47 protein-coding genes and 3 tRNA genes (2 of these 50 cut by a window edge) are annotated in these 57,671 nt (G+C 63.9%); 29 read left to right on the top strand and 21 right to left on the bottom strand.

The features are described from left to right. The 5 genes from FFS21_RS09055 to pgi form a co-directional block, all read left to right on the top strand. Nucleotides 1-369: part of a TRAP transporter small permease coding region (locus FFS21_RS09055; protein WP_137924484.1), annotated on the top strand (this coding region is incomplete at its 5' end). The annotated region extends 150 nt beyond the left edge of the window; the window shows 369 of its 519 annotated nt. After that, the gene (locus FFS21_RS09050) at nucleotides 369-1,679 is read left to right on the top strand and encodes a TRAP transporter large permease (protein WP_137924483.1); all 1,311 of its coding nucleotides are present in this window, start codon (nucleotides 369-371) and stop codon (nucleotides 1,677-1,679) included. The genes FFS21_RS09055 and FFS21_RS09050, both read left to right, overlap by 1 nt. A gap of 92 nt (nucleotides 1,680-1,771) precedes the next feature. Next, complete coding sequence (locus tag FFS21_RS09045) at nucleotides 1,772-3,391, top strand: NAD(P)H-hydrate dehydratase (RefSeq protein ID WP_137924482.1); 1,620 nt, start codon at nucleotides 1,772-1,774, stop codon at nucleotides 3,389-3,391. Further along, nucleotides 3,388-4,326, top strand: a complete 939-nt coding sequence (locus tag FFS21_RS09040) for a DMT family transporter (RefSeq protein WP_137924481.1) — start codon at nucleotides 3,388-3,390, stop codon at nucleotides 4,324-4,326. Before FFS21_RS09045 ends, FFS21_RS09040 begins: the two co-directional genes overlap by 4 nt. A gap of 214 nt (nucleotides 4,327-4,540) precedes the next feature. After that, nucleotides 4,541-6,169 (top strand): glucose-6-phosphate isomerase, encoded by a 1,629-nt coding sequence (gene pgi / locus FFS21_RS09035; RefSeq protein WP_137924480.1) that lies wholly within the window; start codon nucleotides 4,541-4,543, stop codon nucleotides 6,167-6,169. Between the two features lie 16 nt (nucleotides 6,170-6,185). Here the strand turns inward: pgi and FFS21_RS09030 are convergent, their stop codons facing one another. Next, nucleotides 6,186-6,884 (bottom strand): ABC transporter ATP-binding protein, encoded by a 699-nt coding sequence (locus FFS21_RS09030; RefSeq protein WP_137924479.1) that lies wholly within the window; start codon nucleotides 6,882-6,884, stop codon nucleotides 6,186-6,188. On the opposite strand from FFS21_RS09030, the gene FFS21_RS09025 reads away from it, so the two are divergent. Beyond that, nucleotides 6,871-7,584 carry an arylesterase gene (locus tag FFS21_RS09025; RefSeq protein WP_137924478.1) on the top strand — a complete coding sequence of 238 codons (714 nt, stop codon included), beginning with the start codon at nucleotides 6,871-6,873 and terminating at the stop codon, nucleotides 7,582-7,584. The genes FFS21_RS09030 and FFS21_RS09025 overlap by 14 nt on opposite strands. 87 nt (nucleotides 7,585-7,671) lie before the next feature. Here the strand turns inward: FFS21_RS09025 and FFS21_RS09020 are convergent, their stop codons facing one another. The 8 genes from FFS21_RS09020 to mnmC form a co-directional block, all read right to left on the bottom strand. Beyond that, nucleotides 7,672-9,603, bottom strand: coding sequence for a SurA N-terminal domain-containing protein (locus FFS21_RS09020; protein WP_137924477.1), 1,932 nt, complete (start codon nucleotides 9,601-9,603; stop codon nucleotides 7,672-7,674). A 437-nt stretch (nucleotides 9,604-10,040) separates the two neighbouring features. Continuing rightward, nucleotides 10,041-10,117: transfer RNA gene (locus FFS21_RS09015), tRNA-Asp, on the bottom strand. A 40-nt stretch (nucleotides 10,118-10,157) separates the two neighbouring features. Next, nucleotides 10,158-10,233, bottom strand: a tRNA-Val gene (locus tag FFS21_RS09010). Between the two features lie 242 nt (nucleotides 10,234-10,475). After that, on the bottom strand, nucleotides 10,476-12,887 hold the full coding sequence (gene lon / locus FFS21_RS09005; RefSeq protein ID WP_137924476.1) for an endopeptidase La: 2,412 nt from the start codon (nucleotides 12,885-12,887) through the stop codon (nucleotides 10,476-10,478). Between the two features lie 266 nt (nucleotides 12,888-13,153). Then, nucleotides 13,154-14,431, bottom strand: coding sequence for an ATP-dependent Clp protease ATP-binding subunit ClpX (clpX, locus tag FFS21_RS09000; protein ID WP_137924475.1), 1,278 nt, complete (start codon nucleotides 14,429-14,431; stop codon nucleotides 13,154-13,156). 267 nt (nucleotides 14,432-14,698) lie between these two features. Then, the gene (clpP, locus tag FFS21_RS08995; protein ID WP_137924474.1) at nucleotides 14,699-15,349 is read right to left on the bottom strand and encodes an ATP-dependent Clp endopeptidase proteolytic subunit ClpP; all 651 of its coding nucleotides are present in this window, start codon (nucleotides 15,347-15,349) and stop codon (nucleotides 14,699-14,701) included. 113 nt (nucleotides 15,350-15,462) lie between these two features. Beyond that, entirely contained in the window at nucleotides 15,463-16,809 is a 1,347-nt protein-coding gene (gene tig / locus FFS21_RS08990; RefSeq protein WP_137924473.1) for a trigger factor, read from the bottom strand. Between the two features lie 168 nt (nucleotides 16,810-16,977). Next, entirely contained in the window at nucleotides 16,978-18,918 is a 1,941-nt protein-coding gene (gene mnmC, locus FFS21_RS08985) for a bifunctional tRNA (5-methylaminomethyl-2-thiouridine)(34)-methyltransferase MnmC2/FAD-dependent 5-carboxymethylaminomethyl-2-thiouridine(34) oxidoreductase MnmC1 (RefSeq protein ID WP_137924472.1), read from the bottom strand. Between the two features lie 125 nt (nucleotides 18,919-19,043). Between mnmC and FFS21_RS08980 the strand changes: the two genes are divergently transcribed. Next, a complete protein-coding gene (locus tag FFS21_RS08980) occupies nucleotides 19,044-19,901 on the top strand; it encodes a 23S rRNA (adenine(2030)-N(6))-methyltransferase RlmJ (protein ID WP_137924491.1) in 858 nt (285 codons plus the stop codon). Here the strand turns inward: FFS21_RS08980 and FFS21_RS08975 are convergent. The 6 genes from FFS21_RS08975 to FFS21_RS08950 form a co-directional block, all read right to left on the bottom strand. Continuing rightward, a complete protein-coding gene (locus FFS21_RS08975; protein WP_237380081.1) occupies nucleotides 19,876-20,238 on the bottom strand; it encodes a VanZ family protein in 363 nt (120 codons plus the stop codon). The two genes, FFS21_RS08980 and FFS21_RS08975, sit on opposite strands and share 26 nt — an antisense overlap. A gap of 210 nt (nucleotides 20,239-20,448) precedes the next feature. Further along, nucleotides 20,449-20,535 (bottom strand) — tRNA-Leu (locus FFS21_RS08970). A gap of 193 nt (nucleotides 20,536-20,728) precedes the next feature. After that, complete coding sequence (locus tag FFS21_RS08965; RefSeq protein WP_137924471.1) at nucleotides 20,729-22,054, bottom strand: MFS transporter; 1,326 nt, start codon at nucleotides 22,052-22,054, stop codon at nucleotides 20,729-20,731. 182 nt (nucleotides 22,055-22,236) lie between these two features. After that, the gene (locus FFS21_RS08960) at nucleotides 22,237-23,559 is read right to left on the bottom strand and encodes an amidase (RefSeq protein ID WP_137924490.1); all 1,323 of its coding nucleotides are present in this window, start codon (nucleotides 23,557-23,559) and stop codon (nucleotides 22,237-22,239) included. A 30-nt stretch (nucleotides 23,560-23,589) separates the two neighbouring features. Then, a complete protein-coding gene (locus tag FFS21_RS08955; RefSeq protein ID WP_137924470.1) occupies nucleotides 23,590-24,264 on the bottom strand; it encodes a DUF2848 domain-containing protein in 675 nt (224 codons plus the stop codon). Between the two features lie 34 nt (nucleotides 24,265-24,298). Continuing rightward, entirely contained in the window at nucleotides 24,299-24,997 is a 699-nt protein-coding gene (locus FFS21_RS08950; protein WP_137924469.1) for a GntR family transcriptional regulator, read from the bottom strand. Nucleotides 24,998-25,230: 233 nt separating this feature from the next. On the opposite strand from FFS21_RS08950, the gene FFS21_RS08945 reads away from it, so the two are divergent. After that, entirely contained in the window at nucleotides 25,231-26,016 is a 786-nt protein-coding gene (locus FFS21_RS08945) for an IclR family transcriptional regulator (protein WP_137924468.1), read from the top strand. Between the two features lie 181 nt (nucleotides 26,017-26,197). Here FFS21_RS08945 and FFS21_RS08940 read toward each other — a convergent pair whose 3' ends face one another. Beyond that, nucleotides 26,198-27,451, bottom strand: coding sequence for a Zn-dependent hydrolase (locus FFS21_RS08940; protein ID WP_137924467.1), 1,254 nt, complete (start codon nucleotides 27,449-27,451; stop codon nucleotides 26,198-26,200). A gap of 191 nt (nucleotides 27,452-27,642) precedes the next feature. Between FFS21_RS08940 and FFS21_RS08935 the strand changes: the two genes are divergently transcribed. From FFS21_RS08935 to FFS21_RS08905, 7 genes are all read left to right on the top strand, one after another. After that, on the top strand, nucleotides 27,643-29,328 hold the full coding sequence (locus FFS21_RS08935) for an ABC transporter substrate-binding protein (protein ID WP_137924466.1): 1,686 nt from the start codon (nucleotides 27,643-27,645) through the stop codon (nucleotides 29,326-29,328). 199 nt (nucleotides 29,329-29,527) lie between these two features. Beyond that, entirely contained in the window at nucleotides 29,528-30,478 is a 951-nt protein-coding gene (locus FFS21_RS08930; protein ID WP_137924465.1) for an ABC transporter permease, read from the top strand. A gap of 12 nt (nucleotides 30,479-30,490) precedes the next feature. Continuing rightward, the gene (locus tag FFS21_RS08925; protein WP_137924464.1) at nucleotides 30,491-31,378 is read left to right on the top strand and encodes an ABC transporter permease; all 888 of its coding nucleotides are present in this window, start codon (nucleotides 30,491-30,493) and stop codon (nucleotides 31,376-31,378) included. A gap of 2 nt (nucleotides 31,379-31,380) precedes the next feature. Then, nucleotides 31,381-32,463, top strand: coding sequence for an ABC transporter ATP-binding protein (locus tag FFS21_RS08920; protein WP_137924463.1), 1,083 nt, complete (start codon nucleotides 31,381-31,383; stop codon nucleotides 32,461-32,463). A 17-nt stretch (nucleotides 32,464-32,480) separates the two neighbouring features. Further along, the gene (locus tag FFS21_RS08915) at nucleotides 32,481-33,491 is read left to right on the top strand and encodes an ABC transporter ATP-binding protein (protein ID WP_137924462.1); all 1,011 of its coding nucleotides are present in this window, start codon (nucleotides 32,481-32,483) and stop codon (nucleotides 33,489-33,491) included. A gap of 44 nt (nucleotides 33,492-33,535) precedes the next feature. After that, entirely contained in the window at nucleotides 33,536-34,726 is a 1,191-nt protein-coding gene (locus FFS21_RS08910; protein ID WP_137924461.1) for an amidase, read from the top strand. A 179-nt stretch (nucleotides 34,727-34,905) separates the two neighbouring features. Continuing rightward, nucleotides 34,906-35,319 carry a DUF3830 family protein gene (locus FFS21_RS08905; protein ID WP_137924460.1) on the top strand — a complete coding sequence of 138 codons (414 nt, stop codon included), beginning with the start codon at nucleotides 34,906-34,908 and terminating at the stop codon, nucleotides 35,317-35,319. An 18-nt stretch (nucleotides 35,320-35,337) separates the two neighbouring features. On the opposite strand, the gene FFS21_RS08900 is transcribed toward FFS21_RS08905, so the two are convergent. Both FFS21_RS08900 and FFS21_RS08895 read right to left on the bottom strand, forming a co-directional pair. Next, nucleotides 35,338-38,457, bottom strand: coding sequence for an efflux RND transporter permease subunit (locus FFS21_RS08900; RefSeq protein ID WP_137924459.1), 3,120 nt, complete (start codon nucleotides 38,455-38,457; stop codon nucleotides 35,338-35,340). A gap of 9 nt (nucleotides 38,458-38,466) precedes the next feature. Further along, nucleotides 38,467-39,615 carry an efflux RND transporter periplasmic adaptor subunit gene (locus FFS21_RS08895; RefSeq protein WP_249359234.1) on the bottom strand — a complete coding sequence of 383 codons (1,149 nt, stop codon included), beginning with the start codon at nucleotides 39,613-39,615 and terminating at the stop codon, nucleotides 38,467-38,469. Nucleotides 39,616-40,037: 422 nt separating this feature from the next. Here FFS21_RS08895 and hpnD point away from each other — a divergent pair, with 422 nt between their 5' ends. Together hpnD and FFS21_RS08885 are read left to right on the top strand one after the other, a co-directional pair. Further along, nucleotides 40,038-40,868, top strand: a complete 831-nt coding sequence (gene hpnD, locus FFS21_RS08890; protein WP_137924457.1) for a presqualene diphosphate synthase HpnD — start codon at nucleotides 40,038-40,040, stop codon at nucleotides 40,866-40,868. A gap of 37 nt (nucleotides 40,869-40,905) precedes the next feature. Further along, entirely contained in the window at nucleotides 40,906-42,171 is a 1,266-nt protein-coding gene (locus FFS21_RS08885) for a Zn-dependent hydrolase (protein ID WP_137924456.1), read from the top strand. 25 nt (nucleotides 42,172-42,196) lie between these two features. On the opposite strand, the gene FFS21_RS08880 is transcribed toward FFS21_RS08885, so the two are convergent. Then, on the bottom strand, nucleotides 42,197-42,571 hold the full coding sequence (locus FFS21_RS08880) for a hypothetical protein (RefSeq protein WP_137924455.1): 375 nt from the start codon (nucleotides 42,569-42,571) through the stop codon (nucleotides 42,197-42,199). Between the two features lie 286 nt (nucleotides 42,572-42,857). On the opposite strand from FFS21_RS08880, the gene ompR reads away from it, so the two are divergent. From ompR to FFS21_RS08850, 6 genes are all read left to right on the top strand, one after another. Beyond that, nucleotides 42,858-43,580 (top strand): osmolarity response regulator transcription factor OmpR, encoded by a 723-nt coding sequence (gene ompR, locus FFS21_RS08875; RefSeq protein WP_010810107.1) that lies wholly within the window; start codon nucleotides 42,858-42,860, stop codon nucleotides 43,578-43,580. Between the two features lie 22 nt (nucleotides 43,581-43,602). After that, a complete protein-coding gene (locus FFS21_RS08870; protein ID WP_137924454.1) occupies nucleotides 43,603-44,952 on the top strand; it encodes an ATP-binding protein in 1,350 nt (449 codons plus the stop codon). Between the two features lie 184 nt (nucleotides 44,953-45,136). Then, entirely contained in the window at nucleotides 45,137-46,435 is a 1,299-nt protein-coding gene (locus FFS21_RS08865) for an MFS transporter (protein WP_137924453.1), read from the top strand. A gap of 245 nt (nucleotides 46,436-46,680) precedes the next feature. Beyond that, the gene (locus FFS21_RS08860) at nucleotides 46,681-47,229 is read left to right on the top strand and encodes a peroxiredoxin (protein WP_130390292.1); all 549 of its coding nucleotides are present in this window, start codon (nucleotides 46,681-46,683) and stop codon (nucleotides 47,227-47,229) included. Between the two features lie 122 nt (nucleotides 47,230-47,351). Next, nucleotides 47,352-47,873, top strand: coding sequence for a carboxymuconolactone decarboxylase family protein (locus FFS21_RS08855; RefSeq protein WP_137924452.1), 522 nt, complete (start codon nucleotides 47,352-47,354; stop codon nucleotides 47,871-47,873). Nucleotides 47,874-48,046: 173 nt separating this feature from the next. Then, nucleotides 48,047-48,628, top strand: a complete 582-nt coding sequence (locus FFS21_RS08850) for a GNAT family N-acetyltransferase (protein WP_137924451.1) — start codon at nucleotides 48,047-48,049, stop codon at nucleotides 48,626-48,628. 15 nt (nucleotides 48,629-48,643) lie between these two features. Here FFS21_RS08850 and ispF read toward each other — a convergent pair whose 3' ends face one another. Next, nucleotides 48,644-49,150: a 2-C-methyl-D-erythritol 2,4-cyclodiphosphate synthase gene (gene ispF / locus FFS21_RS08845; protein ID WP_137924450.1), complete on the bottom strand. Its 507-nt coding sequence runs from the start codon at nucleotides 49,148-49,150 to the stop codon at nucleotides 48,644-48,646. Between the two features lie 28 nt (nucleotides 49,151-49,178). After that, on the bottom strand, nucleotides 49,179-49,931 hold the full coding sequence (ispD, locus tag FFS21_RS08840) for a 2-C-methyl-D-erythritol 4-phosphate cytidylyltransferase (protein WP_137924449.1): 753 nt from the start codon (nucleotides 49,929-49,931) through the stop codon (nucleotides 49,179-49,181). A gap of 177 nt (nucleotides 49,932-50,108) precedes the next feature. Between ispD and mfd the strand changes: the two genes are divergently transcribed. From mfd to FFS21_RS08810, 6 genes are all read left to right on the top strand, one after another. Then, complete coding sequence (mfd, locus tag FFS21_RS08835) at nucleotides 50,109-53,561, top strand: transcription-repair coupling factor (protein ID WP_137924448.1); 3,453 nt, start codon at nucleotides 50,109-50,111, stop codon at nucleotides 53,559-53,561. Between the two features lie 64 nt (nucleotides 53,562-53,625). Further along, nucleotides 53,626-54,834: an acetylornithine deacetylase gene (gene argE, locus FFS21_RS08830; protein WP_137924447.1), complete on the top strand. Its 1,209-nt coding sequence runs from the start codon at nucleotides 53,626-53,628 to the stop codon at nucleotides 54,832-54,834. An 88-nt stretch (nucleotides 54,835-54,922) separates the two neighbouring features. Beyond that, nucleotides 54,923-55,777 carry a phosphoserine phosphatase SerB gene (gene serB, locus FFS21_RS08825; protein ID WP_137924446.1) on the top strand — a complete coding sequence of 285 codons (855 nt, stop codon included), beginning with the start codon at nucleotides 54,923-54,925 and terminating at the stop codon, nucleotides 55,775-55,777. 239 nt (nucleotides 55,778-56,016) lie between these two features. Beyond that, complete coding sequence (locus FFS21_RS08820; RefSeq protein WP_137924445.1) at nucleotides 56,017-56,340, top strand: hypothetical protein; 324 nt, start codon at nucleotides 56,017-56,019, stop codon at nucleotides 56,338-56,340. Then, nucleotides 56,337-56,636 carry a hypothetical protein gene (locus tag FFS21_RS08815; RefSeq protein WP_137924444.1) on the top strand — a complete coding sequence of 100 codons (300 nt, stop codon included), beginning with the start codon at nucleotides 56,337-56,339 and terminating at the stop codon, nucleotides 56,634-56,636. Before FFS21_RS08820 ends, FFS21_RS08815 begins: the two co-directional genes overlap by 4 nt. A gap of 10 nt (nucleotides 56,637-56,646) precedes the next feature. Continuing rightward, on the top strand, nucleotides 56,647-57,671 hold the 5' portion of the coding sequence (locus FFS21_RS08810) for a PepSY-associated TM helix domain-containing protein (protein WP_137924443.1). The gene runs 607 nt beyond the window's last position; 1,025 of the gene's 1,632 nt are visible here — the first part of the coding sequence; it begins with the start codon at nucleotides 56,647-56,649; its stop codon lies beyond the right edge, outside the window.

Below are 57,671 nucleotides of genomic sequence, written 5' to 3'. Positions count from 1 at the left end.
TTCCTCGTCCTTGGCCAGACCTTCCAGCACGGCGGCATCGTCCGCGTGGAAATGCTTCTTGAGGCCGTAGGTCCGAAGCGCCGATGGGTGCTCGAAATCCTCTCGCTCTCCATCTGCCTCGTGTTCGCCGGTTATGCCGCGTGGGCGCTCGGCACGTTCGCGTGGCAAAGCTGGGACATCGGCGATGTCTCGCAAGGCCAGATCGTGATTCCGCTGTGGATTCCGCAAAGTTTCGCCGTAGTCGGCGCGCTCGGCTTCCTGCTGGCCGTGGCCGACGAATGGCTGCGCGTGGTGCGCCACCAGAAGCCGCGCTACCAATTGGCACAGGAAGCCAAGCTGGCGTCGGGCGATTTCGGGGAGACGGTCTGATGAGCACCGTACTTGTTGCATTGATCCTGCTGCTCGTGATGATCGTATTCCTCGCGATCGGCGCATGGATTCCGGTGGCTATTGCGGTCACGTCGTGGGTGGGACTCGTCGTGTTTTCGGATCACGACGCACTGGTCAACCTTGCCAACTCCTGGTGGTCGTCGAGCGCGTCCTACACGCTGGCCTCGCTGCCACTGTTCGTGTGGATGGGCGAGATTCTGTTCCGCACCAAGCTCTCCGAGCAGATGTTCAACGGCCTGTCGCCGTGGTTGAACTGGCTGCCGGGACGGCTGATGCACGTGAACATCCTGGGATGCGGCATCTTCGGCTCGGTGTCGGGGTCATCGGCGGCTACCTGCGCAACCATCGCCAAGTCCGCCCTGCCCGAACTCACGCGGCGCGGCTACGACGAGCGCATCACGCTGGGGTCCCTTTCGTGCGCCGGCACGCTGGGCATCCTGATACCGCCGTCTATCACGATGGTGGTGTATGCGGTGTCCGCCGATGTGTCGATCATCCGCGTGTTCCTGGCAGGCTTCCTGCCCGGACTGCTGCTGATGCTGCTGTTCTCGGGATACATCGTGGTCTGGGCGCTGGCCAATCCGTCGAAAACACCCAAGGCCGAAACCTTCGGCTGGCGGGCGCGGCTGGCGTCGATCAAGCAACTGATGCCCTGCATCATCCTGATCGCGTTCATCACGTGGATCATGATCACCGGCTACTCCACGGCGACCGAGGCGGCGGCGTATGGCGTGGTGGCATCGCTCGGGCTGGCCTGGGCGGGCGGATCGCTCACGCGCAAGGCGTTCTGGGAGAGCCTGATGTCGGCCACCCGGCTGACCGCGATGATCATGTTCGTGCTGGGCGCCACCTCGTTCCTGTCCGTTACGATGAGCTTCACCGGCATTCCGCGTGCGTTGGCCGAATGGGTGGCGGCGCTGCATCTCTCGCCCTGGGCGTTGATCGCGGTGCTGACCGTCATCTACATCATCCTGGGCACGGCGCTCGACGGCATCTCGATGATCGCGCTAACCACCGCAACCGTACTCCCGATGGTGCAGGCCGCGGGCTTCGACCTGGTGTGGTTCGGCATCTTCATCGTGCTGCTGGTGGAGATTGCAGAGGTGACACCGCCCGTGGGCTTCAACCTCTTCGTCCTGCAGAGCATGACCGGGAAGGACAGCAACTACATCGCCCGCGTGTCGCTGCCGTTCTTCATGATGATGGTGGTTGCCATCGGGATCATCACCATCTGGCCCACCGTGGTGACATGGCTGCCGGACCTCGTCATGGCGAAGGAACTCAAGTAGCGGCAACGCAAGCAACACGGAGGCGGGGTGGGCGCGGCGCTTCGGATGGGGCAGAATCGTGGAAGATCCGCTCGCGCCCCGCACAGCACCCGATGAACACTGCCGCGCCACCCTGCTCCGCGTCACCCTCCGCGCCGGTCCCCGACGCCGCATGGAGGTCGCTCGACGCTGCCGCCATCGCCAATCCCACGCCGCTCTATGACGTGGCCGCGATCCGCCAGATCGAGCAGGCCGGACTCGACACCACGCCGCCGTTCACGCTGATGTCGCGTGCCGGTACAGCGGCGGCGGACTGGGTGAGCCAGCACGTACCCGAGGGCCGCATCCTGTTTCTGGCCGGACGTGGCAACAACGGCGGCGACGCGCTGGTGGCGGCCACGCGCCTGCACCAAGCCGGCCGGCTCGTGGAAGCGTGGCTGATCGCCGAGGCCGACCAGTTGCCCGCCGATGCCGCGCGCGCCTGGCTCGACGCGCGCACGGCCGGCGTGCCGCTGCTCGCCATGCATCCCGATCCCGACGCCGCCCTGCCGCCATGGCCGGCCGGCTGCGCCGCCGTGGTCGATGGCCTGCTCGGCATCGGCCTGAACCGCAGCGCGGACGGCAACGTGGCGCGCTGGATCGCGCATCTCAATACCTCGCACCTGCCTGTGTACGCCCTCGACGTGCCGAGCGGACTGTTTGCGGATACCGGCGCCGGCCAACCCGCCGTGCGTGCACAGCGCACCCTGACCTTCCTCGCCGCCAAGCCCGGACTGCTGACACTCGATGGGCGCGATTGCGCAGGCGATATCGATATCGCACCGCTCGGTCTCGATGCCAGCCAGCCCTCCCCTGCGCCCGTGGCCATGGTCAACCAGCCGGGCGGCTTCGTGCGCGCCCTGCCCCGGCGCGATCACGCCGGCAACAAGGGGCGCTACGGCAACGTGGCGGTAATCGGTGGCTGCCATGGCATGACCGGCGCTCCCCTGCTCGGCGCCCGCGCGGCGCTCCATCTTGGGGCCGGACGCGTGCATGTGGGATTCCTCGCGCAGCCCGCGCCGGCCATCGACCCCGTGCATCCGGAACTGATGCTGCATGCGCTATCCGAACTGGCGCTCGACGGCATGTCGGCCATCGTCGCCGGCCCTGGCATGGGCAACGGCACCGCCGCCCGCAAACACCTGTCGCAACTGTTCGATGTGTGCGCCAATGCGGAACCCACCATTCCGATCGTGCTCGATGCCGACGCATTGAACCTGCTCGCGGCCGACACTGGCTTGCGCGACCAGATGCGAGCCAGCGGTCTCGACTGCATCCTGACCCCGCACCCGCTCGAAGCCGCCCGCCTGCTGGGCAGCAGCGTGTCCGAGGTCCAGCGCGACCGCCTGGCCACCGCACACGCGCTGGCAGCCCAGTGGCACGCGACCATCGTGCTCAAGGGGTCCGGCACGATTATCGCCACTCCCGATGACGCACCACCTGCCATCAATCCCACTGGCAATGCCGGCCTGTCCACCGCCGGCACGGGCGACGTGCTGGCGGGCATGATCGGTGCCTTGCTCGCCCAAGGCGTACCCGCGGCCGCCGCCGCACGAGCCGCCGTCTGGATCCATGGCCGCGCGGCGGATCGGCTCGTCGACGCCGGCACCGGGCCGGCTGGCATGACGGCGAGCGAACTCTACCTGCCCGCCCGGGCCACACTCAACGCATTGCTCGAAGGCCGTCCGGCATGAGTCGTTTTGCCATACTGGACGGCGACGATAGCTCGCGCCGTCAACTCCTCACGGGCATCGGTCTGCTCGTGATCGGTCAATGGATACTGAGCCTGCTCGACGCCACGGGCAAGACCCTGACCCAGCAAGGCTTGCCCGTGGTGGCCGTGGCCTGGGTCCGCTATCTCGGCCACGTCGCGGCCATCTTCCTGCTGATCGGCCCCACGCGCTGGCAGCAGCTATCGCGCCCCGCCGTGCCCCGGCTGCAATGGCTGCGCGGTGCGCTGATGCTGGCCTCGACGCTCGTTTTCTTCAGCGTATTGAAGCTGATGCCGTTGGCTACCGCCACGGCGCTGAACTTCTGCGCACCGCTGATCGTGGTAGCGCTGTCGCCATGCCTGCTGGGCGAGCGTCCCGGCGTGCATGCTCGCTGGATGCGCTGGATCGGCGTCATCATCGGCTTTGGCGGCATGCTCGTGGTAGTGCGTCCCGGTGGCGAACTCAACTCGCTCGGGGTGGGATTGGGGTTGCTGTCGGCGCTACTCTTCGCGCTGCTGCAGATGCTCACGCGCCGCATCGCCGCGTATGACGCACCGATGACAACGCTGATCCAGAGCGGCGTGACCGGCGCCACGCTGACCACCCTGCTCGTGCCCTTCTTCTGGTTCGAGGCCATGCCGACGCTGATGCAGTGCGCGCTGCTGCTGTCGGCCGGACTGACCGGCTCCCTCGGCCACTACTTCGTGATTCGTGCCTTCCAGTATGCCGATGCTTCGTTCCTGAGCCCGTTCCTGTACCTGCAGATCTTCTCCGCGACCATCGTCGGCTACCTCGCTTTCGGGCACCTGCCCGACTGGACCACCGCGCTCGGCATCGCCGTGATCTGCGTAGGCGGCCTGTGCGTGGCGGGCGGCGAACCGCTGCTGCGCCGTGTGGCCGCGCGGTTGCGGCGTTGAGGCGTACCGCGCGTGCGATGGCGCACATAGGGCGCCAGGCGTCGGACAACGACCGATAGGTTGTCGCGCTACAGGCTGTTAAGGTTGCCGATGATGCAAGCGCCGTTACTTTTTGCAGCCACTTCAGGCTTTTGACATCACATCTGCGCGAATATACTTGTCACTGCCCCCGCACAATGCAGCCGGGCCGTCTCACCGATTTCCAGAAGAACGCATGCCGACTGAACTCCACGCCTGGACCACCCTTCGCCAACACTTCGATGCCATCCGCCATACGCCGATGCAGCAGTGGTTTGCCGAAGCCGAGGCCGCACGCCGGGTCGAGGACTTTTCGCTGGAAGCCGCCGGGCTCTACCTGGACTACTCCAAGAACCGCATCACGTTCGAAACCTTCGCACTGCTGATGAAGCTGGCCGAAGAAGCGGGCGTCACCCAGCGCCGCGACGCCATGTTTGCGGGCGAACACATCAACACCACCGAGGATCGCGCCGCGCTGCACGTGGCGCTACGCGCGCTACCCGAGGCGCCGTTCAAGGTCGATGGTCAGTCGGTGATGCCGGGCATCCACGACGTACTGCGCCGCATGCGCGATTTCGCGGACCGCGTGCGCACCGGCGCCTGGACCGGCTTCACCGGCCAGCCCATCCTGGACATCGTGAACATCGGTATTGGCGGCTCCGACCTCGGCCCACGCATGGTATGCCGCGCGCTGGCCCACCTGGCCGATCCACGCGGTCCCCGCATGCACTTCGTGTCAAACGTCGATGGCACCGAACTGGCAGAGACGCTGGTACGTCTCGATCCGGCCCGCACGCTGGTGATCGTCTGCTCCAAGACCTTCACCACGCTGGAAACCATGGCCAACGCATGCAGCATGCGCGAGTGGTTCCTCCAGAACGGCGTGGCCGAGAACCAGCTCGCACGGCATTTCGTAGCGGTCTCGACCAATCGCGAGGCGGTGGTCAAGTTCGGCATCGACCCGGACAACATGTTCGAATTCTGGGACTGGATCGGCGGACGCTTCTCGCTGTGGTCGTCGGTAGGCTTGTCGATCGCCTTGGCCGTAGGCTTCGACGCGTTCGAAGACCTGCTGCTCGGCGGCCGGGCCATGGACGACCATTTCCGCACCGCCCCGCTCGCGCGCAACATGCCCGTGGTGCTGGGGATGCTCGGCATCTGGTATCGCAATTTCTTCGACATGCCCACGAGCTGCATGGCGCCCTATTCCACGTCGCTCGAACTCTTTCCGGCCTTCCTGCAGCAACTGGAGATGGAGAGCAACGGCAAGTCGGTGCAACTCAATGGCGATCCGGTGCACGTGGACACCTCGCCTGTGGTCTGGGGCACGGCCGGCACCAACGGTCAGCATGCCTACTTTCAGATGATTCACCAAGGCTCGCAGGTGGTGCCCGTGGACTTCGTGGCCCCGCTGGTGCCCCCGCGTGAATTGCCGGGGCATCATGCCAAGCTGCTGGCCAATTGCTTTGCACAGGCGGAGGCGCTGATGCGTGGCCGCAGCGCCGAGGAACTGCGCGCGGCTGGCGTCAACGACGAAGCCCGTATCCCGCACATGGTGTTCGACGGCAACCGCCCGAGCAATACGTTACTGATGGAAGATCTGACACCGCACGTGCTGGGCGCGCTGATCGCGCTCTACGAGCATCGCACGTTCGTGCAGGGCGTGGTCTGGAACATCAACTCGTTCGACCAATGGGGCGTGGAGCTTGGCAAGATTCTCGCCCGCCCCATCGAATCCGAACTGACCGGCAAGGGCACGGCCGTGCACGATGCATCGACCGCCTCGCTGATCGCCCGCGCCCGTGACGTGCTGGCGCGCGGCTGATCCGCCTTCCTTCGATTCAGATTTCCGTACCCATCAACTCGTCGCTGGCCACCCGGCCGGCGTCGATGGTCAGGATGCGACCGCAACGCGCCGCCACGGAGCGGTCATGCGTGACCAGCACCAGCGTGGAACCGGCATCGCGGTTCAGCTCGAACATCAACGCGATCACGGCCTCGCCCGTGGCCGTATCGAGGCTCCCGGTGGGCTCGTCCGCAAACAGGATGTCGGGCCGGGCCACGAATGCGCGGGCCAGCGCCACGCGCTGCTGCTCGCCGCCCGACAGCGTGCGCGGATAATGCGTCAGCCGCTTGCCGAGTCCCACGCGCTCCAGCATCTCCGTGGCACGCTCGCGGACGCGATCCGTCTCGCCGCGCAACTCAAGGGGCAGCATCACGTTCTCCAGCGCGGTCAGGTGGCCGACCAGCTGGAACGACTGGAACACGAAACCGACATGGCGTCCCCGCAGCGCGGCGCGCTGGTCTTCGTCGAGCTGGAACAGATCCTGCCCGTGCAGGCGCACCGCCCCATTGCTCGGGAGATCGAGCCCGGCGAGCAGGCCCAGCAGCGTGGACTTGCCGGAACCCGATGCACCGACAATGGCAAGCGTTTCGCCAGCCGTGACGGAAAACGAGACGTCGTGCAAAATCGTCAGCGAACCCGTCGTGTCGGCTACGGTCTTTCCGAGTGACTCGACAGCAAGAATGGAAGAGGACATGCGCGAGAAGATTGGAAACGGAATTGGAAATGGGGCACGCCGACGATTGGTGGCGGCTTGTATTGCGACCACGCTCGCCGCGTTCGGTTCGCTGACGTTGCCGGCAATCGCCCAAACATCGAACCAGGCGTCGGCACCCGCCGTGCTCGTCCTGGGCGACAGCCTCTCGGCCGAGTACGGCATTGCACGTGGCACCGGATGGGTCAACCTGCTGCAGGAACGCCTGCGCCGCGAGCGGTTCGATTATAGCGTCGTCAATGCAAGCATCAGTGGCGAGACCACGGTGGGCGGCAAGACGCGCCTGCCTGACCTGCTCAAGCGCCACAAGCCCGCCGTGGTCATCGTGGAACTCGGTGCCAACGATGCCCTGCGCGGTCTCTCGCTGCAATCGACCGAGACCAACCTGCGCGGCATCGTCAGCGACGCCAAGAAGACCGGCGCCAAGGTCGTACTCGTAGGTATGCGTATTCCGCCGAACTACGGGCAAGACTACACCGAACGCTTCTTCGCGCTGTACACAAAGCTGGCCAAGGAACTCGGCACGCAGTTGGTGCCGTTCTTCCTCGACAAGGTCATCACGCGCGCCGACTGGTTTCAGGACGATCGGATCCACCCCACCTCGGCAGCCCAGGCTACGTTGCTGGATAACGTATGGCCGGCACTGCAACCGTTACTCAATGCACCCGGCAAGGCACGCTGAACGCACGACATTTCGACAATGCATTGCCAAACAAAAAGCCCCTGAGACAGGCAATATCTCAGGGGCTTTTTGCTGGGATCAGCCAGATCAGTTGGCTGGCTGGCTTTCCTCGGCCTTGGCCGGGCGCAGGATCTTGACCTTCGCCTTGGCCTTGAGCGCGTCATAGTACGCGGCCAGTTCAGTCTGACCAGCCAGTTGGCTCAGTTGCTGCGCATCGGCATCACGCTGGCCCGGATTCGCTGCGGGGGGCGTGCTCACCTTCGTCACGCGATAAATCGCGTACCCCTCGGCACCCAGATCCACGCCCACCACTGACGGCAGCTTGGTGGCATCGGCACGCATGATCGCATCGACAGCCTTCGGCGGCAGGCCATCGGCCTTGGCGCGCGATACCACGATCGTGGCGCCGAAACCGTCGGCGTTGCCGCCCTTCTTCAGCGCCTCAAGGCGTGCTTCGCCATCCTTGCGTGCCAGTTCGGCTGCCTGTTGCGCAATGTAAGCCTGACGCACCTGCGCTTCGACATCCTCGAACTTGCGCGCCGCCGCCGGACGATAGTCCACGACACGGGCCGCCACCAGGGTGGTGGGACCCACTTGCACGGCTTCGGTATTGCGCTTGTTCTTGAGCACGTCGTCGCTGAACAGGGCCTTGAGCAGCTTCTCGTTGTTCAGCGGGCTATCCTTGCCCAGCGCCGGGTTTGGCTGACGCGTGACGTTGTCCGCGGTCTGGATCGTCAGCTTGAACTTGTCGGCAGCCGGCTTGAGGCTGTCGGACTGCTCGTACACCGTATTGCCGAACGCATCCGCCTGCTCCGCATACTTCTTGCTGGCCAGTTGCTTCTTCAGCTCGGCTTCGAGTTCCGGACGCACGGCATCCAGCGGCTGCGTTTCCGCCGGCTTGATGCCCGTCAGCTTGATGATGTGATACCCGTAGTCGGTCTCGACCAGATCGCTGATCTGGCCATCCTTGAGGGCATACATTGCGTCCTCGAACGGCTTGACCAGTGCGCCATGACCCATGAAGCCGAGGTCTCCACCCTTCTCCGCCGAACCCGGGTCTTGCGAGTTCTTCTTCGCCACGTCAGCGAACGTCTCGGGATGCTTCTTGACTTCGGCCAGCAGCTTCTCGGCCTTCTCCTTGGCAGCCTTACGGTCGGCGTCCTTGCCGTCCTTCGGCGCGGCGATCAGGATGTGGCTCGCGCGGCGTTGCTCTTCCGTGCGGAAGCGCTGGATGTTGCTGTCGTAGTAGGACTTCAGTTCTTCCGGCGTGACGGCCTGGCTTGCGGCCAGCGCTTCGCCCGACAGTACAACGTACTCGACCTTGGCCTCTTCGGGCGTGGTGTACGCCGACAGGTGCGATTCGTAGTATGCCTTCAGCGCGGCCTCATCGGGCTTCACCTTGGACGTGAAGTCAGCCGACTTGATCGTCAGCGGCTGCACATCGCGTTGCTGGTCGCGGATGGCGATCAGGCGATCCAGCAACGACTTCGGTACGAATGACGTGGTACCCACGGCGGCGCCCAGTTGCTGCGTGGCCAACTCGAAGCGCATGCGGCTATCGAGCTGCTCGGGCGTCATGCCCTGCTGCGCAAGCAACTGCACATAGGCTTTCTCGTCGAACGTACCATCGGGGCCACGCAGTTGCGCAATCGCCGGAATGGCCTGGATGGCATCGCGCACTTGCGTGTCGGACACGGTCAGGTGTTTCTTCTCGGTGGCATCAGCCACCACGCGCTGCTGGATCAACTGGTCCAGCACAGACTGGCGCGCTGCCGCGCCTTCGAACATGCGCGGGTCATAGTTGTTGCCCAGCATCTGGCGCATGCGCTCGCTCTGGTCTCGCACCACGTTGTCGACTTCCTGCACGGTGATGGTACGGCCATCCACCTTGGCCACATCGTGCGAGCCATCCATGAAGCGCGAGTAGCTCTCGACGCCGAAGAACACGAACGACGGGAAGACGAGCACCAGCAGCAGCAAAAGCATCAGGCGCCGGTTATTGCGTACGAAATCAAGCATGCTGATCGGAAAATGGGTTGGGCCGAAGGCCGATGGACAAACCCTGCGATTCTAGCAGGAGCGGGACACCAGACCTGCGGAAAGTGCGGTGTGGCTTTCTGTGAGGTCAGGAGATGCTGCTAACGAACGATGGACGCGCATGACGGGTCCATCGTTCGGGGGCTCGCCTACATACCGCAGGCCGCGGATTCGCTTGCAAGCGAATCCCTTCTCGCCCCGCCGGGAGCTGCGCAGACAGCTCCCTCCCCACCACCAAAAAAAATGCCCGCTTGCGCGGGCATTCTCTTTTTTTGGCGGAGTGGACGGGGCTCGCCTACATACCGCAGGCCGCGGAATCGCTTGCAAGCGATTCCCTTCTCGCCCCGCCGGGAGCTGCGCAGGCAGCTCCCTCCCCACCACCAAAAAAAATGCCCGCTTCCGCGGGCATTCTCTTTTTTTGGCGGAGTGGACGGGGCTCGAACCCGCGACCCCCGGCGTGACAGGCCGGTATTCTAACCAACTGAACTACCACTCCTGAATTGGGCCCTTCGAGGCAGCTGCAGCGCGATGGTGAATGGTGGGTGCTGAGGGGCTCGAACCCCCGACCTACGCCTTGTAAGGGCGCCGCTCTACCAACTGAGCTAAGCACCCATTCGACCATCGCAAGCCATTTGCCTGCTGGGTAATCCCGCTGCGCACGACTCGGCAGTTACTGCTTCGTTGCCGCTGTTTGCGTTGCGAGGCCGCGATTGTAATACGAGAGTTTTCGATTTGCCAAGCGTTGTTTGCGAGATATGCGCCACATCGCCTCATTGGCACCTCAAAACAGAAACGCCGCAGGTTCTACCCTGCGGCGTTTCCGATTTTCACAGCGATTCCTGCAGCGTTACGACTCAGTGATGAATGCGTTCCACCTGCGAAGCTGCCTTGTCTGCCACATCGGCAGGCTTGGCTTCTTCATCGGGCAGCGCCTCGGGCTTGCGCTCCAGCGCCAGCTCCAGCACCTTGTCGATCCAGCGCACCGGCACGATCTCGATGGCGTTCTTGACGTTATCGGGAATGTCCGCGAGATCCTTGACGTTCTCCTCGGGGATCAGCGCCAGCTTGATGCCGCCACGATGGGCTGCCAGCAGCTTTTCCTTGAGGCCACCGATCGGCAACACTTCGCCGCGCAGCGTGATCTCGCCAGTCATCGCCACGTCGGCACGCACCGGAATCCCGGTCAGCACCGACACCAGCACGGTCGTCATCGCGATACCGGCCGACGGACCATCCTTCGGCGTGGCACCTTCAGGCACGTGGATGTGAATGTCGCGCTTCTCGAACATCTCATCCGCGATACCCAGGCGACGCGCCCGCGAACGCACCACCGACCGCGCAGCCTCGACCGACTCCTTCATCACGTCGCCCAGCGAACCCGTGCGAGAGATGTTGCCCTTGCCCGGCATGATCGCGGCTTCGATCGTCAGCAGGTCGCCGCCCACTTCGGTCCATGCGAGGCCAGTCACTTGCCCCACCTGGTTTTCCTTGTTGGCCAGGCCGAAGTCGTACTTGCGCACGCCAAGGAATTTGTCGAGGTTCTCGGAATCCACCTTGACCGCGCCCGATTCCTTCTTCAGCAGCAGCAGCTTGACCACCTTGCGGGCGATCTTCGACACTTCGCGTTCCAGCGACCGCACACCCGCTTCACGCGTGTAGTAACGGATGATGTCGCGAATCGCAGCTTCCGTGACTTCGATCTCGCCAACCTTCAGGCCATTGTTGCGAATCTGCTTGGGCAGCAGGTAGCGCGTGGCGATGTTGACTTTCTCGTCCTCGGTGTAGCCCGACAGGCGAATCACTTCCATCCGGTCCAGCAGCGGCGGCGGAATGTTCAGCGAGTTAGACGTCGCCACGAACATCACATCGGACAAGTCGAAGTCCACTTCGATGTAGTGGTCCTGGAACGTGTGGTTCTGTTCCGGGTCCAGAACTTCGAGCAGTGCCGACGACGGATCGCCACGGAAATCCATGCCCATCTTGTCGATTTCGTCGAGCAGGAAAAGCGGGTTGCGCACGCCGACCTTCGACAAGCTCTGCAGGATCTTGCCCGGCATCGAACCGATGTACGTACGACGGTGGCCGCGGATCTCGGCTTCGTCACGTACGCCACCCAGCGCCATGCGCACGAACTTGCGGTTCGTCGCACGTGCCACCGACTGGCCCAGCGAGGTCTTGCCCACGCCGGGAGGCCCAACCAGGCACAGGATCGGCGCCTTGACCTTGTCCACGCGCTGTTGCACGGCAAGATACTCAAGGATGCGTTCCTTGACCTTCTCCAGACCATAATGATCTTCGTCGAGTACACGCTCGGCGTTGGTCAGGTCGTTGTTGACCTTGCTCTTCTTGCGCCACGGCAGGTTCACCAGCGTGTCGATGTAGTTCCGCACGACGGTGGCTTCCGCCGACATCGGCGACATCAGCTTGAGCTTCTTGAACTCGGCATCGGCCTTCTTCTTGGCCTCCTTGGGCATGCGGGCAGCCTTGATGCGCTTGTCCAGCTCTTCAAGGTCAGCACCTTCCTCGCCCTCGCCCAGCTCCTTCTGGATCGCCTTGACCTGTTCGTTCAGGTAGTACTCGCGCTGGCTCTTCTCCATCTGGCGCTTGACGCGGCCACGGATGCGCTTTTCCACCTGCAGGATGTCGATCTCGCCTTCGAGCTGCGACAGCAGGCTCTCCAAGCGCTCGGTCACCTTCACCATTTCCAGGATCTTCTGCTTCTGCTCGAGCTTGATCGGCAGATGCGCGGCAATGGTGTCGGCCAGGCGGCCAGCCTCGTCGATACCCGACAGCGACGTCAGGATCTCGGGAGGAATCTTCTTGTTCAGCTTCACATACTGGTCGAACTGCGACACGATCGCGCGGCGCAGGGCCTCGGTCTCGGCCGATTCGACGGCAGCGGGCGGCACGGGCACGGCTTCGCACATGAAATGCGAGTCGTCTTCGCTCACCTCGGTGATGTTTGCACGCTGCGTGCCTTCCACGAGCACCTTCACGGTGCCGTCAGGCAATTTCAGCATTTGCAGGATGTTGGCGATGCAGCCGACCTCGTACAGGTCTTCGGCAGTAGGTTCGTCCTTGGCAGCCGTTTTCTGGGCCACGAGCATGATGCTCTTGCCCGACTCCATCGCAGTCTCAAGCGCCTTGATGGACTTCGGGCGACCCACGAACAGCGGGATCACCATGTGCGGAAACACCACCACGTCGCGCAGCGGCAACAGTGGGAGGCGAATCGGCTCAGCCGGGAGGAGTTGTGTTCCGGACATCATTTTCCCCAGTCAGTCATATAAGGCGTAAATAGGGTCGCGGGTTTCGATTGCAAGATACCCATCATCAATTCCCGGCGCAGACCAACATGCTGCAAACTGCACTTGCGACCCCCAGTGAAACAGCATACCCGCGTTTTCTCCGGTTCGTTTGTGGAATTGAAGAAAAAAAGCCGCTCGCTTCCCAGCGAACGGCCGCTTGAATTTTCGCCTGTGTTGCAGGGACCACGTGGGTCCATCCGTTGGGCGTCAGATAACCTCGCGTGTCAGTTGGACCCGGCCACCTTGGGCTGCTGCTCTTCGTACACCAGGAGCGGCGGCGCATCGCCGGTGATCGTGTTTTCGTCGATCACCACTTTCTGCACACCCTTGTAGTTCGGCAGTTCGTACATCACGTCCATCAGCGACTGCTCGAGGATCGAGCGCAGGCCGCGCGCGCCGGTCTTGCGACGGATCGCCTTGCGGGCGATGGCGGTCAGTGCGGCCGGACGAATCTCGAGCTCCACGCCTTCCATGGCCAGCAGCTTCTGATACTGCTTGACCAGCGCGTTCTTGGGCTCGACCAGGATCTGCATCAGCGCCGCCTCGTCCAGCTTGGCCAGCGTCGCCACGACGGGCAGGCGCCCGATGAGTTCCGGAATCAGGCCGAACTTGATCAGGTCTTCCGGCTCTGTCTGCGGCAATACCTCGCTGACTTCCCGTTCTTCCTTGCTCTGCACCTGCGCGTCGAAACCGATGCCAGTCTTGTCGGAACGTTGCATGATGACCTTTTCCAGGCCATCAAACGCACCGCCGCAGATAAACAGAATGTTGGTCGTGTCGACCTGCAGGAAATCCTGATTCGGATGTTTCCGACCACCTTGCGGCGGTACCGAGGCCATGGTGCCCTCGACCAGTTTCAGCAGTGCCTGCTGTACGCCTTCGCCGGAAACATCGCGCGTGATCGACGGGTTGTCCGACTTGCGCGAAATCTTGTCGATTTCGTCGATATATACGATGCCCCGCTGCGCCTTCTCGACTTCGTAATTGCAGTTCTGCAGAAGCTTCTGGATGATGTTCTCGACGTCCTCACCCACATATCCGGCTTCGGTCAGCGTGGTCGCGTCGGCGATCACGAACGGCACGTTCAGCAGACGGGCCAGCGTCTGCGCCAGCAGCGTCTTGCCGGAACCGGTCGGACCGATCAGCAGGATATTGCTCTTCGACAACTCGACTTCGTCCTTCTTGCCGAGGTGTTTCAGACGCTTGTAATGGTTGTAGACCGCGACGGCCAAAATCTTCTTGGCCTGCTCCTGCCCGATCACATACTGATCCAGGCTTTCGCGGATTTCGTGAGGCGTCGGCAGATCCGAGCGCGTCGTGGCGGCGGCGTCCTTGTCGGTCGCGGCGGCCTCGTCACGGATGATCTCGTTGCACAGGTCGATGCATTCGTCGCAAATGAACACCGACGGGCCGGCGATCAGCTTCTTGACCTCGTGCTGGCTCTTGCCGCAGAACGAGCAGTACAGAAGCTTCTCACTGGATGAACCTTTTTTATCCGCCATAGGAATCGTCACATTAGCAGTGTGGTTCCCGTCGGAAAGAGCCCAACGGGAAACGCATTAAACGCATCATACGCCAAAACAATTGGCACAGTCGGCGGCGGCCCCCACGTGTGGGGCAAAACGCAAAAACGAGGCGCGTGGCCTCGTTCCGGTGTAGCCTGCGTCATTCAACGCAGCCATGCGGCAGGCGTCCGGCCTGTCGACACTACCCGGACGGTTCCGAGCATATCGCAACCGGACAGGCATGCCGGCACACCGGCCCGAACCTTAACCGCGGCGGGAAATCACCTTGTCGATCAGACCGTAGTCCACTGCCTGATCGCCACTCATGAAGTTGTCGCGATCGGTGTCGCGTGCAATCTTCTCGACCGGCTGACCAGTCACCTCGGACAAGATGCTATTCAGGCGTTCGCGCAGATACAGGATCTCGCGTGCCTGAATCTCGATGTCCGATGCCTGACCGCGTGCACCACCCAACGGTTGGTGGATCATGATGCGCGAGTTCGGCAGCGCGCTGCGCTTGCCCTTGGCGCCTGCTGCCAGCAGGAAGGCGCCCATGCTCGCGGCCATGCCCATGCACAGCGTCTGCACGTCCGGTTTGACGAACTGCATCGTGTCGTAGATCGCCAGACCCGCGGAAACAGAACCACCGGGCGAGTTGATGTACAGCGACACGTCCTTGTCCGGGTTTTCACTTTCCAGGAACAGCAGTTGGGCCACTACGAGGTTTGCGGTCTGGTCGTTAACTTCACCGACCATGAAAATGACGCGTTCCTTGAGCAGGCGCGAGTAGATGTCATACGCGCGCTCGCCCCGGCCGGACTGCTCGACAACCATCGGCACCAGCCCGAGGCCCTGGGTTTCCAGGGCCGAAGCCTGCGTGGTGGCCAGACGATCAAGCAAATCATTGCGGGTCATGCAGGTTCTCCAGATATTCAGGAATGGCGTCGATCAGCCAGCGCGCGAGGCCGATCGACGTTGGCCGGTGCCGCCTGGCTATCCAGCCCGGCAGCTTCCGGCCATGCCCGACCTCAGGCTTGCTCGGGCGCGGCAGTCAATTCCTCGAACGAAACCGACTTGTCCGAGACCTTGGCCTTGTCGCACACGAAATTTACCACGTTGTTTTCGAGCACGTAGGCTTCCATCTCGGCCAGGCGCTGCTGGTCACCGTAGTACCAGCGCATGACTTCCTTCGGGTCTTCGTAGCTCTTGGCGAAGTCTTCGATCTCGGCCTTGACCTGGTCGGGCTTGGCTTCCAGGCCGTTGGCCTTGACGATCTCGGCCAGGATCAGACCCAGCTTCACGCGGCGCTCGGCCTGTTGCGCGAACATCTCGGCCGGAATCGGCATGTCCTTGGCGTTCGGCATACCGCGCTGTTCCAGATCGCGACGAGCCATTTCCACCAGACGTTCCTGGTCTTGCTCGACCAGTGCCTTCGGCACGTCCAGTTCGCTGACCTTCAGCAGGGCTTCCATGACCTGGTCCTTCAGCATGGAATGCGTACGGCGCTTGACTTCGCGCTCCAGGTTTTCGCGGATGTCGGCGCGCATCTTCTCGACGCTGCCGTCGGCGATACCGAGCGACTTGGCAAACGTGTCATCCACTTCCGGCAGGTGCGCCCACTCCACCTTCTTCAGCGTGACCGTGAACGAGGCGGTCTTGCCGGCCACTTCCTTGCCGTGGTAATCCTCGGGGAACGTCAGCGGGAACGTCTTGCTTTCGCCTTCCTTCAGGCCCAGCGTGGCGGCTTCGAACTCGGGCAGCATGCGGCCTTCGCCCAGCACGTACACAAAGTCTTCGGCCTTGCCGCCGGCGAATTCCACGTCGTCGATCTTGCCAACGAAGTCGATGGTCACGCGGTCGCCGTTCTTGGCTGCCACGTCGCCGCCACCGTCACCATGCGCGCCGGCTTCGCCGCGCGGGTGGTAGTGAACACGCTGCTTGCGCAGGATGTCGACGGTCTTGTCGATTTCGGCGTCGCCGATTTCGGTCTTGGTACGCGTCACTTCGGCGGCGGTCAGGTCACCGATCTTGACTTCCGGGTACACCTCGAAGGTGGCTTCGAATGCCACTTCATCTTCCGACACGCCCTCGGTCTTGAGATCGAACTTCGGCTGGCCGGCAACCTTCACTTCCTGGGCCTGCGTGATATCGAAGAACTTGCGGGCAGCCTTGTCGAAGCGGACTTCGAACTCGACCTGCTGGCCATATTGCTTCTCGACCATCTTCATCGGCACCTTGCCGGGGCGGAAGCCGGACATCTTCACGGTCTTCGACAGACGGACCAGGCGTTCCTGGGTTTCCTTCTGCACTTCGGCCTTGGGGATAGCCAGGGTTACCTTGCGGTCCAGCTTGCCGAGGTTTTCAATGTTCGACATGGTCGTCAATCCAATCCAGAAATGTTGTGGTCAGCGCAAGCATTTGCGCCCTACTGTTTGCGCCTGTCTGCGCGCCGCTCGCCTGGCCGCGACCAGCACTTGCGGAAAAGCCCCGCGCAGACGGAAAACGCGGATTATCGCACGATTTTCTTTGGGTTCCGGCAGTTTTTACCCTATGCGGTCCTGATCCGGCTCCGGACGCGGGACTGCCGCATCGGTCAGTTGACCGTGGCGCAGCGCCCGCAGCAGCAGGCGGGCGGGGTCGATGGCATCGGCCAGGTCGGACTCCAGCGGCAACGGCTCGCCGTCCACCTGGCTGGCAATCAGTTCCGCGCCCAGCGTTGCCCATGTGAGGCCGCGCGACGCATATGCAAGTGCCGTATAAAGACCCGGCATCCGGGGCAGATCGCGGAGGTGTGCCCCACGCAGGCCACCCACCTGCGCCATCGCCAACACTTGTGCCGCATCGGGCATGGCCCCAATGAGCGGCAGGCGATTGTGAGTGACCGTGCGCACGCCCACATAGCCGTGCAGGGTCTTGGGATCGATGGCCTCGATGGCGGCAGCCTGCGCCGGCAGCAGCGACGCCAGCCGCGCAAGGTTTTCAGCATGGACCGAAGCACTCTGCACGAGCGGGCCTTCGTCATCCTCATAGCTGGAGCCGAAGCGCGTACCGCCGCTCTCATCACGCGGCAGCAGATACCCGTTTCCCGTCACCACGCAGTCGGGCCAGCTACCCGCCGCGACGGCCTGGGCGGCATCGAAATCTGTCAATTGCCCGCGGACGCGGCGCAGCGCCAGGAACTCGTTGGATACCAGCCGCTCGGCCTCGTGCGCATTGGCGAGCACCAGCACGGGAGCGCTGGCCAGCACGTTGCCCGAGGCATCCCGTGCCACCCATTGGCCTTCCACATGTGCGATCGCCGCGACGCGGCGGCCGAAGTGCGCGTCAACCGCCTCGCCGGCCTGCGCCAGTTGCGCCCGGCAGATATCGGGGGGCGCGACCCAGCCCCCGCGTGGAAACCACAGACCACCGCGCGGCACGGCGGCGCCGTGGCGCGCGGCCGCTTCTTCGGCAGTCATCCAACGCACGAACGACTCGGGAAAACCCAGCGTGGCCAGCGCCGCGTTCTGCACGGCGCAGTCGGCCTCGTCCTCGCCAATCTGCAGCACGCCGCAGCCATGCCAGCCTACGGGGTGGCCTGCTGTTTCAAGGGCCTCCCAAGCGCGCAACGCATACAGGTTTCCAGCCCGCGACAAGCGCGACAACTGGCTGTCATCAGGAGACATGTGCGCATGCATGGCCGCAGCACGGTGGCCCGAGGTCTGTCGCGACGGACCCTCGTGAACATCGAAAAGCGAGATTCGCCAACCGCGTGCGGCAAGCCGTTCGGTCACCGCGCAGCCGGCCAGACCGGCACCGATCACGATGGCATGGCGGTCCGGCCACTGCGCGGCATCGGGCGGCGCATGACGGCGCACCTTCCAGGCAGGCGCAAAGCGCGCCGTGATCATCTCAGTTCCGCTATCGACCTCGAAGCCCATGGACCGCAGCCCTCCCACCACGTCGAGGGTGGCTGGTGTCGCCAGCGTGGCGCCCTTGCGGGCGAGTCGCGCCATGCCGCGCAGGATCGCATCGACGTTCGTTTCATCGCTGAAGGTGTCGTCCAGATAGAACGCATCGGCGCCGAGCGCCAGCTTGGACAGCATCGCCTCCACATTGCCGAACGCCAGCGTCAGCACAACGGCCCCGCCTTCAAACGTAAGGCGATGCAGGCCCGGCAATGCATCGGGCCATGCCCGCTCCAGTGTCTCGGTCAAGGGCGCGAGGGCATCCTCGTCGACATGCCACGCAGAGAGATCACGCGGCGAGGCGTCGATGGCCACAAAGTGAAGGCGGCCACACCGTTGCGGATCGCGCCGCCACGCTTCCCATGTGGCGAGGAAGTTCAGGCCTTGTCCGAAGCGGGTCTCGACCACAACGAACTGGTCACGTCCCGACCAATTTCCGGGCAATCCGTTGCCGCCCAGGAATACGCGTTGTGCTCGCGCAAGCGGCGTCTCGTCATCGACGGAATGAGGGGCGGGAGGTGCGATATCGCGCGGCATGGTGAGGATGGATACGACCGGAAATGGCGGCGGATGGTAGCATAGCGCCCTCCTCGCAAACCGCCCGGCAGGCCTCGTGTGGCCGCTGTCTGGCGATCGTTTGCGTGCCGTCATTTCCCCCTGCCATGCTCAGCTATCGTCACGCCTTCCATGCCGGCAACCATGCCGATGTCCTCAAGCACGCCGTTGTGGTTCAGTTGCTGGACTACCTCACGCAAAAGGACAAGCCGTTCTGGTACGTCGACACCCATGCAGGCGCCGGCCTGTATGCGCTCGATCATGCCTACGCCCAGAAGAAGTCCGAGTTCGAGACCGGCATTGGCCCGCTGTGGCGCGCAGCGCAAGGTGGTAACGAACTGCCGGAGATGCTGGAAGCCTACCTGGAGCAGGTGCGCGAATTGAATCGTGATGGAACCCTGAAGCACTATCCGGGGTCCCCGTGGCTGGCCTGGCAGATGCTGCGCGAACCGGATCGTCTGCGCCTGTTCGAGTTGCACAGCACCGAGATCCAGGTACTGCGCGACAACTTTCGGGGCGCAGGCCGCAAGGTCATGCTCTATGACGGCGACGGCTTCAACGGCATCAAGGCCATCCTGCCTCCGCCGCCGCGCCGCGCGCTGGTACTCATCGACCCATCGTATGAGGACAAGCAGGACTATGCGCGCACGCTCGACACGCTAAAAGCCGGCCTGGAGCGCTTTGCCACGGGCATGTATGCGATCTGGTATCCCCAGGTGCAGCGCCGCGAATCGATGCAGTTGCCCGCGCAACTCGAACGCCTGCCGCTGAAAAGCTGGCTGCACGTGACGCTCACCGTGAAACATCCCGTGGAGGGGGGGCTGGGCCTGCACGGCAGCGGCATGTTCGTCGTCAATCCGCCGTGGACACTCCACGCCGCACTTGAGGAAGCGATGCCCAAGCTCGTGGAATTGCTGGGCCAGGACGGCGGCGCGGCATTCACGCTCGAATCGCTCGAAAACTGAGCATCATGCCCACGCCGATGCCCACCGCATCGGCGCACAGATCGAGCCAAGACGCTTCGCGATATCCGGTCATGGACTGGAGCCACTCGATCAATACCCCATAGACGATCAGCCCTCCTGCCACTCGCCAAAGGCGACCGGGCCATGCCCGCGCGGCCAGCCACGTGAGTACGCTGAAAGCCAGGACATGATTCGACTTGTCCCACCCGGTGGTAGGTTCGGGCATGCCGGGCGGCAACAAGGAAAGCGCCAGCACGGCCACCGAGCAAACGGTGAACAGTACGCGGCACTGAAAAAGCGTGGGACGGCGCATCCAGAAGTCCATGGCGAGAGACAAGCGCCATCGTACACGCCACTGTCACCACGTTGCGTGGGACAAAGCCAGACGATACAGGCGATTCTCAGGACAAGATTCTGAGATTGACGCAAAGAAACGCTTTAGCCAAGCAGTGTGCGAACTGCCTGAGAACTAGCGGAATCTGGCCGATGATTGGCGGACTATGGAATGGATGGTGACGTGTAGATATTTCGTCACAAAAAAGATGGTTGGTGCGAGGGAGGGGACTCGAACCCCTACACCATTGCTGGCGTCAGGACCTAAACCTGGTGCGTCTACCAATTTCGCCACCCTCGCGGTCCTTGGAAACGGCTTCGGAAAACAAAAAAGGCGGCTGGAACTGCCCGCCTTTTCTTGCTTGTGGCGCATGGCGCGCCGGAAGCCGGTCCGTGCCGCTGGCGTGACTGCAGCCTGCGGCGTAATGAGGATGCGGATTGTATCGTAAGGCGAACAGGGAATCCAGCCCCCTGCCCGCTTCGTCGATCTTCGGTTACTTCCGTCCCCGGATAAACGCAATCACCAGCACGGTGGCACACGCTTCCAGTGCGGCCACGAAATACAGCCCCGATGAGAGCTGGCCGGTGGTGCTCTTGAACCAGCCGATGGTGTAAGGCGCCACGAAGCCGGCCAGGTTGCCGATCGAGTTGATCAGGGCGATGCCGCCCGCTGCTGCGGTGCCGGTCAGGAAGGCCGAGGGCAACGACCAGAAGACCGGGAACGCAGCCAGGATGCCGATGGAGGCGATGGTTAGTGCCACCAGGGCCAGCACGGCGCTGTGCAGCCAGAAGCCGGTCAGGGTCAGGCCCACTGCGGCGATCAGGGTTGCGATGGCGCAGTGCATGCGGCGCTCGCCGGTGCGGTCCGAGTGGATGCCGTTGAGCACCATGGCGATGGTGCCGGCCACGAACGGGATGGCTGAGATCAGGCCGATCTGCAGGTTGCCGTGTACGCCCAGCTCCTTGATGATCGACGGCGACCAGAACGCGATGGTGGCGTTGCCGCTGACCACGCAGAAATAAATCGCGGCGCAGATCCATACGCGCGAGTTGGCAAACGCGTCCTTCAGGTGTGCATGCTTGGACGGGTCGCGGGCTTCGGCGTCCACGTCGCTGGTAACGATGGCCTGTTCGCGGGCGCTGAGCCACTTCGCATTGACGGGCTTCTCGGGCAGGAAGGCGAGCACGGCGAAGCCAGCCAGCACCGACGGGATGCCCTCGATCACGAACAGCCATTGCCAGTTGGCCAGGCCATCCACGCCATCCATCACGCTCATGATGAAACCGGCGAGCGGGCCGCCGACCACGCCGGCGATGGCGAACGAGGTCATGAACAGGCCGTTGATGCGCGCACGGCGGGCGGCCGGGAACCAGTAGGTCAGGTACAGCACCACGCCCGGAAAGAAGCCGGCTTCGAAAATGCCCAGCATGAAGCGCAGCGTGTAGAACTGCATCGGCGTCTTCACGAAGATCATCGCCATCGACGCCAGACCCCAGAGGATGGTGATCCGCGCCAGCGTCTTGCGCGCGCCGATCTTCTCCAGCAGCAGGTTGCTCGGCACTTCGAACAGAAAGTAGCCGATGAAGAAAATCCCTGCGCCCAGGCCGTACACGGCCTCGCTGAACTGCAGGTCCTGCAGCATCTGGAGCTTGGCAAAGCCCACGTTGACGCGGTCGATCCACGCCAGGATGAACAGGAAGACGAGGAACGGGATCAGGCGCACGGTGATCTTGCGGTACGCCTCGCTGCGTTGCTGGGCCAGTTCCGCAGGCGGCAGGCTGTCCAGGGCGCCAGGGGCGCCGGTCATCACGGAAGACATCGGTGACTACTCCTTGGGTGTGGTGGGCGGGACCTCGCTACGTTGGCGAGGCCCTCTCGCAATGCGCTGTGCTGGCGCTGGCGACGGGCAGCAGAATCCCTGCCCGGTCCGGTTGAATCAGCAACCGGGTATCGGGAATCAAAAAACTTCGGCGAAAACTTCAGCGAGAAATCAGGCCGGTATCAGCCCAATGCGGCTTCGATCGCAGCGGATACCTGCAGCACGCGGGCATCGCTGCCGCGCAGGCCGCACACACCAAGCCCCATCCCTTCGCCCATCGGCAGCGAGCTGGCGCAACCGTCGAGGAAGTTGATGACGCTGGCGTTGCGCAGCACCAGGCCGTTGATCGCGAAGAAGTCCTCGTCGCGCGCAATGGCGTCGAGGCGCGGCGCACGCACGGCCACGCTGGGCATCAGCCACGCATCGGCATCGCGCAGCAGTTCGGCGGCGCGTTGCTGCATGGCGCGGCGTTCGGCCAGCAGCACGATGTAGTCGGCTGCCGTCAGCTTCTCGCCGCGGCGGATACGTTGCGCCACGCGCTGGTCGTACTGGTCGCCCTTGGTCTGCAGCAGTTCACGGTGCCAGGCCCACGCTTCCGCCGCAGTCAGGCCACCTGCCGCGTTGATTTCGGGCAGACGACGCAGTTCGGCAAAGTTGAACTCGACGATCTGCGCGCCTTGTGCCGACAGTCGGGCCAGCGTGGCCTCGAATGCCTGCGCGACTTCTGCGTCCATGCCATCGAGCACGAAATCGCGCGTCACATACAGGCGCAGACCGCGCAACGCTGCGGGACGGGTGTCGAGCGTCTCGCCGCTAAGCACGGCGTCCACGGCCGCGCAGCACGCTACCGAGCGCGCCAGCGGGCCGGCGGAGTCGAGTGAGGTCGAGAGCGGCACGGCGCCGTCGAGCGGCACGCGGCTGGCGGTCGGCTTGAAGCCGGTCAGGCCACAGAATGCCGAGGGGATGCGAATCGAGCCGCCGGTATCGGTGCCGAGTGCGGCCACGGCCATCTGCTCCGCCACGCTCACGGCACCGCCCGACGTGGAACCGCCGCTGAGGCGTTCCGGGTCGAACGGCGACCGCGGCGTGCCGTAGTGCGGATTGAAACCCAGCCCCGAGAACGCAAACTCGCTCATGTTCGTGCGGCCAATCAGCACGGCGCCTGCGGCACGCAAACGCGCCACGGCAGGTGCGTCGGCCTGCGCGGGCGCATTGCCATCGAGTGCCCTCGAACCCGCGCGCGTCACCTGTCCGCGCACATCGAACAGATCCTTGATCGATACGGGCAGGCCAGCAAGCGGCGACGCCACGTTACCGGCCGTGCGGGCCTGGTCGGCGGCACGGGCCTGGGCCAGCGCGCCATTGGCGTCCACGCTCAGGAACGCTGCACCGCCAGCTTTCTGATGGCGGTCGATATTCGCCAGCGCGGCCTCGGTCAGCGCGACACTGGTGGTACGGCCTGCTGCCAATGCGGCGGCGAGTTCGGCAATGGTCGGGGCTGTCATCGTCATCCTCTGTTCCTCAATCTTGTCTGGTCAGGCTACAGCAAGCGTTTCCACGCGATAGGTATGACGCAGCGTACGGTTCCGCACCGGATCATGCAACGCCACTTCAAACGATTCGCCGTGACCCATCTCGCCGATCACAGCCTGCGTGCCGCAGAACATGGCCGTGCCGGGCGGCAATTGCGCCTCGCCAGTCAGGCGCTGGATCAGATCGCGCGGGTCCAGCAGGCGCGTGACCTTGCCTTCCTGATACAGATTGCGCTGGCCGTCGCGTACACGCCAGCAGCGCATTTCCAGCACGTCCCAGTGATCCGCCACCTCATCGAAGCGCCACACGTCGCGGCCCATCGGCTTGGCGCACATCTGCTTGGAGACGGTCACGTCATAGGCTTCCACCTTGCGATCGGTGTGGTCGGAGCCGATGCCGATATACAGCGCGTCCTTGCCCTGCAGCAGCACGAATTCGGTCTCGCCCGAGGAATCATCGCGCGGTACTTCAAGCACATCGTCGGTGGTCAGAAGCTGCGCGGCCAGCGGATAGAACGTGGGCACGGTGGCGGGCGGCTTCACGCCAATGGCGGCCAGTTCGTCGATGTGATGCTGCACGGCGTCGCGGTCGCGGCCGGTCCAGCCAGCGATGATCAGTCGTTCGATGTCGAGGGCGAGTGCGCCCCCGCCGGCTACCTGAAGTTGCAGTGTCGGCATGTCTACTACCTTGTTACGGAGGGGAAAAGTTCGGTCAGAGTGTCCGGATGATGTTCTTCCGGAATTCGTCGATGTGTTCGCGGATGGATTCGCGCACGGCCGGAATGTCGCGGCGCTCAAGGGCGTCCACGATCTCCAGATGCTCCTGGTACACGTTCTCCAGATGCTGCGGATCGGATAGCGACAGGAACCAGAAACGCGCCTGCTTCTCATGCAGGCCGCGCAGCAGTTCGGCCAGTACGCGGTTGCGCGATGCGGCCGACATGGCGGTGTGGAATTTCAAATCGAGCGAGGCCAGTGCCGGGATGTCGCGCCGGGCAATCAGATCCGGCGAGCGATCCACGATATCGCGCATCGCCTTGAAATCGCTGTCGTGGCCGCGCTCGCAGGCCAGCGTGGCGCACAGCACCTCGTTGGTGGCGCGGACCTCGATCATGTCGAGCACCTCGTTCAGCGACAGCGGTGTGACCAGCACACCCTTGCGCGGCAGGATCGATACCAGCCCTTCCACTTCCAGCCGATGCAGCGCCTGATGCACGGGCGTACGACCCAGGCCGATCAACGCCGCAACCTGCGCTTCGATCAGCGGCTCGCCGGGCCGGAATTCGCACGCGATGATGCGGCGCTTGATCTCGGTGTAAGCCTGCTCGCGCATCGCCGCGCCACTCTGGGCAGGCGTCAGCGCGGTGGGAGCGGGATCGGAAGCACCGACCAGTCGGATGGGATTCACCATGGGCGTGAAATCTTGATGCTGCTGTCTTTGAAGTTGCAGTGATACTAGTGTGATATTTCACAGAGCACAACCCGAATCCGATTAGGGTAAACACGATGCAAGGACATGAAATTCGTGGGGTGGCGTATCATCAACCACTCGCCTCGAATCGATTACCGATTCGTTAGTATCTTGGTGCAATATGCGGCCATCGTGGTGCAGCGAGTCACGTCGATGGTGCCAAGGTCCAATCCATGAATGACACCGACAGCGAACGCCCTGACCCGCTGTTCAACCAATCGCTCGAAAAAGGTCTGGAAGCGCTCCGCGCCTTCAGCGCCGTGCATCGCACGTTGACACTCGCCGAACTGGCGGGGCTCACGGGCATGACCAAGAGCTCCGCCCAGCGCACCGTCCATACCCTCGAACGGCTGGGCTATATCGACAAGCACCCCCAGACCCGTCGTTTCCGGCTGACGCCCAAGGTGATGGAGATCGGCTTCAACTATCTGGCCGCCGATTCACTGATTCCGATTGCCAGCCCTTATCTTGCGCAGCTTGCCAACGCCAGCGGTGAAACGGCCAACCTGACCGAGCCTGTGGGGCTGGACATGGTGTACGTCGCGCAACTCATGACAGCGAAGCACATGCCTGTGCTGACGCCCGTGGGCATGCGGATTCCGATGTACTGCACAAGTTCAGGCCGCGCCTACCTCAGCAAACTGCCGGACGATCAGGTGCGCTCGGTGCTGGAGGCATCCACGCGTGCGCCCCGCACGCCGGCCACGCTGACCGATGTGGATGCGATCTTTGCGCAAGTGGTGGCGTGCCGCAGCCTGGGCTATGCGTGCAATGAGGAAGAGTTGTTTCTCGGGGATATGGGCGTGGGCGCGCCGATCGTGAATAGCCGCGGTGAAGCGGTGGGCGCCGTGCATGTGTCGCCGCCAGCGAGCCGGTGGACGATGGCTGAGGCGCAGAGGAAACTGGGGCCGCTGGTGATCGAGTGTGCCTGGGCGATATCGCGGTCGATTGGGCATTGAACTGAGTACCTTTCCAATACCGCTGGTTTGCTCCCCTCTCCCGCAACGCGGGAGAGGGGTCGGGGGAGAGGGCCAACAGTTCAAATCTCGACAAGTCGGCAAGCAGAGCCTCTTGCCCTCTCCCCCACCCCTCTCCCAGAGGGAGAGGGGAGAAAACAGGAGACCAAACCAGCGCATCGCCTTAACTCACCCCCGCATGCTCCAACATCGCCACCAGCAACACATTCGCCCCGGCTTCGATGTGTTCCGGTAGCGCGTCTTCCAGTTCGTTGTGGCTGATGCCGTCCTTGCACGGCACGAAGATCATTCCCGTGGGCGCGCGCTGCGCCACGTACACCGCGTCATGGCCCGCGCCGCTGACCACATCCATGTGAGGCAGGCCCAGTTGCGCGGCAGCGCGGCGCACGCTGTCTACGCAAGCGGACGCAAAGATGCATGGTTCGAACTTCACCACCTGGCGAATCTCAACCGTCACGCCCGCAACATCCGCAATGCCGCCGAACGCTGCGTGCATCGCCGCATCCATGCGATCCAGCCCCTCTTGCGCGAGATTGCGGAAATCGACCGAGAAATCGACGCGCCCCGGAATCACGTTGCGTGAATTCGGCGTGACCTCGACAAAGCCTACCGTGCCGCGCCCATGCGGCGCCTCGTCACGCGCGATGCGGTTCACGGCTTCGATCATGCGCGCCGAGGCCAGCAGCGCGTCGTGACGCAATGCCAGCGGTGTGGGGCCGGCGTGCGCATCCTGCCCGATCACGGTCACGTCGTACCACTGCTGGCCCAGCGCGCCTGATACCACGCCAATAGGCAGCCCTGCCGCTTCCAGCACCGGTCCCTGTTCGATATGGGCCTCGAAGTACGCCGCGTACATGCCGCCTGGCACATCGCCCGCGCGCTGCGTGCCGAGGTAATCGATCGACCTGAGCGCGTCGCCCACGCTGATGCCGTCGCGATCCTGCTGACTGCGTGCATCCTCGGCATCGAACACGCCTGCGAAGACGCCGGAGCCCATCATCACGGGCGTGAAACGCGTGCCCTCCTCGTTCGTCCAGAACGCCACCTCCAGCGGCGCGCGCGTGGCAATGCCCAGGTCGTTCAGCGTGCGCATGACTTCCAGCCCCGCCAGTACGCCGAAGTTGCCGTCGAACTTGCCACCTGACGGTTGCGTATCGATATGACTGCCCGTGGCCACGGCGGGCGCGTTGGGGTCGGTGCCGGCACGACGCGCAAACACATTACCGATCTCGTCCACGCGAACGTCGAGGCCCGCGTCGCGGCACCACTGCACAACGAGGTCGCGCCCCTTGCGGTCTTCATCGGTCAGCGCGATGCGGCACACGCCACCCTTCGGCGTGGCGCCGATCGCGCCAAGGTCCATGAGCGATTGCCACAGTCGGGCGCCATTGATGCGGGGAGTGAATTGCGAATCCATGTCTTGGTTGTCTGCAGTGGGTGAGCGTAGGAGGTGCACTGCTTCAGCAAGATCCAGACCACGCCGCATGGATTAGCGAAGGCGTTTGCGATGGTGCATGGCTACTGGCACATCACTTGCTAGATCGAACGCAGCACCCTGTCATCACCCCATCCGCACCATCGGACGTTCATCCCCATCCATCAGGAGCCATGCCTGTGACCCACCCCACGTCTTCCCGCGCGAAAGGTTTCTCCACCACGATCCGTTGCGTCTCTACCGCCGTCGCACTCTCGCTACTCGCCCTGCCCGGTATCGCGATGGCCGAGAAAACGCTGCGCATCGGCATGACCGCCGCCGATATCCCCCGCACCCTCGGCCAGCCCGACCAGGGCTTCGAGGGCAATCGCTTTACCGGCATTCCGATGTACGACGCGCTCACGCAGTGGGATCTCTCGAAGAGCAACGGACCGAGCCTGCTGATTCCTGATCTCGCCACCGAATGGAAGGTCGACGACAAGGACAAGACGAAGTGGGTGTTCAAGCTGCGTCCCGGCGTGAAGTTCCACGATGGCTCCGCCTTCAATGCAGACGCCGTGGTCTGGAACGTCAACAAGGTGCTCGACAAGACCGCCAAGCAATTCGATGCCAGCCAGGTGGGCGTGACCGCCTCGCGCATGCCCACGCTGCGCAGTGCGAAGAAGATCGACGACCTGACCGTGGAACTGGTTACGTCCGAGCCGGATTCGTTCGTGCCATACAACGTGTCGAACCTGTTCATGGCCTCGCCCACGCAATGGGAGAAGAAGTTCGCGTCCGTGCCGGCCTCCGTCACCGATGCTGCCGAGCGCAGCAAGCAGGCATGGGTGGCCTTTGCTGCCGATGCCTCCGGCACGGGTCCGTTCAAGATGACGCGCTTCGTGCCGCGCGAGCGTCTGGAACTGGCGAAGAATGCGTCGTACTGGGACGCCAAACGCGTGCCGAAGATCGACAAGGTAGTGATGCTGCCGATGCCTGAAGCCAACGCGCGCACCGCCGCGCTGCTGTCCGGCCAGGTCGACTGGATCGAAGCACCGGCACCCGATGCCGTCGCACAGATCAAGAGCCGCGGCTTCGAGGTCTATGCCAACGCGCAGCCGCATATGTGGCCGTGGCAGCTCTCGTTCGCACCGAACTCGCCTTGGCTCGACAAGCGCGTGCGCCAGGCCGCCAACCTCTGCGTGAATCGCTCTGGTCTGAAAACGCTGCTGGGTGGCTACATGGCGGAGGCCAATGGCATTGTCGAAGCCGGAAACCCGTGGTGGGGCAATCCGAAGTTCGACATCAAGTACGACCCCGCCGCCGCCCGCAAGCTGATGACCGAGGCCGGTTTCTCGGCGGCCAAGCCGGTGAAGGTCAAGGTACAGGTCTCGGCATCGGGCTCTGGCCAGATGCAGCCGCTGCCGATGAACGAGTACGTGCAGCAGAACCTGAAGGAGTGCTTCTTCGACGTGGACTTCGATGTCGTGGAGTGGAACACACTGTTCACGAACTGGCGCATCGGCGCCAAAGACGCCAGCGCCCACGGCGCCAATGCCATCAACGTGAGCTTTGCCGCGATGGACCCGTTCTTCGCCATGGTCCGTTTCGTCAGCACCAAGACGCAGCCACCGGTCTCGAACAACTGGGGCTTCTTTGGCAACGCCGAGTTCGACAAGCTGATCGAGACCGCACGCACCTCCTTTGGTGAAAAAGACCGCGACGCTGCACTGGCCAAGCTGCATGCGCGCATCGTCGAGGAATCGCCGTTCGTGCTGATCGCCCATGACGTGGGCCCGCGCGCGATCTCGAAGAAGGTGAAGGGCGTGGTGCAGCCACAAAGCTGGTTTATCGATATCGCGACGATGTCGATGGATTGAGGCGGGGTTGTCATCTCCCGCTGGTTTGCCCCCCTCTCCCGTGCAACGGGAGAGGGGCTGGGGGAGAGGGCATGTCGTTCTGCTTGCCGACATATCGCATGTTTGAACCGCTGGCCCTCTCCCCTACCCCTCTCCCGCAAGCGGGAGAGGGGAACCGAGTTCAAACAATATTGGTTCACCCCACAGCCGGCCACCGCCCATGACCTACCTGCTCCGCCGCATCGTGTATGCGTTGCCGATCCTGCTTGGGGTCGCCCTGCTCTGCTTCTCGCTGGTCCACATTGCGCCCGGCGATCCACTGGTCTCGGTGCTGCCGCCGGATGCCTCTGAAGAACTGCGCCTGCAACTGACTGCGCTGTACGGCTTCGACAAGCCCTTCCTCGAACAATTCATCCACTGGCTGGTGCGCGCGCTGCACGGCGACCTGGGTACATCGATCGCCACGAACCGGCCCGTGATGGCCGAAGTGTCGAAGGCAGTGATCAACTCGATTCGTCTCGCCACGGTAGCTACGTTGATCGGCTTCACGTTTGGTTGCCTGTTCGGTTTTGTCGCGGGCTATATGCGCGATTCGGTGTCCGACCGCGTCGCCTCATTCATCTCGGTGCTCGGCGTCAGCATCCCCCACTACTGGCTGGGCATGGTGCTGGTGATCGCCTTCTCGGTGGTGCTGGGCTGGCTGCCCGCAACCGGCGCAGGCCCCGGCGGCTCGGGCGACTGGACGTGGGACTGGGAGCATATCCAGTACCTGATCCTGCCGGCCGTCACGATGTCCGTGATCCCCATGGGCATCGTTGCCCGCACCATCCGCGCCCTGGTCGCTGAAATTCTCTCTAACGAATTCATCGTCGGGCTACGCGCGCGCGGGCTATCCGACATCGCCGTGTTCCGCCATGTGGTCAAGAACGTGGCACCCACGGCGCTGTCCGTGATGGGTCTGCAACTCGGCTACCTGCTGGGCGGCTCGATCCTGATCGAGACGGTGTTCTCGTGGCCCGGTACGGGCTTCCTGCTGAACGCAGCGATCTTTCAGCGCGATTTTCCGCTACTGCAAGGCACGATCCTGATCCTGGCCGTGTTCTTCGTGATGCTCAACCTCGTGGTCGACGCGCTGCAGACGCTGTTCGATCCGCGCATCCAACGCAACTAAGGAGGCACCGCCATGGAAATGACGCTGAACAAGGGCGTGGCCGCGCTGCCGGTGGAGCGCTCGCCCGGTTACTGGAGCACGGTCGGTCGCCGACTGCTGCGCAACAAGCTCGCGATGTTTGCCGCACTGATTCTGCTGGCACTGATCGTGATGGCAATCTTCGCCCCTGCATTGATGCCGGCGGATCCGTACGCCTCGTCGATCCTGAAGCGGCTCAAGCCCATCGGCTTCGAAGGCTATCCGCTCGGCACCGACGAACTGGGCCGCGACATGCTGTCGCGCCTGATGCTTGGCGGACGGCTCTCGCTGTTCATGGGCATCACGCCGGTCCTGCTGGCCTTTGTGATTGGCAGCGCCATCGGCATCGTGGCGGGCTACGCGGGTGGCTGGACCAACACCGTGATCATGCGACTGACCGATGTGCTGTACGCCTTCCCCTCCGTGCTGCTGGCGATTGCGCTGTCGGGCACGCTGGGCGCGGGCGTGGGTAACGCACTGCTGTCACTAACCATCGTCTTCATTCCGCAGATCGTGCGCGTGGCGGAGAGCGTGACCACGCAGGTGCGCAATCGCGAATTCGTCGATGCCGCACGCGCATCCGGCGCGTCGTCGCTGACCATCGTGCGCGCGCATGTACTCAACAATGTGCTCGGCCCGATCTTTGTCTACGCGACGAGCTTGATTTCCGTGTCGATGATCCTCGCATCGGGGCTGTCCTTCCTCGGCCTCGGCGTGAAGCCGCCCGAACCCGAATGGGGCCTGATGCTGAACACGCTGCGCACGGCCATCTACACGCAGCCGTGGGTCGCGGCCCTGCCCGGCGCGATGATTTTCCTGACGTCGATCTCGTTCAACCTGCTGGCCGACGGCATCCGCTCGGCCATGGAAATCAAGGAGTGAACATGACCGATACGCTTGCTCCCCTGCCCGCCGCACCCGCCGTCGACATTGGCGGCCCGGCACAACCACTGGTCATCGCGCGCGACCTCGTCAAGCATTTCCCGCTGAAATCACCCGTGCCGCTGCGCAAGGGCGGCGTAGTACGCGCCGTCGATGGCGTGAGCTTCGATGTATTGAAAGGCGAGACGCTTGGCGTGGTGGGTGAATCCGGCTGCGGCAAGTCCACCACCGCGCGCCTGCTGATGCAGCTCACGCCACAGGATCGTGGCGAGCTGATCTTCGACGCACAGGGCGTGGGCTCTGCACAGTTGCCGCTAAAAGCTTTCCGCAGCCAGGTGCAGATGGTGTTCCAGGACAGCTACTCATCGCTGAACCCGCGCCTGACCATCGAGGAATCGATTGCCTTCACGCCGCGCGTCCATGGTGTGCCAGCAAAGGAAGCCACCGAGCGGGCGCGCTATCTGCTGGAGCGCGTGGGGCTGGAGCCGAAGCGCTTTGCGGGCCGCTATCCGCACGAACTCTCGGGCGGCCAGCGTCAGCGCGTGAACATTGCGCGGGCGCTGTCGCTGCGGCCCCGGCTGGTGATTCTCGATGAAGCCGTCTCCGCGCTCGACAAATCGGTCGAGGCCCAGGTGCTGAACCTGCTGCTCGATCTGAAGGCCGAGTTCGACCTGACCTACGTCTTCATCAGCCACGATCTCAACGTGATCCGCTATCTGTGCGATCGCGTGATGGTGATGTATCTCGGCAAGGTCGTGGAGATTGGCGATACGGAATCCGTCTACGCCAATCCCGCGCATCCGTACACACGCGCGTTGCTGGCGTCGATGCCGTCGATGGACCCCGACCACCGCACGCTGGCCGCGCCACTGGCTGGCGATCCCCCCAATCCGATCGATCCGCCACCCGGATGCAGTTTTCATCCGCGTTGCGCCCGCGCCGAGCCGGTTTGCGAGCGCCGCACGCCGACGCTGTCCGACGCGCTGGCCGGCCATCCGGTGTCCTGCCTGATGGCGATGCCCGATGGCGGCCACTCGCTGCCGCTGCGCCGCATGACGCCCGGCCTGCACGCGGCCACGCCTTGACCACGCGGAGAACCATCATGTCTCAAGACCCCACTGCTTCCGCGTCTGCCATCTCCGTCCGCGATCTGCATGTCACGTTCTCGGGCGGCGGCAAGACCATCCGCGCCGTCAACGGCGTATCGCTCGATGTCGCCCCCGGCGAAGCCGTCGCACTGATTGGCGAATCCGGTTCCGGCAAGAGCGTGACGCTGCGCGCGATGATGCGCCTGCATCCGCCGCGTCGTACCAGGATGACCGGTCAGATTCGTGTCGACAATCAAGACGTGCTCGCGCTCGACAAACGCGCGCTGGCCCGCCTGCGCGGCGGCACCGTGGCGATGGTGTTCCAGGAGCCGCTGCTCGCGCTCGATCCGGTTTATACGGTAGGCCAGCAGATCGTCGAATGCATCCGCACGCATCGCAAGGTGTCGAAGACCGAAGCCCAGGCGCTGGCGCTCAAGGCGCTCGAAGCCGTGCGCATCCCAAGTCCGGAGCGTCGCCTGGCCGCTTATCCGCATGAAATGTCGGGCGGCATGCGCCAGCGGGCGATGATCGCCCTCGCACTGTCCGCACAGCCGAAGATCCTGCTGGCCGATGAGCCGACCACGGCGCTCGATGCCACCGTGCAGATCCAGGTGTTGATCCTGCTGCGGGAACTCCAGCGCGAGTTGGGGCTGTCGATCGTATTTGTCACGCACGATATCGGCGCCGCCGTGGAGATCGCCGATCGCGTGGCCGTGATGTATGGCGGGCGCATTGTCGAGGAAGGCCCGATCCGCACGCTGCTGCGCGACGCACGCCACCCGTACACCATCGCACTACTGCAAAGCCGCCAGCACGGCATGGACCGTGGCCAGCGCCTGCAGACCATCGGCGGCGCGCCGCCCGATCTCGCCGCGCTGCCGCCGGGGTGCACGTTTGCGCCGCGCTGCGCGCATGCTCGCGCGGAATGTATGGCCGATGTGCCGGGCGCGGTCTCGCTCGGCAACGGCCACCGCGTGAGCTGCACGCTGGTCGAGGCGCCCGCCGTCAGCGAATGCGCTGCCTGACTCCACTTTTTTCCGTCTTATCGCCACAAGGACCGCCCGACACCATGAGCCTGGCTACCCATCCCGCCCGCGCCTTCCTGCCCTACCCCGATGTCGATGTGCCAAACAGTGCGACCGGGCCCCTGCAAGGTCTGACCTTCGCTGTGAAGGATCTGTTCGATGTTGCCGGCTATCCCACTGGCGGCGGCAATCCGCATGTACTGGCGCGCTCGGGCATCAAGACCTCTACCGCACCAACGGTCCAGAAGCTGCTCGATGCGGGCGCCACGTTCGTCGGCAAGGTGCATACCGATGAACTCGCGTTCTCGATGAACGGCCAGAACTATCACTACGGCGGCCCCTACAACGGTGCGGCGCCGGATCGCATCACGGGGGGCTCGTCGTCTGGATCGGCCTCGGCGGTATCGAACCGGCTGGCGGATTTCGCGCTCGGCACCGACACAGGCGGCTCGGTGCGGGCACCGGCCAGCCACTGCGGACTGTTCGGCATCCGTCCCACGCATGGCCGCATCTCGCTGGAACAGGTCATGCCGCTGTGCGAATCGCTCGATACCTGCGGATTCTTCGCGCGAGACATCGCCACGTTTGCCCGCGTGGCAGATGTGTTGCTCGGTGCCGATGGCGATCCGCTGCCCGCCAAACCCAAGCTGCTGCTCGCCTCCGACCTGTTCGAACTGCCCACCCCTGAAGCGCGCGCGGCATTGGCGCCAACCGTGGCGCGGATCGAAGCGGTGTTTGGCAAGGCTGTGCCCGTCGATGTGGCCGACCGTCCGCTGTCGGACCTGTACTGGGCGTTCCGCTATGTGCAGGGATGGGAAGCGTGGCAGGCCGATGGCGCGCTGATCGAGAACTACGGCTTGCAACTCGGCCCGGATGTGGCGGGCCGTTTCGCCTTCAGCAAGGGCGTGACACAGGCCCAGTTCACGCACTCGACCACGGTCCGCAACGAGTTCATCGTTCATCTGGGCCGATTGCTCGGTCACGACAGCATCCTCGTGCTGCCCACGATGCCCGACATTGCACCGCTGCGCTCCGCGCCGATGGAATCCCTCGAAGACTATCGCACCGCTGCTGCGCATACGCTGTGCCTGACGCCGATGTCGGGCTTCCCGCAACTGAGCCTGCCACTGTCCGGCCGCGATGGCGCACCGCTGGGGATTTCGCTGATCGGTCCGAAGGGGAGTGACAGGAGCTTGATTGCGGTGGCGGAGGTGTTGATGACGGCGTTGGTGTGAGTTAGGGTTCCGCAATGCCATCTGTTTCCTCCCCTCTCCCGCATCGCGGGAGAGGGGCCGGGGGAGAGGGCATCGAGGCTCTGCTTGCCGACCTGTCGCAATTTGAACCGCTTGCCCTCTCCCCCGCCCCTCTCCCACAAGTGGGAGAGGGGAGCAAACCGAACGGGATAACCAACAATATGACCAAACTTCGCATCACCACCCCCACGCACACCTTCATCGCCGAGACCCACCCGGACGCGCCCGAAACCGTGGCCGCTTTCATGAAGCTGCTGCCCTATCGGCAGAAACTGATTCACGTGCGCTGGAGTGGTGAAGGCTGCTGGATTCCGCTTGGCGAGTTCAAACTTGGCGTGGGCTTCGAAAACCACACCAGCCACCCGTCCGTGGGCGACATCCTGTTCTACCCGGGCGGCTACAGCGAGACCGAGATCATCCTGGCCTATGGCAGTTGCTGCTTCGCCAGCAAGATGGGGCAACTGGCCGGCAACCACTTCCTGACCATCGTGGAAGGCAAGGAGAACCTGCGCGCCCTCGGCACCAAGGTGCTGTGGGAAGGCGCGCAGGATGTGGTCTTCGAACTGGCGGAATAAGGGGAGTCAGGCGCGGCGTCAGCCCGCCAGCACACCCCGGTCGCTCCGATTGCCATCTGGCGGTGCAACCCGGAACCACGCGGCATAGAGCGCCGGCAGGAACAACAGTGTCAACAGCGTGGCCACGATTAGGCCGCCCATGATGGCGGCCGCCATCGGCCCCCAGAACACGGACCGCGCCAGCGGAATCATGGCCAGTACCGCCGTCGCTGCCGTCAACAGGATCGGCCGGCAACGACGCACGGCCGATTCCACGATGGCCTCCCAGGGCGGCAGGCCGGCAGCGATATCCTGCTCGATCTGATCCACCAGGATCACGGAGTTCCGGATGATCATGCCCAGCAGCGCGGTAATGCCGAGCTGCGCGACAAACCCCATCGGCGCACGCAGCAGCAACAGCGCGGCGGCAGCCCCGATGAGGCCCAGCGGGCCGGTCAGGAACACCATCACCGAACGCGAGAAGCTGTGCATCTGCAGCATCAGCAGCGTGAAGATCAGGAAAATGCAAAGCGGTAGCTGCGCGGCAATCGACGCTCCAGCCTTGCCGCTTTCCTCATCGGCTCCGGCAATCGTGATGCGATAGCCGGCGGGCAGAGACGCGCGGATCGGATCGAGCTTCGGATTGATCTGTGCGGTCACGGTCGGGCCCTGGATGCCTTCGACGATATCGGACTGCACCGTAATGCCGAAGTCGCGGTTCTCACGCCAGATCACGCCGGGCTCCGAGCGCAGCGTGACGCGGGCCACCTGCGTCAACGGCACGGCCCGGCCACTGCTGGTGGGCACCAGCACGTTGTTGAGATCCGACATTGCATCGCGTTCTTCGCGCGGCGTGCGCATGATGATGTCGATCAGCTTGTCCGCATCGCGGTACTGCCCCACCGGCACGCCAGTGAGCACGGCCTGCGTGGCACGCGCCACGGCATTGGTCGTCACCCCGAGCGCGCGCGCCTTGTCCTGGTCGAGTTCGAGCCGCAGCATCTTGACGTTCTCGTTCCAGTTGTCGTTCACGCCAACCGTTTTCGGATTGTCGGCCATCACGGCCGCGACCTGATCTGCCACCTTTCGCACGACGGCGGCGTCCGGTCCGATCACGCGGAACTGCACCGGATACTGCACGGGCGGCCCGTTCGGCAGCAGCTTCACCCGGCCGCGCAACTGCGGGAACTCGGTAGCGATCACGCGTTCGACGCGACGGCGCAAGGGATCGCGCTTCTCCACCGTCACCGGCATCACGATCACCTGCGCCACGTTCGACTGCGGGAAGATCTGGTCCAGCGGCAGGTAGAAGCGCGGCGAGCCGTTGGCCACGAACGTGGTGATGCTGTCCACATCCTCGTCGCGGCGCATCGCCTCCTCGAATCGCTTGGCAACGGTCTCCATCTCCCTGTAGCTGGTGCCTTCCGGCATCCACAGTTCCACCATGAGTTCGGGACGGCTCGAATCGGGGAAGAACTGCGTTTCGATAAATTTGAACGCGAACAGCCCCAGCGCGAACATCGCCAGCGTAATCACGATCACAGACTTGCGCCACGTGACACACCAATGCACGAGCTTGCGGAAGCCCTTGTAGAACGGCGTGTCGAAGACCTCGTGATGGCCACCGTCCGCGGTCCGCGTCTTCAGCAGCAGATAGCCGAGATACGGCGTGAAATACACCGCCGCCAGCCAAGACAGCATCAGCGCCATCGCCGTGACCGCGAAGATCGCAAAGGTGTATTCGCCCACTGTGGACTTGGCCAGCCCCACCGGCAGGAAGCCCGCCGCCGTGATCAGCGTGCCGGTCAGCATCGGCATGGCCGTGGACGTGTAGGCAAACGTGGCCGCCTCCATCTTGGAGAAGCCTTCTTCCAGCTTGCGGACCATCATTTCCACGGCGATGATCGCATCATCCACCAGCAGGCCGAGCGCAATGATCAGCGCCCCCAGCGATATCTTGTGCAAGCCGATGCCGAAGATGTTCATGAAGAGGAACGTCACGGCGAGCACCAGCGGAATGGTCAGCGCCACCACCAGTCCGGGGCGCACGTCGATCCGCAACGGCCGGGTATGCAGCCCCAGCGAAACAAAGCTGACACCTAGCACGATGACCACGGCCTCGATCAGCACGTGCACGAACTCGCCCACGCTGCGCTGAACCGCCTTGGGCTGGTCCTGCACCTGCTCCATCTCGATGCCCATCGGCAACTGGCCCCGCAGCCGATCGGTCACGCGGCGCAGTTCCTTGCCCAGCGCGATGATGTCGCCGCCCTTCTCCATCGAGATGCCCAGCCCGATCACGTCCTTGCCGTTGTACCGCATGCGGCTGACGGGCGGATCGACATAGCCGCGATAGACGTTGGCGATATCGCCTAGCCGGATGTTGGCAATACCGTTCGGACCGCGCAGCACCAGATTCTTCAGGTCCTCCACATCTCCCAGTTGGCCCGTGACACGGACCTGCAGGTTATCGGTGGGCGTGACCAGCACCCCGCTGCCGGTGGGGTTGTTCTGCTCGGCAATCTGGTTGGCAATGGCATTGATATCGAGGCCAAGCTGCGCAAAGCGCGTCTGGTTGAACTCGATATAGAGCTTCTCGTCCTGCAGTCCGATCAGCGCGACCTTGGCGACGGCGGGAATGCGCAGCAGATCCTGGCGCACCAGGTCGGCGTATTCGCGCAGCTCCTTGTAGTTGAAGCCATCTGCGCTCAGCGCATAGATGGAGCCATAGACATCGCCGAATTCATCGTTGAAGAATGGCCCGCGCACACCCTGCGGCAGCGTCTGCTGGATATCGCCGATCTTCTTGCGAACCGTGTACCAGATCTGTGCGGTGTCCTTGGCCGGTGCGTTGTCGGCCAGTTGAAAGATCACCGTGGTTTCGCCCGGCTTGGAGAAGCTGCGGATCTTGTCCGCGTACGGCACTTCCTGCAGTTGCCGCTCGATCTTGTCCGTGACCTGCACGGCGATCTGCTCGGCCGTGGCGCCGGGCCAGTACGCCTGCACCACCATCACGCGGAACGTGAACGGTGGGTCTTCGTCCTGACCCAGTTGGAAGAACGCGATCAGGCCGCCGATCAGCAGCACGACCAGCAGATAGCGCGTCAGCGGCTGGTGCTCCAGCGCCCAGCGCGACAGATTGAAGCGGGAATGTTCCATGGGCCGGCCTCAGCCCAGATGGCGATCGAGGGCGCTGACGCGCACGCCCGGGTTCGACGCCGGCTGGGCCGGCGTGACAGCCTGCATCGGCTTGACGCGCTGCCCGGTCTTGAGCAAATGCACGCCGGCGGTGACGATGGTCTGGCCCGGTGCCAGGCCCTGCCGGATCTCGATCAGGTTGCCCTGCGCCTCGCCCAGCGTGACGGGCACGGGTTTCACTGTGCCGCTACCACCCTCGCCCGGGGTATAGATCCAGACCTGATTGCTGCCCTTCTGCTGGAGCAGTGCCGTCAAGGGAATCCGGATCGCCGCGTTCTCGCCTGTGCGAGTGAATTGCACGACAGCCGTCATGCCGATGCGCAGGTCGGGCGGGGGATTCGGAATCGTCACGCGCGTGGGATAGGTACGCGTGACCGGATCGGCCGCCGCGGAAATCTCGCGTACGCGCCCAGGCAACGCCCGGCCGGGTTCCGACCAGGTGTGGACCGTGACATCCGAGACGCCGCGCAGCATATCGACCTGATCCTCGGGCAGGCCGATGGCCACTTCCTTCTCGGCCGTCTGGGCCACCCGGACCACGGACTGCCCCGGCGACACTACCTGGCCCACTTCCGCGTCGATGGCCGTCACCACGCCATCGGCATCGGCCGTCAGCACGGCGTAGCCGGTCTGGTTCGACTGATTGCGCAGGTTGGCCTGCGCCTGTTCCAGCCGCGACGCGGCCGAGTCATAGGTAGCTTGGCGGCGGGTCAGTTCTGCCGAACTGATGAAGTTGCGCGCAGCCAGTTCCTTGTAGCGCTTGAGATCGGAAGCCGACAGGTCTCGGTCGGTCTTGGCGGCGTCATATTGCGCACGGGCGCCCGATTCGGCCAGTGCCAGATCGGTAGGGTCGAGCCGCGCCAACGGCTGTCCCTTACGCACCGTGGCGCCCACATCCACCAGACGCGCGGCGATCTTGCCGCCCACGCGGAAGCCGAGCCGGGATTCGATGCGGGGACGGACATCGCCAGAAAACTCGAAAGCAGTCTTGCCGGCCGTAGGGCTCAGTTGCATCAGTCGAACCGGACGGACCGGTGCTTCCCCTTCCGCCTTCTTCCCGCAACCGGACAAGCCCAGCACCAGCACCAGACCTGTCAGGCCGGCGCCGACGGTGCGCATGCGGCGCCCCCACGCCGAGGCAGTGCCACGCGGCACCTTGCAATCCTGGGTTTCATCGGCCGCGACTTCCGGCCTGGCAAATGGCACTGGCATGGACAAGCGTCTTTGATAGAGAGGTGGAGCGAACGTCGGGAATTTCTGGCGCGGCCGACCGGCCGTGGGGGTCTCGTCAACGCCTCTTCCGGGCGTCTTGCCAATGCCGCGCCATCTGGGCGGACACTTACTAACTGGCCGGTCAGTAATATAGCCATCCGGCTCGAGTGCGTCAAACGGCGGATGACAAATGGCGCGCTGACGCGACGAAAAGTCGCGGAGCGGGCGTCACCTGCAACATCGGGGAGCGGACGCCGATGTTACAATTCGCGGCCTCGGCGCCCCTACGTCGCCCGCCTCCCCACCCGCCTTACCAGAAAGAGATTGGCGTGACGCCCGATCAGTATTGCCAGGACAAAGCCGCGAAAAGCGGTTCGAGCTTTTATTACAGTTGCCTGCTGCTTTCCCCCGAGCGCCGGCGTGCCCTGACCGCCTTGCAGGCGTGGCGCCTGGAGCTCGATGCCATCGTTCACGAGAATCATGATGCCGGCGTGGCCCTGCAGCGACTGGACTGGTGGCGCGCCGAACTACGCCGCCTGTATGACGGCAAGGGCGCCCATCCGGTGAGCCTCGCCCTGCAGCCGTTCCTGGCCCAGTTGCCCGTGGCCGAGATGACCCAGGCACTCGACGGCACCGAGATGGATCTGGCGCAATCGCGCTATATAGACGAATCCGCGCTGGCTAAGTACAGCCGCGCCGTGGGCGGCACGTTCGGCAAGCTGGCGGCACGGCTGCTGGGCTGCACTGATCCGCAGACGCTGGCCGCTACCGAGAAGCTCGGCCTGTCGCAACTCCGCATCCGCATCATTCGCGAAATGGGCCGCGACGCGCGCCAGGGCCGGATCTACGTGCCGGTGGACACATTGCAGCGCTTCGAGGTGCCAGCCGCCGACATCATGCAATCGCGGTACTCGCCCCAATTCGCGGTGATGATGCGCGACCAGGCGGCGCAGGCCCGGACGCTGTATCGCGAAGCGCTCGACACCCTGCCGCGTGCCGATCGCCGCGCGTTGCGCGCACCGCTGGCGCTGGCAGCCATCCACCACGCGCTGCTCGATGAAATCGAGGCAGGCGAGTTCCAGGTACTCACGCAACGCACCGCGCTCACGCCGATGCGCAAGCTCTGGCTGGCGTGGAAGACCTGGCTCCGGAACGGCTGAAGCAACACCCCCATTCAGTAGTCACCAGAAAGCAATCATGACCTCCGCCCAGCCCTCCCTCGGCCAGTCGATCCTGGACCGCGCCGACCTCCTCGCCCAGCATTCCGACATGGAAGGTGGGCTGACCTGCGCCTTCCTGACGCCCGCGCACGCTCAGGCGCAAGCGCAACTGGTTCGCTGGATGGAAGAGGCAGGAATGAGTGTGCGCATTGACGCCATCGGCAATGTGATCGGCCGGTATGCCGCCGATCCCGCCGAGGCGGATCCCAAGGTGCTGATGACCGGCTCGCATTTCGATACGGTGCGCAACGGTGGCCGCTACGACGGCCGGCTGGGCATCCTGCTACCGATCGCAGTTGTGGGGGCGCTACGAGACGCGGGCATCCGCCTGCCCTACCACTTCGAAGTTATAGCGTTCGCCGAGGAAGAAGGGCTGCGCTTCAAGACCAGCTTCCTGGCCAGCAGCGTGCTGGCCGGACGCTTCGACCCGGCACTGCTGGACCGCGTGGACGCCGATGGCATCACGATGGGCGCCGCATTGGCGGCAGCCGGATTCCCGGGCAGTGGCTCGATCGATGCGCTGCGCGCCGCAGCGGTAGATCCCGCCACACTGGCAGGCTTTGTCGAAGTGCATATCGAGCAGGGGCCGGTGCTACTGCATCGCGGCCTGCCGCTGGGTATCGTGACGCAGATCGCCGGCAGCAGCCGCTTCCAGGTGCGGGTGGAGGGCCTGGCCAGCCATGCCGGCACCACGCCGATGGACATGCGCCGCGATGCGGCCACGGGCGCGGCGGAGATGATCCTGCTGGTGGAAGAACGCTGCGGGCAGGTGCCTACGCTAGTCGGGACGGTGGGCCAGTTGCAGGTGCCCGATGGCTCCAGCAACGTGATTCCGGCCGCCTGCACGTTTTCCATGGACATCCGCGCGGGCGAGGATGGCATTCGGGAAGCCGCCATCGCCGACATTGTGGCGGGGATCGAGAAGATTGCCGCGCGCCGCGCCCTGCAGGTAAGTGTGGAACGCGTGACGCCGGTCAACAACGCGCCATGCGCGCGCTGGCTGATGGATCAATTTGCGGCTGTACTGAAAAAGCGGGGACTGGAGACGTTCGAACTGCCCTCGGGTGCGGGTCACGACGCGATGATGATGCAGCGGATCACCGACGTGGCCATGCTCTTTGTGCGTTGCGGCAACGGGGGCATCAGCCACAACCCGCTGGAAACCATCACCGAGGACGATGCCAGGCAGGCGGCGGAAGTCTTTGTCGACTTCCTGAGGCATTTCCGGCCGAAGGGCGGATAATGGCTTCGCAAGGAAGGCGGCGGCATCAACCGCCGCGGTACATTTCCTTGCTGTAGTCGTAGAGATTCTTGCGCAGCGTCTTGCGCTCGTCGGGCGAGAGGTTCTGATGGCCGCCGCGCTGGCTTTGGCGGGCGGCACGCTCGGCCATGTCGCGCTCGGTTTCGGCGCGGTCGTTACGGCGCGGGGGCGAGGGCTGGCGGTTGCGGTCAGGCTGTGGCGCACTGCCCTGTGCCCCAGGCGGCTGGCTGCGCGGATGGAGCAGATGTGCCATCCCTGCCGACTGCGCATGGGCCGGCGCGGATGCCATTGCCAGTAGCAGGGTCATGCCGGCAAGCCATCCCGATGGCGCGCGGGTAGCGCGACGCAGGGTTTGCCCGTGCCGGTTTTGCTTCACTTTCATTGGATAATGGCGGTTTTCGACAGTGCCTCCGGACTAGTCCTCCGGACCCTCCGTTTGCCGGCATCCGCATTGCCCTTGTTTGCAGCAGGCAGCGTGCCAGTGCCGGAAACGTGGGAAGCGAAATACCCGTGGTGACCATGTTTTCTCGGGCCATGCAGGACGGCCTCTGACAACGGTTTGCGGAGTGTAATTGCACAGAAGGTGCATGCCGCCATACCACGGGGTAAAGTATGTAACGTTTTGTTAAGCCATTTTGAGCGAAAGCGATAATCGCTAAGATACCGCCATGGAAAATACCAGCCACAAGATTCTCGTCGTGGATGACGACCCGCGCCTGCGCGACCTGCTCCGCCGCTACCTTGGCGAGCAGGGCTTCACGGTTCTCGTAGCGGAAAACGCCACGGCCATGAACAAGCTCTGGCTGCGCGAACGGTTTGACCTGCTGGTGCTTGACCTGATGATGCCGGGCGAGGATGGCCTCTCGATCTGCCGTCGCCTGCGCGGCGCCAACGACCAGACACCGATCATCATGCTCACCGCCAAGGGCGAGGATGTGGATCGCATCGTCGGCCTCGAAATGGGCGCTGACGACTACCTGCCCAAGCCTTTCAACCCCCGTGAACTGATTGCGCGCATCCACGCGGTGCTGCGCCGCAAGGGGCCGGCCGAAGTGCCGGGCGCTCCGTCGGAGACGCCGGAAACGTTCGCCTTTGGCGATTTCGTGCTGAACCTGGCCACGCGCACGCTGACCAAGAACGACGAGGAAATCACGCTCACCACGGGCGAGTTCTCGGTGCTCAAGGTCTTCGCCCGCCATCCCCGCCAGCCGCTCTCGCGCGAAAAGCTCATGGAAATGGCACGCGGCCGAGAATACGAGGTATTCGACCGCAGCCTGGACGTGCAGATCTCCCGCCTGCGCAAACTGATCGAGCCGGACCCGAGCAACCCGCGCTTCATCCAGACGGTCTGGGGCCTCGGCTACGTCTTCATCCCCGATGGCGTGAAGTAAAGCCGGTCCGCACAGCAGCATCGTGTCGACCGCTCTCGGCCGTACCGCAACGCGGTTCTTCGGTTCGCTATTCTGGCGAACCTTCATGCTGATCGCCCTGTTGCTGGCGATCTCGCTGGGTATCTGGTTCCAGAGCTACCGGCTCTTCGAACGTGCACCGCGCGCCCAGCAGATCGCCATGCAGGTGGTCAGCGTGGTCAAGCTCACGCGCGCCGCCCTGCTCTACTCCGACCCCGCGCGGCGCCGGTTCCTTCTGCTCGACCTCGTCCAGAACGAAGGCATCAAGGTCTATCCGCGAGAAAAGGACGACGACTTCGCCGCGCCCAAGGCCAACCCGTTCCTCACCCAGTTGGTACAGCAGGAGATTCGCAGCCGCCTGGGCGAAGACACGGTACTCGCCACCACGGTCAACGACATTCCCGGCGTTTGGGTCAGCTTCGAGATCGAGGGCGACGATTACTGGGTGGCCATCAGCCCCGAGCGTTTCGAGCGCGTACCGGGCATCCAGTGGCTATGGTGGAGTATTGCCGCGCTGCTGCTATCGATTATCGGCGCCGCATTCATCACGGCGCGCGTCAACTATCCGCTCAAGCGGCTGACCAATGCCGCCAAGCTGATCGGCACGGGTGGTGATCCACCGCCGCTGCGCGAGCAAGGCGCCAGCGAAGTGGCCCAGGCCAACCGCAGCTTCAACCAGATGGTGCGCGACCTGCGCCAGCTCGACGACGACCGCGTGGTCATGCTCGCCGGTATTTCCCACGACCTGCGCACGCCGCTCACGCGTCTGCGCCTGGAAACCGAGATGTCGCCTGTGGATGCCACCACGCGCGACGCGATGATTGCCGACATCGAACAGATGGACGCCATCATCGGTCAGTTCCTGAACTATGCCCGACCGGGCCAGGAGGTGGTGGAGCCAGTGGATCTCTCCGCGCTGGTGCAGGAATCGGTGGGCGTCTATGCCGCGCACGACGATGTGCGCGTGCACGTGCGGTCCAACGGTCCGGTCATGGCCGTGGCCAATCGCATGGAAATCCAGCGCATTCTGGACAACCTTGTGGAGAACGCCCGCCGCTATGCCAAGGACGAGGAAACGGGCATGGCCGAAGTGGAAATCACTACCAGCCTGGACGACAAGGACGCTGTGCTGACGGTGGCCGACACCGGCCCCGGCGTACCCCACGAGCAGCTTTCGCTGCTGACCCGACCGTTCTACCGGCTCGACAGCGCCCGTAGCGAAGCCAAGGGCGCTGGCCTTGGCATGTCGATCGTGAACCGCATCCTGCAGCGCAACGGCGGACGCCTGGTGCTGGCCAACCGCCAGGCGCCGAAGAGCGGACTCGTAGTCAGCGCCATGTTCCGCCGCGCCTGACGTCGCTTCCGGACGACACGGCTTTGCCGATTCGCGCCACGTCCTTCGCATTGACAGGTTTTCTTCAGCTACTGATATCGGATTGAAAGGCTGCTGACAGCCGAATGACAGCGCCGACGCGCACACTGGCTGAACAATCGACTACAGGCACCCGCCCCACGGGACGCCAGACCGAGAGACAGCCATGTCCAGCACTCCCAGCACACCGACCTCCCAACACGGGTTTCGCACCGTGTTCCGTGTTGTCAGCGGCAACTTCCTCGAAATGTACGACTTCATGGTGTACGGCTTCTACGCCGCTGCCATCGCCCGTACGTTCTTCCCCTCCGGCAATGAATTCGCGTCGCTGATGCTGTCGCTCGCCACCTTCGGCGCGGGCTTCCTGATGCGTCCGCTCGGCGCCATCGTGCTGGGCGCATACATCGACCATCACGGGCGCCGCAAGGGCCTGATCGTCACGCTGGTGCTGATGGCGCTCGGCACGCTGCTGATTGCGCTGGTGCCCGGCTATGCGTCGATCGGCGTGGCGGCGCCGCTGCTGGTGCTGTTCGGCCGGCTGTTGCAGGGCTTCTCGGCAGGCGTGGAACTGGGCGGCGTCTCGGTCTACCTGTCCGAGATCGCCAAACCCGGCCAGAAAGGTTTCTACGTGGCATGGCAGTCAGCCAGCCAGCAGGTAGCCGTGATCTTCGCCGGGCTGCTCGGCGTGATCCTGCATGCCACGCTGGCACCGGCGCAGATGGACGACTGGGGCTGGCGCGTGCCGTTCCTGATCGGCTGCCTGATCGTGCCGTTCCTGTTCATGATCCGCCGCTCGCTCGAGGAAACCGAGGCGTTCCGCACACGCAAGCATCGGCCGTCCACCCGCGAGATCTACCGCTCGATGCTCGACAACTGGGGCATCATCGTCGCCGGCTGCATGATGGTGGTGATGACCACGGTCTCGTTCTACATGATCACCGCCTACACGCCCACCTTCGGCAAGACCGTGCTCAAGCTCGATGACGTGGACAACCTGATCGTCACGATGTGCGTCGGGCTGTCGAACTTCATCTGGCTGCCGCTGATGGGCGCCGTGTCCGACCGCGTGGGCCGCAAGCCGCTGCTCGTGGTGTTCACCATCGCCACGCTGCTGACTGCCTACCCCGCCGTGTCGTGGCTGGTAGCGGAGCCGTCATTCGGCCGCCTGTTGATGGTGGAACTGTGGCTGTCGTTCCTGTACGCGAGCTATAACGGCGCGATGGTCGTGACGTTGGCCGAGGTGATGCCGGCAGCCGTACGGACCACCGGCTTCTCGCTGGCGTATAGCCTGGCCACCGCGCTGTTTGGCGGCTTCACGCCGGCCATCTCCACCTATCTGATCCACGCAACGGGCAACAAGGCCGCGCCGGGCCTGTGGCTCACATTCGCGGCAGTGTGCGGCCTGGTAGCCACGCTGATCATCTTTCGTGCGCAGCGCGAGCAGGCAGCGCTGCGTACGGCCTGACAGCCGATACGTGCGCTGTCACGACACTGTCCGTCCATGCGTGGCATACTGCGGCTTCGCTGTTTGCTGCACTGCGGCAGTCGAGATTGCCTATCGCGGCCTTTGAGATTTTCAATTGGCTCCGGCTGTGTCTGACGGCGCATAATCACAGATTGTTGCGATTGCTTCCGTGTATCGGGTGATGCCCGTGAACACGGGGGCGTGTCGCTCGCCTCACTCTCTTCAAACCGTATCAGGAGAAGTCCATGAAGACCGTTGGTCAAAAGCTCGAAGCGTTCCAGATCGTTGGCGTGAAGCCTGGTTTCAACAACCACGAGGAAAACGGCCAGTCGGCTTTCGAAGACATCACCGAGAAGTCGTTCGAAGGCAAGTGGAAGGTGATCTACTTCTACCCGAAGGATTTCACGTTCGTGTGCCCGACCGAAATCGTGGCCTTCGCCAAGCTGAACGGCGACTTCGCAGATCGTGACGCGATCGTCCTGGGCGGCTCGACCGACAATGAGTTCGTGAAGCTGGCATGGCGCCGTGAACACAAGGACCTGAACAAGCTGGACCAATGGCAATTCGCCGACGTGACCGGCTCGCTGGTTGACCAGCTGGGCGTGCGTGACGTGGCTGCCGGTGTTGCCCTGCGCGCCACCTTCATCGTCGATCCGGACAACGTCATCCAGCACGTTTCGGTGAACAACCTGAACGTCGGCCGTAACCCGGAAGAAGTCCTGCGTATCCTGGACGGTCTGCAAACGGACGAACTGTGCCCGTGCAACCGTGCTGTGGGCGGCGCCACGCTGTAATTGGCCCTGCCTGCCCGTCGCCGCAAGGCGATTCGGCACCTCGCGTGGAGGGGCGATGCGCCCTTCCACGCCGAAACCCGCTATGTGCGGGTTTTTTGAGCCCTCGTCGATAGGAGAAATAAATGGAATTCCTCAGCACGATCAAAAATCTTATTCCCGACTACGCCAAGGACATCCGTCTGAACGTGGACGGTACGATCGCGCGCTCATCGCTGGAAGGCAACGATGCCGTGGCCGTGGCACTGGCTGCCGCGTTCGCCGCCAAGAGCAAGGTGATCGTCGACGTGATTCGCAACGCCAACGTGCTGTCTCCCGAGGAAGTCACCGCCACCCAGACCGCATCGGCGCTGATGGGCATGAACAACCTCTGGTATCCGTACGTCGAGATGGCCGAAGACCCCGATCTGGCCAGCCAGCCGGCTGGCCTGCGCATGAACGCATACGCCACGCACGGCGGCGTGGACAAGCGACGTTTCGAGATGTACGCGCTGGCCGCGTCGATCATCGGCAAGTGCCATTTTTGCGTGAAGTCGCACTACCACCTGCTGAAGAACGAGCAAGGCATGAGCGCCCAGCAGTTGCGTGACGTGGGCCGCATTGCCGCCGTGATCGGCGCCGCAGCCAATGTGATCGCAGCCGAGTAAGCCGCCCATCGCGCGGCTCCCGGCGATCCTGAACCGGCCGGCATCGAACGATGCCTGGCCGGTTTTTTATTGGCGGATGGATGTTCTCTGACACGGTCTCGCGCCAATGAGGCGGTGCATTTGTGCTGCGGTCGGCCTACAATCCAGCCAAGGTCACGAACATCGCAGTCGCCATGAGCTCCTTGCCTTCGCACACTTCGCCGCGCTTCCGTTTCCGGCTGGCCGCGGTGTATGACTGGGGCGATATCGCTGCCGTCACGCAACAAGCCTACGGTCAATATGAACTTGGCATCATGGAAGATTGCCGGGCATCATTCCAGCGCGGCATGCATTCCGTACTGGCGGCCAAGGACAATCCGGACATGGAATGGTGGGTGGCGGAAACCGATCACGGCATCAGTGGCGCCGTGCTGTTTTGTCATCCAGGGGCCACGGTGCCCGCGCTCGATGACAGCACGATCACGCTGACGCAGCCCGAGGCGCGGCTGCTTTCGGTCAGCCCGCAGGCGCGCGGGATGGGACTTGGCAAGCGATTGATGCAGATCTGCATCCAGCGCGCCCGTGACATCGGCGCGCATTCGCTGGTCTGCCGCGCCATGCCCGAGATGGACTCCGCCATCAGACTCTGCGAACAGATGGGCTTCCAGAAACGTACGGAGGCCGGTGCACGCCATGGAGCCATGGCGCGCCTCATCGACTACGTCTACACGATCACGCCAGAAGAAGCACCGATGCCTTCGCCACCGCCCCTCTGAGGTGTTGCCCGGGACTCAGTCCTGGGTGTCTGCCGGGCGGCGATAGATCAGCACCGCCGCCTGCGCGACGATGCCTTCCTCCTTCCCCTCGAACCCGAGCTTCTCGTTCGTCTTGGCCTTCACGTTGCAATGCGTGACCGGCAGGCCGAGATCCTCGGCCAGGTTCCCCACCATGCCCTGGATGTGCGGCGCGAGCTTCGGCTTCTGCGCAATCACGGTGGCATCGACATTGCCGATCTCGAATCCCGCTGCGCGTACGCGGCGCGCGGCTTCGCGAAGCAGCACCCGACTGTCGGCCCCGGCAAAATTGGGATCGGTATCCGGAAAATGCCGGCCGATATCGCCCAGCGCGGCGGCACCGAACAGCGCGTCCGTCACGGCATGCAGCAACGCATCGGCATCTGAGTGGCCCAGCAGGCCGCGATCATGGGGGATATCCACGCCGCCCAGGATCAGCTTGCGCCCCGGAACCAGCGCGTGCACATCGTAGCCCTGCCCTACACGGAAATCGAACGGATTCAAAACGGCTCCTTCTGGATTCAGGAAAATATCAGGACGCCGACGGCGCGGCGCCCGCGCGCAGCAGTACGTCTGCCAACGCGAAGTCTTCGGGATACGTGACCTTGAAATTGCGCAGCGACCCATTCACCAGTCGCGGACGCAGGCCCAGCCGCTCGATGGCGCTGGCCTCATCGGTGACCACGGCGCCAGCAGCCATCGCATCCTCCAAGGCATGACGCAGTACGCCGATGCGGAACATCTGAGGCGTCTGCGCCTGCCACAGGCCATCGCGTGGCACGGTCGCGCCAATCCGCGCGGCGGTCGGCACACCCTGCTCTGCCCGCTTGAGCGTGTCGGGCACGGGCACCGCCAGGATGCCGCCGATCGGCTCGCTGGCCGCATCGTCGGATTCCACGGCGCGGACCAGCGTATCGATCATCGCCGGCGTCAGGCCCGGTCGTGCCGCATCGTGGACCAGCACCCAGTCGGTGTCTGACGCGCCCAGTGTCTGGAGGTGATGGAGGCCCGCCAATACCGAGGCATGGCGTGAATCGCCACCCACGAAAGCCGTATCGAAACGCAGCCCCGCAAACGCCTGTGCGCCAAAGCGGGACTCCAGTGGCATGTCGTCGGGTGCCAGTACCAGGGCCGTGGCGCTGATCGCTTCACAAGCCGAGAACGCCGCCAGCGCGAACCAGAGCATCGGCCGCCCGGCCACGGTCTGGTACTGCTTCTGCACGGTGCCTCCGGCGCGGCTGCCGGTACCGGCACAGGGAATCAGGGCGAATCGACGATCGGACACAGGTTCTGCGGGTGGATGATAGGAAGCCCGGCTGCAAGCCGGCCGGACCGCATTCTATAATACGGCCCTTGTTCGCCGCCATGGCCTCCGGGCCGTGGCGGCATCGCCAACACCCCTGCCCGCGCGTGCCCCAAGCATCGCCGGCGGGGTGGCGTCGTTTTTGCATCCTTGCTACCCATGCCTGACACATTGCCCGACTTTCCTTCCGCCGCCCTGCCGCTGGTCAAGCCGGGCATGCGCCATGCCGTAGCAGGACTGCCCGGCGCCTCCGACGCCCTCGTGGTGGCCGCTTACGCGCGCCAGCATCGTGGCAGCGTGCCAATGGTGGCCGTGGTCTGCGCCAATGCCATGGATGCGCAACGGCTGGCCGACGAGATTGCGTGGTTCGCGCCGGAACTGCGCGTCCGACTGCTACCTGACTGGGAAACGCTGCCGTACGACAGCTTCTCGCCGCACCAGGATCTCGTTTCCGAGCGGCTGGCCACGCTGCACGACATCCAGAGTGGACAGTGCGACGTGATGATCGTGCCGGCCTCCACCGCGCTGTATCGGCTGGCGCCCCCGTCCTTCCTCGCGGCCTACACGTTCTTCTTCAAGCAAGGCGAGCGGCTCGATGAAGCCGCCCTCAAGGCCCAGTTCACACTGGCCGGCTACGAGCATGTCAGTGCCGTGATGCGCCCAGGCGAGTACAGCGTGCGCGGCGGACTCATCGATCTCTATCCGATGGGTTCGGCGCTGCCATACCGGATCGACCTGTTCGGCGAGGAAATCGAAACCATCCGCGCGTTCGATCCGGATACGCAGCGCAGTCTCTACCCGGTCAAGGAAGTCAGGCTGTTGCCCGGTCGCGAGTTTCCGCTCGACGAGGCCGCGCGCACGGCGTTCCGAGGCCGCTGGCGAGAAGTTTTCGAAGGCGACCCCACCAAGTCGCCCATCTACAAGGACATTGGCAACGGCGTGCCGTCCGCCGGTATCGAGTACTACCTTCCGCTGTTCTTCGAACAAAGCGCATCGTTGTTCGAGTACCTGCCGCAGGGCACGCAACTGGCGTTCGCGGGCAATGTCGACGAAGCCATTCGGCGCTTCTGGGCCGACACCATGCAGCGCTACACTTTCATGCGCCACGACCGCGAACGGCCGCTGTTGCCGCCCGCGGACCTCTTCCTGTCCGAGGAACAGTTCTTCGTCGGCGCAAAGCCGCTGGCGCGGCTGGTGCTGCAGCGCGAACCGGCACCTGCCGAAGCCACGCCCTTCGCAGCGGGCCTGCCCGACGTCTCGGTGAATCGCCGCGCCGAGGACCCCCTCGTCAATCTGGAAGCCCTGCTGCTGAACAAGACCACGCGCGTGCTGATGTGCGCGGACTCCGCTGGCCGGCGCGAAACACTGCTGCAGTTCTTCGCCGAAAGCGGCCTGCGCCCGATGATCGTCGAGGATTTCGCGGCGTTCCTGGCAGGGGAATCGCATTTCTCGATTGCCGTGGCACCACTGCAGAGCGGCTTCGCGCTGCCCTCTGCATCGCTCGCCTTCGTAACCGAGAACGAGCTCTACGCGGGCACCACGCGCCGTGCCGGACGTCGCAAGCAGGAACAGGCCAGTACCGTCGACGCCATGGTTCGTGATCTGGCCGAGCTCAAGATCGGCGACCCCGTGGTACATAGCGAGCACGGCATCGGCCGCTACCAGGGGCTGGTCACGCTTGACATGGGCCAGGGCGACGAGGAGTTCCTGCATCTCGATTACGACCGCGCCAGCAAGCTCTACGTGCCCGTGCATCAACTGCACGTGATTTCGCGCTACTCGGGCGCCGATCCGGAAACCGCGCCGCTGCATTCGCTCGGTACAGGCCAGTGGGACAAGGCCAAGCGCCGCGCCGCGCAGCAGATCCGGGACACCGCCGCCGAACTGCTGAACCTCTACGCGCGCCGCGCGCTGCGCGAAGGCTTTGCCTTCCCGTTGCAGCCGAAGGACTACGAGACTTTCGCCGAGAGCTTCGGCTTCGAGGAAACACCGGATCAGGCTGCAGCGATCTCGGCAGTCATCGCCGACATGACCTCGGGCAAGCCGATGGACCGTCTGGTCTGCGGCGATGTGGGCTTCGGCAAGACCGAAGTGGCTCTGCGCGCCGCATTCGTGGCCGTGCTCGGCGGCAAGCAGGTGGCGATGCTGGCGCCCACCACGCTGCTGGCCGAGCAGCATTTCCAGACGCTGTCAGACCGCTTCGCCGAATGGCCGGTGCGCATCGTGGAACTGTCGCGCTTCAAGACGAAAAAGGAAATCGACGCGGCCATCAAGCAGATCAACGACGGCACCGTCGATATCGTGATCGGCACGCACAAGCTGCTGTCCGATCAGGTGAAGTTCCAGCGCCTGGGTCTGGTCATCATCGACGAGGAACACCGCTTCGGGGTACGCCAGAAAGAAGCGCTGAAGACGCTGCGTGCCGAGGTAGATGTGCTGACGCTGACCGCCACGCCAATCCCGCGCACGCTGGGCATGGCGCTGGAAGGGCTGCGCGATTTTTCGGTCATCGCAACGGCGCCGCAAAAGCGGCTGGCCATCAAGACGTTCGTGCGACGCGAGGAAGACGGCGTGATTCGCGAGGCTATCCTGCGGGAGCTCAAGCGCGGCGGACAAGTCTACTTCCTGCACAACGAGGTGGAGACCATCGAGAACAAGCGCGCCCGGTTGGCCGAACTGGTGCCCGAGGCGCGCATCGCCGTGGCGCACGGCCAGATGCACGAACGCGAACTCGAACGCGTGATGCGAGATTTCGTGGCACGCCGCGACAACATCCTGCTCTGCACGACGATTATCGAAACCGGTATCGACGTGCCGACGGCCAACACGATCCTGATCCACCGCGCCGACAAGTTCGGCCTGGCGCAGTTGCACCAGTTGCGCGGACGCGTGGGCCGCAGCCATCACCAGGCCTACGCGTATCTGCTCGTGCACGACCCCGAGGGGCTGACCAAGCAGGCGCAGCGCCGGCTCGAAGCCATCCAGCAGATGGAGGAACTGGGTGCGGGCTTCTATCTGGCCATGCACGACCTGGAGATTCGCGGTGCGGGCGAAGTACTTGGCGACAAGCAATCGGGCGAGATCCACGAGATCGGCTTCCAGCTTTACACGGACATGCTCAACGCCGCCGTGAAATCCCTCAAGGCCGGCAAGGAACCGGATCTGATGGCGCCACTGGCGGCCACTACCGAGATCAACCTCGGCACGCCGGCCCTGCTGCCGAACGATTACTGCGCCGATGTGCATGAACGCCTGTCGCTCTACAAGCGTCTGGCCAACTGCGAAACCGGCGAGCGCGTGGACGATATTCAGGAAGAACTGATCGACCGTTTCGGCCGTCTGCCCGCGCAGGCGCAGGCACTGATCGAAACGCACCGGCTACGCATAGCCGCTGCGCCGCTGGGCGTGCGCAAGATCGACGCGGGCGAGGCCACGGTCAGCATGCAGTTCGTGCCGAACCCGCCCATCGACGCCATCAAGATCATCGAACTTGTGCAGAAGAACCGGCACATCAAGCTGGCCGGACAGGACAAGCTGCGTATCGAGGCCAAGATGGAAGACGTGGCCGCCCGCGCGCAGACGATCAAGCACACGCTGCGGCAGTTGGCCTGACTGACGCGCCGGGTGTAGGATCTCATCCTTGACGAATCAACGTTTTCTCACGACACATCGCCCCATGCCAACCACTCAAGACACCATCGCCGCCCAAGACACCCCGCCGCGCGGCAGCGCGCTCGACTGGACCCAGCGGCTGGTGTCGTTCGATACCACCTCTCGCCATTCCAACCTTGGCCTGATCGAATCGGTACGTGACCATTTCCTGGCCAAGGGACTGCGCCCGCATCTGAGCTATAACCCGCAGGGCGACAAGGCCAACCTGTTTGTGACCGTCCCCGCTGCGAATGGCGCCACCGATGGCGGGATCGTGCTGTCGGGCCATACCGACGTGGTGCCCGTGGACGGCCAGAACTGGTCCACCGACCCGTTCAAGCCTGTGATCCGCGACGGCAAGCTGTATGGCCGCGGCACCTGCGACATGAAAGGCTTCATCGGCACAAGCCTGTCGCTGCTGCCGACCATTCTCGAAGCCAAGCTGCGCGAGCCGGTTCACTATGCGCTGTCGTTCGACGAGGAAATCGGATGCATGGGTGCGCCGTACCTGCTGGCCGAACTGCGCGATCGCGGCGTGCGACCCTCGGGCTGCATCGTGGGCGAGCCGACGAGCATGCGCACGATCGTCGCGCACAAGGGCATCAACGCGTACCGCTGCTGCGTGAAAGGCCAGGCCGCGCATTCCTCGCTCACGCCCAAGGGGGTCAACGCCATCGAATACGCCGCGCGGCTGATCTGCTATATCCGCGACATCGCTGACGAGTTCAAGGCCAATGGCCCCTACGACCGCGCCTTCGACGTGCCTTTCACCACGGCATCGACCGGCACGATCCAGGGCGGCATCGCGCTGAACACGATTCCGGCCGAATGTGAGTTCGTGTTCGAGTTCCGCAACCTGCCGGGTGTCGATCCCGAAGCCATCCTCGCGCGCATCCAGGGCTATGTTGCCGATGTGCTGGTGCCGAAGATGCAGGCCGAGCATGTGGACGCCAGCATGGCCATCAGCAAGATTGCCGCCGCGCCGTCGCTCGATGCGGCCGAATCTGACGCCATCACGCAACTCGTGCGCGCGCTGACCGCTGACCGCGAAACCAACAAGGTGGCGTACGGCACCGAAGCCGGCCTGTTCCAGCGCGCCGGCATCCCGGCCGTGGTGTGCGGCCCCGGCGATATCCAGCAAGCGCACAAGCCGGACGAGTTCGTCGCGCTCGACCAACTGGCTGACTGCGAGACCTTCCTGCACAAGGTAGTGGACAGCCTGCGGGCGGCCTGAGTTTTCCATCCCGTGCTACCGGGCGCCACGCGTTGGCGCCCGGGTACAATATCGCCCTTTCGCATCGCCCCTTTTCCTTCCTGTTGTCATGCCCTTGATTCTCCAGAGCCTGTCCCCGCTGTCCGCAGCCGATCTCGATGCCGTGCGCGCGGCTGCCCATGCCTCGGCCTTCGTGATGCGTGCCGAAAACGTGGCGGCTGCCGATGACTGCGATCCGCTGACCCCGGCACTGCGCGTGGCGCTCGACGAAATTTGCGGCGTCCGTGGCATCGACTGGGCCGTGGTGCCGGCGGGGCGCAAGCTGTCGGACTTCCGGCTCGTGGCCATGGACATGGACTCGACGCTGATCACCATCGAGTGCATCGACGAAATCGCCGATTTCTGCGGACTGAAGGCCGAAGTGTCAGCGATCACCGAAGCGGCGATGCGGGGCGAGATCACCGACTTCAACGAGAGCCTGCGCCGCCGTGTGGCCCTGCTGAAGGGCCTCGACGCCAGCGTGCTCGACCGCGTGTACGAAGAACGACTACGCCTGTCGCCGGGTGCCGAGAACATGCTCCAGACGATCCAGGCACTGGGCCTGCGCACGCTACTGGTGTCCGGGGGGTTCGTCCACTTCACCGACCAGCTCAAGCCGCGCCTGAGACTCGACTTCACCCGAGCCAACACGCTGGAGATCGTGGATGGCAAGCTGACCGGCAACGTGGTGGGCGAGATCGTCAATGCGGACGTAAAGGCACGTACCGTGCGCGAGGTGTGCGAGCAGATCGGCGCCGAACCGTCGCAGGCCATCGTCATGGGCGACGGTTCGAACGACCTCAAGATGATGGCAGTAGCGGGCCTGTCCGTGGCCTTCCGCGCCAAACCCGTCGTGCGCGAACAGGCCAGTGTGGCGTTCAATCATGTGGGGCTGGACGGGCTGCTGAACCTCTTCCCGCACTGATTCCCGTTTCAAGGCGTGCCTTGCGTCACCTGCAAGGCACCCGCTCCCTCGCTTTCCCTCCCCACTCGCCCCCTCTTGCCACACCTCCGGGCGTTTCCCGCATTACATTTTCGTCATTGGCGCTGACGCGACCAAATCAACGAGATCGCAACATAACGCCTTGATTTCCTTGTGGAATCAAATGCGAATGATTATTATTGTTCGCCTCCCTACATCGTCGTTTCCCGACTGCACAACGCATGCAAGCGTTAGCTATATTCCTATCCCTGGCCGCCGCGGCGTGCCTGTACCTCGCCGCGCCAAATCAACTGCTGGTTGTCGATGCCGAGGGTAAAGGTCGCTCGCCGCTGTCCTCCCGACTGCTCTGCTGGATCGGTGTTGCACTCGCCGTGGCCGGCACCTGGGTCATGAGCGTGCCCGAGGGCTGGGCCGTCGCCATTGCCGCCACCCTCGTGGTCATGACGTGCTTCCTGTCCTTCTGGCCGTTCATTGGCACCTGGCTCCATCACAACCGGATGGACGACGAACCGTCAGAGGTCTCGAAAGAAGGGAGCGCATCATGATCGGCACCAAATGGCTTGCCGGCACGCTGTTGGGCCTGCCCCTGGCCATCGCGCTGTGCACACTCGGCATCTTGTGGCTGCCCGGCGGCTGGGAAGGTGGCGTGGTCCTTGCCATCATGCTCAGCTTCGTCCTATGGGTGGCCATCATCAGCCTGAGCCTGCTGTTCGAGACGAGCCTTCGCGCCTGGCTGTGGCTGGTGGGCGGGAATCTGGTCTGTTACGGCATCCTCGTGGCATTGCGGCTGCTGCACGCGATGCCCCCTGCCTCGGCGCTCTCCGCCGTCACCGGTTCATGAGGCGATACACATGAAAGCCAATACCCTCCGCGTGTTCAACACGCTGCATACCTGGGTCGGCCTGATGGCCGGCTGGGCGCTGTTCATCGCGTTCTTCGCAGGCGCGATCACCGTCTTCCACCACGAACTCCACGTCTGGCAGAATCCGGACCGCCTGGAAGGCAAGCATGCCGCCGAGGTCCATGTCGAGGGCCCCGCCATCGATGCCTTCGTGCAGAAGCTGATCGCCGTTCACCCTGACGCCGCAAACAGCGTCTACGTGGGCCTGCCCAGCCATGAGGAACCGGACTTCAACGCCTACTGGCAGGACAAGGCCGGTGAATGGCACACGATGAACGGCGAGCGCCTGAACGGCGACAAGGCAGCGCAGAACAGCACGTCGCTCGATCACGTCACGGGGGAACTCTCTGCCTTCCTGAACGCCCTGCACTACTCGCTCGGCCTGGGCCTGAACGGCACGTATTTCATGGGGATCATCTCCATCCTGTACGGGCTGGCGCTGGTGTCGGGCGTCATCCTGCATCTGCCGCGACTCAAGAAAGACCTGTTCGCGGTGCGTCCGGGCCGCAACCTGAAGCGGTTCTGGATGGATTCGCACAATGTGATCGGCCTGTTCAGCCTGCCGTTCCACCTGATCTTTGCCATCACTGGCGCGATGTTCTGCCTGTCGCTGGTCATGGTCATGGTGTTCAATGTGCTGACCTTCGACGGCAAGCTGTTCGAGACGATTCCGCGCGTCACGAGTGGCACGTCCGAAGTGTCCGCATCGGGTCGTCCATCGCCCACGATGCCCTCGGCGCAGTTGCTCGCCATCGCACGCGAGCACGGCGGCGAACACTTCACGCCGACCGCGATCCGGTTCCAGCGCTATGGCGATGCGAATGCCGTGGCCGACGTGCGCGGCGAGAGCGCCCGTGCACTGGGCAATGGCGGGTCCGTGGGCATCCACGCGGCAGCCAACGAACCCAACGCCGGCAAACTGATCGCCAACCAAACGGCTAGCGGACGCGACACCAACCACATGGTCTATAGCGC

Origin of the sequence: Cupriavidus sp. 2SB (assembly GCF_005503625.1) — a bacterium.
GTDB lineage: Bacteria > Pseudomonadota > Gammaproteobacteria > Burkholderiales > Burkholderiaceae > Cupriavidus.
This window is presented reverse-complemented; position numbering and strand designations above follow the sequence as displayed.

Excerpts from the sequence above, each read along its gene's own strand:
- FFS21_RS09050 (WP_137924483.1), top strand. The coding sequence starts at position 369 with ATGAGCACCGTACTTGTTGCATTGATCCTGCTGCTCGTGATGATCGTA.
- FFS21_RS09045 (WP_137924482.1), top strand. The coding sequence starts at position 1,772 with ATGAACACTGCCGCGCCACCCTGCTCCGCGTCACCCTCCGCGCCGGTC.
- FFS21_RS09040 (WP_137924481.1), top strand. The coding sequence starts at position 3,388 with ATGAGTCGTTTTGCCATACTGGACGGCGACGATAGCTCGCGCCGTCAA.
- pgi (WP_137924480.1), top strand. The coding sequence starts at position 4,541 with ATGCCGACTGAACTCCACGCCTGGACCACCCTTCGCCAACACTTCGAT.
- FFS21_RS09025 (WP_137924478.1), top strand. The coding sequence starts at position 6,871 with ATGGAAGAGGACATGCGCGAGAAGATTGGAAACGGAATTGGAAATGGG.
- FFS21_RS09030 (WP_137924479.1), bottom strand. The coding sequence starts at position 6,884 with ATGTCCTCTTCCATTCTTGCTGTCGAGTCACTCGGAAAGACCGTAGCC.
- FFS21_RS09020 (WP_137924477.1), bottom strand. The coding sequence starts at position 9,603 with ATGCTTGATTTCGTACGCAATAACCGGCGCCTGATGCTTTTGCTGCTG.
- lon (WP_137924476.1), bottom strand. The coding sequence starts at position 12,887 with ATGTCCGGAACACAACTCCTCCCGGCTGAGCCGATTCGCCTCCCACTG.
- clpX (WP_137924475.1), bottom strand. The coding sequence starts at position 14,431 with ATGGCGGATAAAAAAGGTTCATCCAGTGAGAAGCTTCTGTACTGCTCG.
- clpP (WP_137924474.1), bottom strand. The coding sequence starts at position 15,349 with ATGACCCGCAATGATTTGCTTGATCGTCTGGCCACCACGCAGGCTTCG.
- tig (WP_137924473.1), bottom strand. The coding sequence starts at position 16,809 with ATGTCGAACATTGAAAACCTCGGCAAGCTGGACCGCAAGGTAACCCTG.
- mnmC (WP_137924472.1), bottom strand. The coding sequence starts at position 18,918 with ATGCCGCGCGATATCGCACCTCCCGCCCCTCATTCCGTCGATGACGAG.
- FFS21_RS08980 (WP_137924491.1), top strand. The coding sequence starts at position 19,044 with ATGCTCAGCTATCGTCACGCCTTCCATGCCGGCAACCATGCCGATGTC.
- FFS21_RS08965 (WP_137924471.1), bottom strand. The coding sequence starts at position 22,054 with ATGTCTTCCGTGATGACCGGCGCCCCTGGCGCCCTGGACAGCCTGCCG.
- FFS21_RS08960 (WP_137924490.1), bottom strand. The coding sequence starts at position 23,559 with ATGACAGCCCCGACCATTGCCGAACTCGCCGCCGCATTGGCAGCAGGC.
- FFS21_RS08955 (WP_137924470.1), bottom strand. The coding sequence starts at position 24,264 with ATGCCGACACTGCAACTTCAGGTAGCCGGCGGGGGCGCACTCGCCCTC.
- FFS21_RS08950 (WP_137924469.1), bottom strand. The coding sequence starts at position 24,997 with ATGGTGAATCCCATCCGACTGGTCGGTGCTTCCGATCCCGCTCCCACC.
- FFS21_RS08945 (WP_137924468.1), top strand. The coding sequence starts at position 25,231 with ATGAATGACACCGACAGCGAACGCCCTGACCCGCTGTTCAACCAATCG.
- FFS21_RS08940 (WP_137924467.1), bottom strand. The coding sequence starts at position 27,451 with ATGGATTCGCAATTCACTCCCCGCATCAATGGCGCCCGACTGTGGCAA.
- FFS21_RS08935 (WP_137924466.1), top strand. The coding sequence starts at position 27,643 with ATGCCTGTGACCCACCCCACGTCTTCCCGCGCGAAAGGTTTCTCCACC.
- FFS21_RS08930 (WP_137924465.1), top strand. The coding sequence starts at position 29,528 with ATGACCTACCTGCTCCGCCGCATCGTGTATGCGTTGCCGATCCTGCTT.
- FFS21_RS08925 (WP_137924464.1), top strand. The coding sequence starts at position 30,491 with ATGGAAATGACGCTGAACAAGGGCGTGGCCGCGCTGCCGGTGGAGCGC.
- FFS21_RS08920 (WP_137924463.1), top strand. The coding sequence starts at position 31,381 with ATGACCGATACGCTTGCTCCCCTGCCCGCCGCACCCGCCGTCGACATT.
- FFS21_RS08915 (WP_137924462.1), top strand. The coding sequence starts at position 32,481 with ATGTCTCAAGACCCCACTGCTTCCGCGTCTGCCATCTCCGTCCGCGAT.
- FFS21_RS08910 (WP_137924461.1), top strand. The coding sequence starts at position 33,536 with ATGAGCCTGGCTACCCATCCCGCCCGCGCCTTCCTGCCCTACCCCGAT.
- FFS21_RS08905 (WP_137924460.1), top strand. The coding sequence starts at position 34,906 with ATGACCAAACTTCGCATCACCACCCCCACGCACACCTTCATCGCCGAG.
- FFS21_RS08900 (WP_137924459.1), bottom strand. The coding sequence starts at position 38,457 with ATGGAACATTCCCGCTTCAATCTGTCGCGCTGGGCGCTGGAGCACCAG.
- FFS21_RS08895 (WP_249359234.1), bottom strand. The coding sequence starts at position 39,615 with ATGCGCACCGTCGGCGCCGGCCTGACAGGTCTGGTGCTGGTGCTGGGC.
- FFS21_RS08885 (WP_137924456.1), top strand. The coding sequence starts at position 40,906 with ATGACCTCCGCCCAGCCCTCCCTCGGCCAGTCGATCCTGGACCGCGCC.
- FFS21_RS08880 (WP_137924455.1), bottom strand. The coding sequence starts at position 42,571 with ATGAAAGTGAAGCAAAACCGGCACGGGCAAACCCTGCGTCGCGCTACC.
- ompR (WP_010810107.1), top strand. The coding sequence starts at position 42,858 with ATGGAAAATACCAGCCACAAGATTCTCGTCGTGGATGACGACCCGCGC.
- FFS21_RS08865 (WP_137924453.1), top strand. The coding sequence starts at position 45,137 with ATGTCCAGCACTCCCAGCACACCGACCTCCCAACACGGGTTTCGCACC.
- FFS21_RS08860 (WP_130390292.1), top strand. The coding sequence starts at position 46,681 with ATGAAGACCGTTGGTCAAAAGCTCGAAGCGTTCCAGATCGTTGGCGTG.
- FFS21_RS08855 (WP_137924452.1), top strand. The coding sequence starts at position 47,352 with ATGGAATTCCTCAGCACGATCAAAAATCTTATTCCCGACTACGCCAAG.
- FFS21_RS08850 (WP_137924451.1), top strand. The coding sequence starts at position 48,047 with ATGAGCTCCTTGCCTTCGCACACTTCGCCGCGCTTCCGTTTCCGGCTG.
- mfd (WP_137924448.1), top strand. The coding sequence starts at position 50,109 with ATGCCTGACACATTGCCCGACTTTCCTTCCGCCGCCCTGCCGCTGGTC.
- argE (WP_137924447.1), top strand. The coding sequence starts at position 53,626 with ATGCCAACCACTCAAGACACCATCGCCGCCCAAGACACCCCGCCGCGC.
- serB (WP_137924446.1), top strand. The coding sequence starts at position 54,923 with ATGCCCTTGATTCTCCAGAGCCTGTCCCCGCTGTCCGCAGCCGATCTC.
- FFS21_RS08820 (WP_137924445.1), top strand. The coding sequence starts at position 56,017 with ATGCAAGCGTTAGCTATATTCCTATCCCTGGCCGCCGCGGCGTGCCTG.
- FFS21_RS08815 (WP_137924444.1), top strand. The coding sequence starts at position 56,337 with ATGATCGGCACCAAATGGCTTGCCGGCACGCTGTTGGGCCTGCCCCTG.